Source organism: Alterirhizorhabdus solaris (assembly GCF_007785815.1).
Lineage (GTDB): Bacteria > Pseudomonadota > Alphaproteobacteria > Sphingomonadales > Sphingomonadaceae > Alterirhizorhabdus > Alterirhizorhabdus solaris.
Window position 1 is genome coordinate 1 of the sequence record NZ_VNIM01000032.1, and the last position, 40473, is coordinate 40473.

At 67.6% G+C, this 40473-nt stretch carries 35 protein-coding genes; 20 read left to right on the forward strand and 15 right to left on the reverse strand.

Translation table 11 applies throughout. The features are described from left to right. The first annotated feature begins 282 nt into the window (after window positions 1-282). From FOY91_RS09520 to FOY91_RS09530, 3 genes are read left to right on the forward strand one after another with little or no spacing between them, the layout of a single operon-like run. Window positions 283-927, forward strand: coding sequence for a TIGR02466 family protein (locus FOY91_RS09520; protein ID WP_145150576.1), 645 nt, complete (start codon window positions 283-285; stop codon window positions 925-927). A 1-nt stretch (window position 928) separates the two neighbouring features. Continuing rightward, the gene (locus FOY91_RS09525) at window positions 929-1618 is read left to right on the forward strand and encodes a putative 2OG-Fe(II) oxygenase (RefSeq protein WP_145150579.1); all 690 of its coding nucleotides are present in this window, start codon (window positions 929-931) and stop codon (window positions 1616-1618) included. Further along, complete coding sequence (locus tag FOY91_RS09530) at window positions 1615-2874, forward strand: aspartyl/asparaginyl beta-hydroxylase domain-containing protein (RefSeq protein ID WP_145150582.1); 1260 nt, start codon at window positions 1615-1617, stop codon at window positions 2872-2874. Before FOY91_RS09525 ends, FOY91_RS09530 begins: the two co-directional genes overlap by 4 nt. Window positions 2875-2878: 4 nt before the next feature. On the opposite strand, the gene FOY91_RS09535 is transcribed toward FOY91_RS09530, so the two are convergent. Then, a complete protein-coding gene (locus tag FOY91_RS09535; RefSeq protein ID WP_145150585.1) occupies window positions 2879-3400 on the reverse strand; it encodes a hypothetical protein in 522 nt (173 codons plus the stop codon). A gap of 285 nt (window positions 3401-3685) precedes the next feature. On the opposite strand from FOY91_RS09535, the gene FOY91_RS09540 reads away from it, so the two are divergent. Together FOY91_RS09540 and FOY91_RS09545 are read left to right on the forward strand one after the other, a co-directional pair. Next, window positions 3686-6628 (forward strand): TonB-dependent receptor domain-containing protein, encoded by a 2943-nt coding sequence (locus tag FOY91_RS09540; protein ID WP_238995335.1) that lies wholly within the window; start codon window positions 3686-3688, stop codon window positions 6626-6628. A 92-nt stretch (window positions 6629-6720) separates the two neighbouring features. Continuing rightward, window positions 6721-8598 carry a tetratricopeptide repeat-containing sulfotransferase family protein gene (locus FOY91_RS09545; protein ID WP_145150588.1) on the forward strand — a complete coding sequence of 626 codons (1878 nt, stop codon included), beginning with the start codon at window positions 6721-6723 and terminating at the stop codon, window positions 8596-8598. Window positions 8599-8610: 12 nt separating this feature from the next. Here FOY91_RS09545 and FOY91_RS09550 read toward each other — a convergent pair whose 3' ends face one another. The 5 genes from FOY91_RS09550 to FOY91_RS09570 all read right to left on the reverse strand — a co-directional run bounded on the left by FOY91_RS09550 (window position 8611) and on the right by FOY91_RS09570 (window position 13385). Further along, complete coding sequence (locus FOY91_RS09550; RefSeq protein ID WP_145150591.1) at window positions 8611-9384, reverse strand: 2OG-Fe(II) oxygenase; 774 nt, start codon at window positions 9382-9384, stop codon at window positions 8611-8613. Between the two features lie 339 nt (window positions 9385-9723). After that, complete coding sequence (locus FOY91_RS09555; protein WP_145150594.1) at window positions 9724-10194, reverse strand: nucleoside deaminase; 471 nt, start codon at window positions 10192-10194, stop codon at window positions 9724-9726. A gap of 49 nt (window positions 10195-10243) precedes the next feature. Next, complete coding sequence (locus tag FOY91_RS09560; protein ID WP_145150598.1) at window positions 10244-10444, reverse strand: hypothetical protein; 201 nt, start codon at window positions 10442-10444, stop codon at window positions 10244-10246. Window positions 10445-10455: 11 nt separating this feature from the next. Next, complete coding sequence (locus FOY91_RS09565) at window positions 10456-10686, reverse strand: hypothetical protein (protein WP_145150601.1); 231 nt, start codon at window positions 10684-10686, stop codon at window positions 10456-10458. A 107-nt stretch (window positions 10687-10793) separates the two neighbouring features. Then, a complete protein-coding gene (locus tag FOY91_RS09570) occupies window positions 10794-13385 on the reverse strand; it encodes a PAS domain-containing protein (RefSeq protein WP_238995343.1) in 2592 nt (863 codons plus the stop codon). Between the two features lie 180 nt (window positions 13386-13565). On the opposite strand from FOY91_RS09570, the gene FOY91_RS09575 reads away from it, so the two are divergent. The 5 genes from FOY91_RS09575 to FOY91_RS09595 all read left to right on the forward strand — a co-directional run bounded on the left by FOY91_RS09575 (window position 13566) and on the right by FOY91_RS09595 (window position 17248). Further along, window positions 13566-13898, forward strand: a complete 333-nt coding sequence (locus tag FOY91_RS09575; protein ID WP_145150604.1) for an ArsR/SmtB family transcription factor — start codon at window positions 13566-13568, stop codon at window positions 13896-13898. A gap of 13 nt (window positions 13899-13911) precedes the next feature. Beyond that, window positions 13912-14352 carry an arsenate reductase (glutaredoxin) gene (gene arsC, locus FOY91_RS09580; RefSeq protein WP_145150607.1) on the forward strand — a complete coding sequence of 147 codons (441 nt, stop codon included), beginning with the start codon at window positions 13912-13914 and terminating at the stop codon, window positions 14350-14352. After that, a complete protein-coding gene (locus tag FOY91_RS09585) occupies window positions 14352-15635 on the forward strand; it encodes an arsenic transporter (protein WP_145150610.1) in 1284 nt (427 codons plus the stop codon). The genes arsC and FOY91_RS09585 overlap by 1 nt, the downstream gene beginning before the upstream one ends. Further along, window positions 15635-16396 carry an arsenical resistance protein ArsH gene (arsH, locus tag FOY91_RS09590; protein ID WP_145150614.1) on the forward strand — a complete coding sequence of 254 codons (762 nt, stop codon included), beginning with the start codon at window positions 15635-15637 and terminating at the stop codon, window positions 16394-16396. Before FOY91_RS09585 ends, arsH begins: the two co-directional genes overlap by 1 nt. A 63-nt stretch (window positions 16397-16459) precedes the next feature. Beyond that, complete coding sequence (locus tag FOY91_RS09595; protein WP_238995350.1) at window positions 16460-17248, forward strand: sensor histidine kinase; 789 nt, start codon at window positions 16460-16462, stop codon at window positions 17246-17248. Between the two features lie 42 nt (window positions 17249-17290). On the opposite strand, the gene FOY91_RS09600 is transcribed toward FOY91_RS09595, so the two are convergent. Further along, the gene (locus FOY91_RS09600) at window positions 17291-18109 is read right to left on the reverse strand and encodes a formate/nitrite transporter family protein (protein ID WP_145150621.1); all 819 of its coding nucleotides are present in this window, start codon (window positions 18107-18109) and stop codon (window positions 17291-17293) included. A gap of 270 nt (window positions 18110-18379) precedes the next feature. Here FOY91_RS09600 and FOY91_RS09605 point away from each other — a divergent pair, with 270 nt between their 5' ends. From FOY91_RS09605 to FOY91_RS09615, 3 genes are all read left to right on the forward strand, one after another. Then, entirely contained in the window at window positions 18380-18712 is a 333-nt protein-coding gene (locus FOY91_RS09605) for a hypothetical protein (protein WP_145150624.1), read from the forward strand. A 145-nt stretch (window positions 18713-18857) separates the two neighbouring features. Next, entirely contained in the window at window positions 18858-19082 is a 225-nt protein-coding gene (locus FOY91_RS09610; RefSeq protein ID WP_145150627.1) for a DUF2171 domain-containing protein, read from the forward strand. A gap of 75 nt (window positions 19083-19157) precedes the next feature. Next, window positions 19158-19466, forward strand: coding sequence for a hypothetical protein (locus tag FOY91_RS09615; protein ID WP_145150631.1), 309 nt, complete (start codon window positions 19158-19160; stop codon window positions 19464-19466). Between the two features lie 60 nt (window positions 19467-19526). Here the strand turns inward: FOY91_RS09615 and FOY91_RS09620 are convergent, their stop codons facing one another. The 3 genes from FOY91_RS09620 to FOY91_RS09630 form a co-directional block, all read right to left on the reverse strand. After that, window positions 19527-19748, reverse strand: coding sequence for a hypothetical protein (locus FOY91_RS09620; RefSeq protein WP_145150634.1), 222 nt, complete (start codon window positions 19746-19748; stop codon window positions 19527-19529). A 122-nt stretch (window positions 19749-19870) separates the two neighbouring features. Further along, window positions 19871-20947, reverse strand: a complete 1077-nt coding sequence (locus FOY91_RS09625) for an enoyl-CoA hydratase/isomerase family protein (protein WP_238995352.1) — start codon at window positions 20945-20947, stop codon at window positions 19871-19873. A gap of 10 nt (window positions 20948-20957) precedes the next feature. Next, a complete protein-coding gene (locus tag FOY91_RS09630; RefSeq protein ID WP_145150640.1) occupies window positions 20958-22718 on the reverse strand; it encodes a PHA/PHB synthase family protein in 1761 nt (586 codons plus the stop codon). A 205-nt stretch (window positions 22719-22923) separates the two neighbouring features. Here FOY91_RS09630 and FOY91_RS09635 point away from each other — a divergent pair, with 205 nt between their 5' ends. Further along, a complete protein-coding gene (locus tag FOY91_RS09635; RefSeq protein WP_145150643.1) occupies window positions 22924-24501 on the forward strand; it encodes a carboxylesterase/lipase family protein in 1578 nt (525 codons plus the stop codon). A 661-nt stretch (window positions 24502-25162) separates the two neighbouring features. Here FOY91_RS09635 and FOY91_RS09640 read toward each other — a convergent pair. Genes FOY91_RS09640 through FOY91_RS21655 form a run of 3 tightly spaced genes read right to left on the reverse strand, consistent with a single transcriptional unit; the run spans window position 25163 to window position 28976 of the window. Continuing rightward, window positions 25163-26404: a cytochrome P450 gene (locus FOY91_RS09640; RefSeq protein WP_145150645.1), complete on the reverse strand. Its 1242-nt coding sequence runs from the start codon at window positions 26402-26404 to the stop codon at window positions 25163-25165. Window positions 26405-26435: 31 nt separating this feature from the next. After that, entirely contained in the window at window positions 26436-27044 is a 609-nt protein-coding gene (locus FOY91_RS09645; RefSeq protein ID WP_145150648.1) for a hypothetical protein, read from the reverse strand. Between the two features lie 27 nt (window positions 27045-27071). Further along, window positions 27072-28976: a di-heme-cytochrome C peroxidase gene (locus FOY91_RS21655; protein ID WP_162527187.1), complete on the reverse strand. Its 1905-nt coding sequence runs from the start codon at window positions 28974-28976 to the stop codon at window positions 27072-27074. Between the two features lie 211 nt (window positions 28977-29187). Here FOY91_RS21655 and FOY91_RS21660 point away from each other — a divergent pair, with 211 nt between their 5' ends. The 5 genes from FOY91_RS21660 (at window position 29188) to FOY91_RS09670 (ending at window position 35797) form a co-directional block, all read left to right on the forward strand. Next, a complete protein-coding gene (locus FOY91_RS21660) occupies window positions 29188-29724 on the forward strand; it encodes a hypothetical protein (protein ID WP_162527188.1) in 537 nt (178 codons plus the stop codon). Then, window positions 29721-32585 (forward strand): patatin-like phospholipase family protein, encoded by a 2865-nt coding sequence (locus FOY91_RS21665; protein ID WP_162527189.1) that lies wholly within the window; start codon window positions 29721-29723, stop codon window positions 32583-32585. The genes FOY91_RS21660 and FOY91_RS21665 overlap by 4 nt, the downstream gene beginning before the upstream one ends. A gap of 301 nt (window positions 32586-32886) precedes the next feature. After that, entirely contained in the window at window positions 32887-34338 is a 1452-nt protein-coding gene (locus FOY91_RS09660) for a Dyp-type peroxidase (RefSeq protein WP_145150657.1), read from the forward strand. A gap of 167 nt (window positions 34339-34505) precedes the next feature. Beyond that, window positions 34506-35432 (forward strand): hypothetical protein, encoded by a 927-nt coding sequence (locus tag FOY91_RS09665; protein ID WP_145150660.1) that lies wholly within the window; start codon window positions 34506-34508, stop codon window positions 35430-35432. Next, entirely contained in the window at window positions 35429-35797 is a 369-nt protein-coding gene (locus tag FOY91_RS09670; protein WP_145150663.1) for a hypothetical protein, read from the forward strand. The genes FOY91_RS09665 and FOY91_RS09670 overlap by 4 nt, the downstream gene beginning before the upstream one ends. A gap of 168 nt (window positions 35798-35965) precedes the next feature. On the opposite strand, the gene FOY91_RS09675 is transcribed toward FOY91_RS09670, so the two are convergent. After that, window positions 35966-38278 carry a TonB-dependent receptor family protein gene (locus tag FOY91_RS09675; RefSeq protein WP_238995367.1) on the reverse strand — a complete coding sequence of 771 codons (2313 nt, stop codon included), beginning with the start codon at window positions 38276-38278 and terminating at the stop codon, window positions 35966-35968. Between the two features lie 119 nt (window positions 38279-38397). Then, the gene (locus FOY91_RS09680) at window positions 38398-40008 is read right to left on the reverse strand and encodes an alkaline phosphatase D family protein (protein ID WP_238995374.1); all 1611 of its coding nucleotides are present in this window, start codon (window positions 40006-40008) and stop codon (window positions 38398-38400) included. Between the two features lie 274 nt (window positions 40009-40282). Between FOY91_RS09680 and FOY91_RS09685 the strand changes: the two genes are divergently transcribed. Then, a partial coding sequence (locus FOY91_RS09685) for a transposase (protein WP_145150669.1) occupies window positions 40283-40473 on the forward strand: 191 nt, incomplete at its 3' end.

Sequence of the window (40473 nt, forward strand, 5' to 3'; positions counted from 1 at the left end):
GCCCGCGGCGATCGCCGCGACGGCAGGGACGTAATTCGTCGAGGCCGATGGTCCAGCCTCTACAGTGCCAGGCGATTTCCGCATCGTTCCGCACCGCACAACCGGCGACCGCCCGCCCGATCGCAGCGCGCGTGCGATCTCGGCGAGCATCGGTCCGGAAATCGTCCGGCGCTTGCCCTGTAGGTCGAACCGGCGAATCGGCATCACGGGAGGTGACGGATCGCCGGCCCGCACCCGCCCGGTGGGTCGCAACTTGCGCGGGGCGCTGGTAAGGCGTTCGTCATGCGAAGCGTCCGTGTCGTGCCCCTGTTCGAAACCCCGGTCTACTCGCTCGTCGTGCCCGATCACGCCGCGCTCGATGCGGCCCTGCGAGCGGCCATCCTGAGCCGTCGCGCCGGGGAACGCAGCGTCAGCCTGTCCAACGTCGGCGGATGGCAGTCGTCCGCGAACATGTCCGGCTGGGGCGGAGAGGCGGCGGCCGGGCTGGCCCGCCACGTCGCCGGCCTGTGCAATACGGTCGTGTCGCGAATGCACGCGCCGGGCGCGCCCGGGGTCGAGTGGCAGTGCGAGATGTGGGCGAACGTGAACGAGGCGGGCCATTCCAACCAGAGCCACTGGCACCCCGGCTCGTTCCTTTCGGCGGTCTATTACGTCGATAACGGCTATGGCGGGTCGGACGATCGGTCGCTGGGTGGCGAGCTGGTGTTCATCGATCCACGCATGCCCTACTTGCGGATGCGGACCCCGGACCTGCGCCATCGCGGCGCCGATGGCAGCGCCGACGAACAGGAGACGTGGATGCGGCCGCAGCCGGGGATGCTCGTCGTCTTTCCCTCGTTCCTCGCCCATTCGGTTCGGCCGTATCAGGGTGCTGGAACCCGGATCTCGATCGCCGTCAATATGCTCGTGCGGCACGAGGCGCGCTGACATGACACCGTCGCTCTCGGTGAACCCGCTGTTCGCCACGTCGCTGGCCGTCACCACGCTCGCGCCAGACGAGGTGCCCGTCCTGCACGATGCGATCACCGCCGCCCGCCTGGGCGAAACCGTCCGCGCCGCCCCCCGTCCCGGCCAGGGCTGGCAATCGGGCGACGACATGGCGCGCTGGCGAGCGCCCGCCGTTGCGGCATTGTCCCGCCGGCTCGTTGCCTTGGCCGGGCAGCTTACGGCCGATGTCGGCGCTGTCGGGTCACCGCGTTACGACTGGTCGGTCTTCCTGCGCGGCAACATCCTGCGCGACGGGGAATCGCTCACCGCGAGGCATCGGCCCGACGCTTTCTGGGGTGGCCTCTGCTTCATCGCGGATGGCTATGGCGGCAGCGGGGATACGGCAGCGGGCGGCGAAGTCGAAATCGAGGACCCCCGCCTCCCCGCCACGCTGATGGAGGCGCCCGACCTGCGCCTACGCCTGCAGCCGGGGCGGGACGGAACGACTTATCGGGAAACCGTGCGGATACGGCCGGCGGCCGGCCAGTTGCTGCTCTATCCAGCGTGGCTGCGGATCGCCCATCGCCCGTTCCACGGCATGGTCGAGCGCATCTGGATCACGGTCGATCTCGTCGCGCACCGCCGCAGCGTGGCGGAAACCGGGCCGGCCCCACGAAGCATCCCGGCATGAGCGCCGGCAGCCCTACACGAACCCTCGACGTCCTGTTCGGGCAGGCCGACATCGCCACGCGCGAAGGCCGGCTGGCCGATGCGATCGCGGCCTACCGGGCGATCCTGGACATTGCCCCGCACGACCCGCGCGCGCTGAACGCGATTGGCAACCGCCTCCTCAGCACCGGCGACGCGACCGACGCTGCCCGATACCTGCAACGGGCGGTGGAGGCAGACCCCGCTGCGCCGCCGATCTGGCTGAACCTGAGCTTCGCGCTGCGCGCCGCCGGACGGCACCACGAGGAACTGGCGGCGATTGACCGGGCGCTGACCCTTGACCCCTATTTCCTCGTCGCCCTTCTTCACAAGGCGCAATGGTTCGAGCGTCACGATCGCGCCGGCGAGGCGGTTCGCGTCTATCGCGCGCTGCTTGCCGCCGCGCCTGCGCTGTCGACGCTTGCGCCGGGGCTGAGGCAGGCGCTCGAACACGGTCAGGCGTTGATCGCGCAGGAAGACGAGGGCATCGCCACGGCGATCGCGGCGCAGGTCGATGGCGAAGCGATCGCCTCGGAGCGGATCCGGCACTGTTTCGATGCACTCGCCGGGCGGCGCAGGATCTATGTCCAGCAGCCGGCGGGCCTGCACATCCCCTATCTTCCCGCGATCCAGTTCTTCGATCGTGCCCTGCTGCCGTGGCTGGCGGAACTGGAGGCGGCCACCGCGATCGTCCGGGACGAGTATCTCGGACTGCTAGCCGGCGCGCTGGAGAACACGCCTTACGTGCAGGTCGCCGCCGGGCAGCCGGTGAACCAGTGGGCCAAGCTGAACAACTCGCTGGACTGGGGCGCACACTTCCTGTGGAGAGATGGCCGGCCCGTCCCCGCCGTGCTGGAACGGTGCCCGCGTACGGCGGCTCTCCTTGGCCGGCTGCCACTGCTGGACGTGCCGTTGCGCGGGCCGAATGTGATGTTCTCCACGCTTCGGCCGCATACCCACATCCCGCCCCATACCGGCGTGACGAACATGCGGGCGGTGGTGCATCTTCCGCTGCTGATTCCCTCCGGATGCCGCTTCCGCGTCGGCTCGGAGACGCGGCCCTGGACGATCGGCAGCGCCTTCGTGTTCGACGATACGATCGAGCATGAGGCATGGAACGACAGCGACGAGATCCGCGTCGTGATGATCCTCGATATCTGGAACCCGTTCCTCGACGATGCGGAGAAAGCATCGTTGCGTGCCGCGAGCCGGGCGATCAGCGCATTCGGCGGCGCTTGAGGCGCTATTCCACGCGCAGGCCACGCACCCCTTTGGCGCCGTCGATCCGGATGAAGAAGCTGTTCAGCGCACCGCTGCGGATCACCACCGGCCGGCCGACGCGCGGATCGACCGTACCGGGCTCGGTCTCACGCCAGCGCATGCCGTTGTCGAGCACGATCTCCCACTTGCCGTACCCTATGCTCCGCACGCCGACGATCTTCGCCTCGATCTGTTCGGGGGTTTCCAGCCGGGTGCGGCTGCCGACGATCGGCAGCCTGAGCGCGCCGAACCCGAAGAAGCCTTTGCTGGTTTCGCGAAGCTGCGCACGATCGGCCACGACGACGTCGCCCGATTTCTCCGCGCTCTCGAACGCGGCGATCTTGCTGTCGTAGCAGGCGAGCCGCGCGGCCGGATCGGTGATCGCCCGGCAATCGAGCAGCAGGCGGTAGGCGGAAGCCGGCGACGGCACCGGCGGCGCGGCATGGCCGATCGCAGGGAGAATGAGCAAGGCCGCGAAGAACGGTCGTCCGATGGTCACCCGCATTGCCCTGCTCCCCGATAATGCCCTCGGGGTACGGCGCATCCCGGTCCGACTCAAGCGACATGGTGGTGGCCACCACCATAACTGTTGCAATCGTGCGACAGCCGGCAGGCTATCGGCATGAGCGGAACTGATCGCTTTACAGCGCATGAATGGAGCGCAAAAAGTACGTCATTCCGAAACCTTGGCAAAGGGATGAGGCGAAGCGGGCAGGGATCAGGGTTCTGCCGCGCGATCTCAAAACGTCGCCACGTTGCCGTTCGGACCTCAACAGGGGAAGTTTGTCGTATGATTGGTAATCGCAAGATGGACATCGCGCTGCGCAGCAGCACGGCGTCGCTGGCCCTCGGACTCATGATCGTGTCGAGCCAGGCACTGGCGCAGGCTGCGCCGCCGAGCACGGTGGTGCCGGTTACGACCGGTGAAGCGACCGGCAGCGCCGCCGATAACGAGATCGTGGTCACCGGCTCGCGTATCGCGCGTCCCGATCTTGAGTCGTCCAGCCCGATCAACGTCGTCAGCGCGGCGGACATCGCCCTGAAGTCCGGCTCGGCCAACATCGAGAACGTGCTGAACGACCTGCCGCAGGTCACCGCCACGCAGTCCGGCACCTCGAACAACCCCGGCGGCGGCGTCGCCACCGTCAACCTGCGCAACCTCGGCAGCCAGCGCACGCTCGTGCTCGTGAACGGCCGTCGCTACATGTCGTACGACGTCAATCAGGTCGTTGATCTCAACACCATCCCGAGCTCGCTGATCGAGCGCGTGGACGTGCTGACCGGCGGCGCATCGGCGGTCTACGGTTCCGACGCGGTCGGCGGCGTCGTCAACTTCGTGCTGAAGCATGACTTCTCGGGTGTCGAGCTGAACAGCAGCTACGAACTCACCGAGCGCGGCGACGGCCAGATTTTCGACATCAACGGCACCATCGGCTCGAACTTCGACGACAATCGCGGCAACGTCACGCTGTATGCCGGCTACACGAAGCGCCGCCCCACGCTGGCCGGCGACCGCTCCTTCTCGCGTGACGCGCTCAGCGACGTCATCAACGCCGATGGTTCGCGGTCGCTGATCGCAGCCGGCGGCTCGCCTTCCGTGCCGGAAGGCCGCATCACCGTGGCCGGCCTCGGCGCCGCGCTCGGCCAGCGGACGGGCCCAGGCTGCGCCACCGCCGCCGCGCTCAACAACCAGGTGTTCGCCCAGAACGGGTCAACCCGCTGCTATACCGCGGCGGACGGCTACAATTTCGCGCCGATCAACTATCTGCAGGTGCCGCAGGAGCGTTTCATCGTTTCGGCGCAGGCGCAGTATGAGATCAGCGAGCACTTCACGCCGTACATGGAGGCGCAGTTCGCCAACAACCGCGTGGTCAACCAGCTCGCCGCGACGCCGATCACCAGCGGCACGCCCTTCGCCGCCAGCCCGTCCGGCACGATCGGCGCGATCCCGCTGCAGGTAAACTCGCCGTTCTTCGCGCCCGCGCTGCAGAACGCGTTGCGCACGCTGGACACCGACGGCAACGGCTACGTCAACGGCACCTTCAACTTCCGCACCACGCAGATCGGGCCGCGCGCAAACTTCGACGAGCGCAACGCCTTCCGCGTTCTGGGTGGCCTGAAGGGCGATATCGGCGCCGGCTTCAGCTACGATGGCTACTACATGTACTCGCGGACGAAGAACTCGCAGCGCCAGCTCGGCAACGTGCAGGTCGACCGCTTCATCGACGCCGTCACGACGAGCGGCACCGGCGCCAGCTTCGGTTGCGCCAGCGGCAACACCGGCTGTGCACCGGCCAACATCTTCGGCCTGAACAACCTCAGCCAGGCCGCGATCGACTACATCTCGGTCGGCGCGACCAACCTTGAGGAATATACGACGCAGGTGGCGAGCGTCGCCGTTACCAACCCGAGCGTGTTCGATCTGGGCGCGGGCGGCGTCGGCATCGCCTTCGGTGCCGAATATCGCAGCGAGCGTGGCCGGATCGATCCGGACACCAACCTGGCGTCGGGAAACGTGGCGGGCTTCAACCCGGGCCAAGCGACCGCCGGCGGCTATCACACGCGTGACTTCTTCGGTGAAATCAACGTGCCGCTGCTGCGCGACAACATCGTCCACCGCCTGAACGTCAACGCTGCCGCGCGTCAGACGAAATACTCCAACGCACCGGGCAACGTCTTCACCTGGGCCGCCGGCGCCGAACTCGCGCCGATCCGCGACATCACGTTCCGCGGCAACTACCAGCGCGCCATCCGTGGCCCCAGCGTGAACGAGTTGTTCCTCGGCAACACGGTGTCGTTCGCCGGCAACGCCGATCGCTGCGGCACCGCTGCGGCAGTTCCCGCCGGTCAGCTGCGCGACATCTGCCTCGCGCAGGGCGTTCCCGCCACATCGCTCGGCGATATCGCGATCCAGGATCCGAACAACGTCAACCCGGTCACCTTCCTGGGCGGCAACTCCCAGCTGCGCGAGGAAAAGGCAGACAACTGGACTGCCGGTGTCGTGGTCCAGCCTTCCTTCGTTCCACGCCTGACGTTCACGGTCGATTATTATAGCATCAAGATCAAGAATGCGATCTTCTCGGGTGTCGGCACGCAGACGATCGGCGACCAGTGCTTCGGCGGGTTCAACCAGGCGTTCTGCTCACTGATCCAGCGTAACATCAACGGCGAGATCGAGACGTTCAGCGATCGCTACCTCAACAGCGGCGGCCTGAAGAACCGCGGCATCGACGTGACCGGCGGCTACTCGATGCCCCTCTCGGGCTTCCTGAGCAGCGACGCCAAGCTGAGCTTCTCCTTCTCGGGTACGCGTCTGCTGAAGTACGACATCACGCCCGTCGCCGGCACCACCTACGAGTGCGAAGGCGCGTTCGGCCTCAACTGCGGCGTTCCCACGCCGAAGTGGCGTCACTCGCTGCGCACCACCTTCGGTGTGCAGAAGGCTAGCCTCTCGGTTCAGTGGCGCTATCTGGGCAAGGTTCGTGACGACAACCCCGATATCACCTACGCAACCGAGCGTCTGAAGGCGCAGAACTACTTCGACTTCACCGCTTCCTTCGAGGCGACGGAGAACTTCACCCTCAATGCCGGCGTGAGCAACGCGTTCGACAAGCGCCCGCCGCTCTCGGCCAGCGGCCAGAATGGCGGCAACGGCGAGCAGTCGAATACCTACCCGACCGCCTATGACGTGCTCGGCCGGTCGTTCTTCGTCTCCGGCAAGATGAGCTTCTGATCCGGTTTTAACCCGGCTATCGAAGGGGCGGCGCGGCAACGTGCCGCCCCTTTTCGTTCGCCACGCGCCGGCTGCCGGCGATCAGGAGTACGATGTCTTCATTCGATACCGCGCTCGCCGCTGCGTTCGATCTCTACCGCAAGGGCGATCTGGCAGGCGCGACCGCTGCCTCCCGCCGCCTCCTCGCCCAGAAACGGCACGATCCGCGCCTGTCCGCACTGGCGGGGATGGTCGCCCTCCAGTCGGGCGCGGCAGGCGAGGCGGTGAGCTATCTCCGCCAGGCGCTCGCGGCGACGCCGGACAGTCTGCCGCTCCGCATCAACCTTGCCTTCGCGCTCGTGCAGACCGGGCAACTCGACGAAGCCAGGACGGTCGCCTCACGAGGGGACGACGTGGCGTTGTGGCGCATCGTCGCCTTCGTCGACCAGCAACAGGGGCATGATCCGGCGGCGATCCGGGGCTTTCGCCGCGTGCTCGCCGCCTTCCCGCAGGATTACGAGAGCTGGAGCAACCTGGGCGTGCTTCTGTTCCGCAAAGATGACGTGGCCGGGGCGGAGGCGGCATTCCGGCAGGCGCTCGCGCTGAACCCCGCCGATCGCGACACCTGCCTGCATCTGGAAACCCTGCTCGACGGGCTGGGCAGGCAGGCGGAGCGGCAGGCACTGCTGCGCGACGCGGTGGGCCGGGTCCCCGACGATGCGGACCTGCTCGTCCGGCTCGGGCTGGCCGAGGGGGCGATGGATGATTTCGCCGCGGCCGAAGCCGCCTATCTCGCCGCGTTGCGCCTCGCGCCCTTATATCCGCTCGCCTATCTCGAATATGGCATGTTGCTGGAGCGGCTGAACCGGCTGGACGATCTCGACCACCTGATCGCGCAGGCTGGAACGCGCGGCGTGGCGGGCGCGGAAATCGACTATCTTGCCGCATGGGCGCTCCGCCGCGCAGGGCGATTTGCAGAGGCCGGATCACGGGCGCGGAAGATCGACGGCGGCATCGACCCGGGCCGACTGGCTCAACTCCGCGGCGAGATAGCCGATGCCCTCGGCGATACCGACGCGGCATTCGCCGCCTTCACCGCGATGAACGACGCATCCGCCGCAACGGCCGCCAGCGCACGCGCGAGGGCCTCCGGTTTCCCGGACGAGGTTGCCGCCACGATCCGACGCCTCGCGCCCGCCTCAGTGGCAGGCTGGACTACCGCCTCGCCGGTGGCCTCGTCCCCCGCGCCGATCTTTATCGTGGGTTTCCCCCGTTCCGGCACCACCCTGCTCGACACGCTGCTGATGAACGCGCCGGAGCTGCATGTGATGGAGGAGGTGCCCGTCGTCGAACGGCTCGAGAAGCGGCTCGGCGATCCGGCCCGGATCGCCACGCTCTCGGACGACGAGGCGACGGAACTGCGCGCCGCCTATTTCGAGATTCAGCAGGAATTCTCCCCGAGGGCATCCGTGCACCAGCGCGTCGTCGACAAGTTTCCGATCAACATGGTGCGCGCTGCGCTGATCCATCGCATTTTTCCCGATGCCAGGTTTGTCTTCGTCGAGCGTCACCCCTGCGACGCGGTATTGAGCTGTTTCATCTCACGCTTCCAGATCAACCGGGCGATGGTGCATTTTCAGGATCTCGCAGCGGCCGCGCGCCTGTACGATCTGGCCTCGACGGCGTGGCACGCCACGGTCGATCGGTTGCCGATCAGGGTGCATCGCGTACGGTACGAACGCATGGTCACCGACCTTGCGCCCGAGCTTCGCGCCATGCTCGACTTCATCGACGTGCCCTGGCGCGACGGGATGATGGACAACCGCGGTGCGGCACGGAAACGGCAGCACATCGCGACGCCCAGCTATTCCCAGGTCACGAAGCCGCTCTATGCCAGCGCGATCGGACGATGGACGCGCTATCGCACGCAGATGTCGCCCGTCATCCCTGTCCTCCATCCTTGGATCGAGCGCATGGGGTACGCCCTCTAGCGCCGCACCGGGTCAGCCCGCCATACCCGCACGATCGTCGGCAGCGCGCAGCCAGCCGGTGATCGCGAGACGGCGGCAGGCGGCGGCTGGGGCGACGGGCGATACGCTGTGCATCTGCGGCACGGCGAACACGTCAAGCGTGTTGAAGCCGGGCATGTGGCCGCTGACCGCGCCGTCAGCCCCGTGGAACAGCAGCAGCCCGCCCCATTCCACGCGCCATACCGGCGTCAGGCCGATGACATAAGCCGCCCGGCGCCGTTTGCCCGCCACTGCATCGTCGTGGCCGGTCAGGAAGTCACCGCTCGAATAGGCCGTCGCCTGGCCATCGGCATAATCCACGTCCACCGCCCCGGTGATGCGACGGAGTATATCCCGCATCGTGCCGGTCGATAGCCAGTGGGTCAGCCCGCCCAGGGAATTGCCGGTCGCGTCGGCCGCCTCGCCACGATTGCCGTCGGGCAGGCGCAGCGACTCGTAGCGATACTGGAAGCCGCTCCGCGCGCCCTGCCACACCGCGTCGTCGAGATCCCGCATCCTGGCGGCCGACATCCCGGCACGGGTGGCGCGATCGAGTTCGAACAGCTTGTCGCCGCTGTTGATGAGCTGCCGCCAGTCCTGCCTTGCGTCGAGCCGCGCGTGCAATGCACCGGCGACCTTTGCATCCAGGAACTCGTGGATGCGTACCCGGCCAATCTCGGCGAACCGCGCGGCAAGAGCGTCAACATCGTGCGCAAGGCCAAGCGCGAACTGCGGGAAAGCGGTTGCCGGCTCATCCGTCACGATCATGGCCCCGCTCCCGCCCGCCGATGCCCCGTCACCGGTCGAAGCGTCGCGAATGGCCGATACCATAGCGCATGTCGCAAGCCGACGGGTTGGCCGGGATCCCCGGCTCGAACTGCATACGACGCTGGATCGACACGCACGACCAAAATTCTGCCGATCGAGCTTTGCGACCATGTGATCGCGGCTGGCGCAGGAGGGTGCGACGCATCGCAGGGCTGCCCCGAGCGCATCGGACGCAATCTGCCTGCGGGGTCGCTGGATGGGTGCGCCGCAGATCGACGCGCGCGCCGCCGTCCTCCGGGCCGCGCCGGATAAGCGGACCGGCACCAAGGCCGTCCCGCCTCAGCCGCTCGACCGTGCGTGGAGAGCGCGAACCTCGTCGGCAAGGGCCGGCACCGGGCCGCTCACCACCGCCCCCGGCACCACATCGGTGATGCGAAGCGGCGCGATGCCGAGCGGTGGCCTGCCGAGTTCGCGCATCCACTCGCCCAACTGCACCGTAGAGGTCGCATAGACGATCCGCCCCAGCCCCGCGAGGCCATGCGCCGCCGCGCACATCGCGCAATGCTCGCCCGACGTGTACACGACGGTGTGGCGTCGCTCCTCCGGCGACAGGTGCGCAGCCGCCCAGCGCGCGATCGCGAACTCCGGATGGCGCGTCGGATCGCCGCCGCCGGTACGGTTGCGGTCCTCGAACAGGACCGCGCCGTCGCGTGATACCAGCAACGAGCCGAACGGCTGGTCGCCCGCATCGACGGCCTCCGCCGCCAGCGCGACGCAGCGTCGCAGGTGCCGCATGTCGGTATCGTTCATTCCGTTCCTCGCTGTCGGGTCCACCGACGATGCGGTTGCGGCAGCCGGATCATGCCTCGCGGATATCCGGGAAGCTGTAGGTCGACGGTTCGCCCTCCGCCGTGCCGGTCGCGAATATGGCGACGTCGCCTGCCACCACCTCCTGCCGCGCCCACCGATCCCAGCCGATGTGGATGAAGTCGGGCACGCCGAACACCCGGACGGCCCGACCATATTCGTCGCCGCGGAAGCCGACGAAATGCAGCGCCATGCCTCCGGCCCTCAGGCTACCCCCTCGCGGCGCGCGCCCACGATCATGCGCCGTGCGATCGCCCGCACCGCCTCGTCGTCCTTGTCGGCACCGTCGGCCGGATCGCCGAGATGATCGAGGCTGCCCTCCAGAAAGTCGAGCAGCCCGGGCTGCCCCGCCTCGACATATTCCATCAGCTTGAACAGCAGATGCTCGGTCGCGATCTCGCGGCGGCGGGTCTGGGTGGCCGGGTCGGTCATCATGCGGTCTCCGTGTCGTTCAGCGACCGGAACGCCCGAGCATCACGGTCGGCACCGTGCGCGCCCGATCACCCGGCAATCGGAATCCGACGACGGATCGGGCGGTCCTGCTACCCGGCCACCTTGCGCAGGATGCGCGAGAGCTGCTCAACCGAATATGGCTTGTGGAGCAGTTCGAAGCCGTGGGTGCCGTCCTGCGCCAGCACGTTGCTGTAGCCCGAGGTCAGGACGACCGGAAGATCGGGGTACCGCGCCCGGATTTCCTTGCCCAGTTCGATCCCGTTCATGCCCGGCATCACCACATCGGAAAAGACGATGTCGATCCGCGAGGCATCCTTCGCCAGCTCGGCCAGCGCTTCCTGCGCGTTGGCCGCCCATACCGTCACATAGCCCAGTTCGGCGAGCGACTGGGTGGTGAACGTCCCGACCTCCGAATTGTCCTCGACGACCAGCACGCAGGTGCCATGCCCATCCGCCAGCGCCTCGACCGCCTCGCCGGCCGGCACGATCTCTTCTTCCTCGGCACGCGGCAGGTACAGCGTGAAGGTGGTGCCCCGACCCACCTCGCTCTCGACGACGATGTCGCCGTCCGACTGCTTGGCGAAGCCGAACACCTGGCTGAGGCCGAGGCCAGTGCCCTGGCCGACGCCCTTGGTCGTGAAGAACGGCTCGAAGATCCGTTCCAGCTTGTCGGGGGCGATGCCCGATCCGGTGTCGGTCATCGAGATCGCGACATACTGCCCCTCGACGGCGGGATGCGAGCGGACGGCCGGAATGAACGCGGCGGGCCGCACCGCGATGTCGATGCGCCCGGCACCGTCCATCGCGTCGCGCGCGTTCACCGCCATGTTCACCAGCGCGGTATCGAGCTGGCTGGGATCGACGTTGGTGAAGCACGCCGTCTCCGGCAGATCGATGCCGATCCGGATCCTCGACCCGGTCAGCGTGCCCAGCATATCCGAAATGACGGTCAGGCTCTGGCCCACGTCGATGACTTCGGGCCGCAGGGCCTGGCGCCGCGCGAAGGCAAGGAGCTGGCCCGTCAGCTTGGCCGCGCGATCGGCGGTGTCGGAGATCGCGTCGATGTAGCGCGCCTGCCGCTCGGGGGTGAGATCGGGGCGCTTGAGCAGGTCGGTGGCCGAGCGGATGACGGTGAGCAGGTTGTTGAAGTCATGCGCGACGCCGCCGGTCAGCTGGCCGACCGCCTCCATCTTCTGCGACTGGCGCAGCGCATCCTCGGCATGTTGCAGCTCGCCCGTGCGGGCGACCACCTGCTGTTCGAGCGAGGCGGCGAGTGCTGCCAGCGCCTGCTCCGTCCGCCGCCGCTCGGTCGCGATCCTCGTCCGCTCGGCGACCTCGCGGGCGAACATGATCTCGTCCGCCCGCCAGCGCCGCGCCCGGCCGCTCGCCAGGTAGAGCATGGCGACGAGTCGCCCGTTCTCCATGATCGGCATGTTGATGATGGCCCGGGCGTTGACCGCTTCCAGTGCCTCGGTGGTCCGCGCGGTGCGGGGATCGAGACGGACGTCCTCGATGCAGATTTCCTCGCCGCGCTTCATGTCGTCGACGTAGGAGCCGAAATCGCGCAGGTCGTAGATGCCGGAAAGCTGGCTGACGCCGGGTGCCGTCCAGTCGCGCGTCACCGTGACCTCGTCGGTGGCCGCATCGATCCCGCCATAGCCCACCCGGCTCAGATCGATCGTCCGGCCGATGATCGAGGCGGCGGCAAAGGAGATGTCGTCGGGGCACTCGGTGTCGCGGAACATGTCGCCGAGCTCGACCAGCGCGGCCCGCGTGATGTCGCTGCGGCGCTGGTCGGTGATGTCGGTCGAGACGCCCGCGATGCGCAGCGCCTTGCCGTTCGCATCGAAGAAGGGCTGGCCGCGCGAACCGATCCAGCGCAGTTCGCCGTCGTCGTGGCGATGAATGCGGTACACGACATCATAGTCCGTACCTTCCTCCACGCAGCGACGGGATTCGTCGACGCTGAGCGCCCGGTCGTCGGGGTGGATGGCAGCCAGCCGGTCCGCATAGGTGAACGGCTGGTCGACCGGCCTGCCGAAGATTTCCTTGCACGTCTCGGACGCCGTCAGCCGCTGGGTCTCGATCTCGAGGCTCCAGGTACCGAACCGGGCGGCCTTCAGGGTGAAGGCCAGCTCGCGCTCCTGCTCCTGCTGCACGCGCAGCCGGTCCGTCAGCTCGGCCATCAGCGATGCGTTGCTGGTTTCCAGCCCCTTCAGGCGCTCCCGTTCGAGCGTGACATCGACCTGGCTGGCGAAGAAATAGGCCAGCACCCCGTCGGTATCGTACACCGGCGCCATCAGCAGGCGGTTCCAGAACGTCTCCCCGTCCTTGCGATGGTTCTGGATGTCGATCTCGATCGACTCCACCCGGCGCACGGCCTCGCGGATTCTGGCGACCGTCTCGCGGTCGGTTTTCGGCCCCTGCAGGAAGCGGCAGTTCCGGCCAAGGATCTCCTCCCGCTCGTACCCGCTGAGGCGACAGAAGGCGTTGTTGGTGAAGACGACGGGATTGTCGTGGAGCCGGGGATTGGTGATGATCATCGGCATCCGCGTGGCACGAACCGCGGCCACGAACGGATCGGTGCCGAGATCCTGCCCGATCAGCTCGGCCGCGATCCGTTCGGCATCGGCAGTCATCTTCGGCGCGGTCTCGACGGCGCGGTCGGTCGTATCGGTCACGTCGTCACTCGTCGGTTGCGGCCAAGTGCCGGGATTAGGCGATACCCCCCTTGTCCGCAACGTCGGGCGTGGGCGAGGCGCTACTTTGGTCGCAAGCCGGCACGCTCCCGCTGCCCCGTAGAACCGGCCGTCCGGACCTTCGGGGCTGGTCTTGCATGACATATCCTCTATGCTGGATATATGGATAATGATTCGGCCATCGTGGCGCTCGGCGCGCTCGCACAGGGGACGCGTCTCGATGTGTTCCGGCTGCTCGTGCGGCATGAGCCGGACGGCTTGGCCGCCGGCGAGATCGCCCGCCGGCTGGACGTGCCGCAGAACACCATGTCCGCGCATCTCGGCATTCTCGCGCGCGCCGGCATCGTCCGCTCCGAGCGGCATAGCCGGTCGATCATATACCGCGCCGATCTGGACGGGCTGCGCGCGCTGACGCTGTTCCTCGTCAAGGACTGCTGCGCCGGATCGCCTGAACTGTGCGCGCCGCTCCTGGCCGAACTCACCCCCTGCTGCTGAAAGGACGCCCACCATGAGCTGGAACGCGGCCGTCGATATCGTGATCTATCACAACCCCGCGTGCGGCACGTCGCGCAACACGCTGGCGATGATCCGCAACGCCGGCATCGAGCCGCATGTGATCGAGTATCTGAAGACGCCGCCCTCGCGCGCGCTGCTGGTCGAACTGATCGACCGTGCCGGGATCACCCCTCGCGATCTGCTGCGCGAGAAGGGCACGCCCTATGCGGAACTGGGCCTTGGTGACGTCACGCTGTCCGACGATGCGCTGGTGGACGCGATGATGGCGCATCCGGTCCTCATCAACCGGCCGCTGATCGTCTCGCCGCTCGGCGTGAAGCTGTGCCGTCCGTCCGAGGCCGTGCTCGATCTGCTGCCCGCGCCGCAACGGGGTGCGTTCGCCAAGGAAGACGGCGAACGGGTGGTGGACGCATCGGGCCAGCGCATCGCCTGATGGTGCTCGCGCTCGCCATCTTCATCGTCACGATCGCGCTGGTCATCTGGCAACCCAAAGGGTTGGGCATCGGGTGGAGTGCACTGGGCGGCGCGGCGATCGCGCTGCTCGTCGGGGTCGTCTCGCTCTCCGATGTGCCGGTGGTGTGGGACATCGTCTGGAACGCGACCGCGACGTTCGTCGCGATCATCATCGTCAGCCTGTTGCTCGATGAAGCCGGGTTCTTTGAGTGGGCGGCGCTCCATGTCGCGCGCTGGGGCCGGGGGCATGGTCGCCGGCTGTTCGTGCTGATCGTCCTGCTCGGCGCGGCGGTGTCGGCGCTGTTCGCCAACGATGGCGCGGCCCTGATCCTGACGCCGATCGTGATCGCGATGCTGCGTGCGCTGGGATACAGGGATCGGGCGACGCTGGCGTTCGTCATGGCGGCGGGGTTCATCGCCGATACCGCCAGTCTGCCGCTCGTCGTCTCCAACCTCGTCAACATCGTGTCGGCCGACTTCTTCCGCGTCGGTTTCGCCGATTATGCGTCGGTGATGCTGCCGGTCGATCTGGCGTCGATCGCTGCGACGCTCATCGTGCTGCTGCTGTTCTTCCGCAGCGACATACCGGCGGGCTATGACGTGACGCAGTTCCGCGCTCCTTCGGCAGCGATCCGGGACCGTGCCACGTTCAGAGCGGGCTGGGTCGTTCTCGCCTTGCTGCTCGCCGGCTTCTTCCTGCTCGAACCCCTCGGCGTGCCGGTCAGCGCCGTTGCCGCTGCCGGCGCGGTCCTCCTGCTCGTCATCGCGTCGCGTGGGTCTGTCATCCAGACGCGCAAGGTGCTGGCGGGCGCGCCATGGCAGGTCGTGATCTTCTCGCTCGGCATGTATCTGGTCGTCTACGGCCTGCGAAACGCGGGGCTGACCGATCATCTTGCCGGCGTGCTCGATCGCACCGCGCAAGGCGGCGTGTGGGGCGCCGCGTTCGGGACCGGTATCATCGCCGCCCTCCTGTCGTCGGTGATGAACAATATGCCGACCGTGCTGGTGGGCGCGCTGTCGATCGACGCGACGCACGCCACGGGCACGATCAGGGAAGCGATGATCTACGCCAACGTGATCGGTTGCGACCTCGGGCCCAAGATCACGCCGATCGGTTCGCTCGCGACGCTGCTGTGGCTGCACGTCCTCGGGCAAAAGGGTATCCGCATCGGCTGGGGCTATTACTTCAAGGTCGGCGCGACACTGACGATTCCCGTGCTGCTGGTGACACTCGCCGCGCTCGCCATAAGGCTCAGTCTGTAATGCCGCTTCGCACACTCTCCGATCCCGACCACCTTCCCGCGCTCGATCGCCGCTATGCGCTCGACCGTCCCGCCCTCGGGTTGGGCGCTGGTGATCCACCTCCGCGCATCCTGCTGCTTTACGGCTCCCTGCGCGAGCGGTCCTTCTCACGGCTTTGCGTCGAGGAAGCCGCCCGCCTGCTGCAATTCTTCGGCTGCGAGACGCGCATCTTCGACCCCGCCACGCTGCCGCTGCCCGATCAGGTGACGGGCGACGATCATCCGGCCGTTCACGAGCTGCGCAACCTGTCGATGTGGTCGGAAGGGCATGTGTGGTGTAGCCCGGAGCGTCACGGCCAGATCACCGGCATCATGAAGCTGCAAGTCGATCACCTGCCGCTGGCGATCGGCGGGATGCGCCCGACGCAGGGCCGCACGCTCGCCGTCATGCAGGTGTCGGCCGGATCGCAATCGTTCAACAGCGTCAACACGCTGCGCGTCCTCGGCCGCTGGATGCGGATGGTGACGATCCCGAACCAGTCGAGCGTCGCCAAGGCGTTCGACGAGTTCGACGACGCCGGCCGGATGAAGCCGTCCAGCTACTACGACCGGATCGTGGACGTGATGGAGGAACTGGTGCGCTTCACGGTGCTGCTCCGCCCGCACACCGCCCGGCTGGTCGATCGCTACTCCGAGCGCCGGGAGGCCGGAACGCCGATCGACCCGGCAACCGACCTGTCGCACATCGCCACGGCGCCGACCCGCGCAGATCGGGCGGACTGAGACCGATCCATGCCGGGCGACGGCCACCGCGTTCGCGGACCCCATCCGGCGGATCGGGATCGCGTGCGTTCTGCCTTTGCCGCGACCCGCGCCGTGCTGGGTCGCTACGAGACCGATTTCCGCATCCTTGCCGGCGACGAGGTGCGCTGGATTTCCGCGCGTGGCCAGGGCGAGGACGTCGGGATCGTCGGACGAACGATGTTCGGTATCTTCCTCGACGTCTCGGGGCGCAAGCATGCCGAGGAAGGCAACGAGCCTGTCGCCGGCGAGATGAACCATCGGGTCAAGAACCTGCTGACGATCGCAGCCGGCCTCACCGCGATCACGTTGCGTTCCGCGAAGTCGACGGAAGGGATGGCGCAGGATCTGACCGCGCGGCTGACGGCGCTGGGCCGCGCGCACGATCTGGTCCGCCCCCTGCCGAACGGCCAGGGCGATGCGGCGCTGCTGGGCGATCTGCTGTCGGTGCTGCTGGCGCGCTACGAAGACATGGGCGCGTTCCGGGGCCGCATCCGCGTCGCGGTGGAGCGCATGGGGGTCGGCGAGGTGGCGGCGACCGGCCTCGCCCTCGTGATCCACGAGCTGGCGACGAACTCGATGAAATACGGCGCGCTGTCGGTGCCCACCGGGACACTCGACCTGTCGAGCACGACGGACGGCGACGAACTCGTCCTGACCTGGCTGGAGCGTGGCGGGCCGGCGGTGACGGTTCCGGACGGGACGGAGGGTTTCGGCAGCAAGCTCCTGCGGCGCAGCATCTCGGGCCAACTTGGCGGCTCGATCGCCTGCGACTGGTCCGAGGAAGGGGTGATTGCCACCCTGCGCATGGACCGCCGACGCCTGTCCGCCTGACCGTGGGCTGGATCGCCCGCCCCGCGACCGATCGACGGTGCCTCAACCTTCCCGAGTGTGCGCCGTCATCTCGCTTCGGACCTGGCCATGCGCCAGCATCGCGAACAGCCCTGCCCCGCCGATCAGGTTCCCGGCGACCGCGGGCAGGATCGATCCGCCGAAAGCGGCCATCACATCGATGCGCCCGGCCCACATCAGCGTGAACGCTTCCGCCGACCCCACGATCGAATGGCTGAAGCCCGCGATGCCGACCACGTAGGTCACCACGAAGATGATGAGGACGGATTGCTCGCGTGCATTGGGCAGGGTCCATGCGAGACTGGCGATCAGGAACCCGGCCGGGATCCCGCCCCAGAATGTCGCGGCCACATCATGCTTCAGGATGACGGCGGACACGGCCACCATCCCGTCGCGCAGCGGCGGATCCGCCAGCGGCAGATTCGCCAACGCCAGCGTGATGAGGGCGGTGCCGACCAGATTCGCCAGCAGGACCAGCCCCCAGAGTCGAAGCGTACGCATCAGCGCCGACAGCGTCGGCCGCGTGGCTAGCGGCAGCATCGCCGTGATCGTGCTTTCGGTGAAGAACTGCATCCGGCCGAGCACGACGACCATGAAACCGACCGGATAGCCGAGGCCCACGATCAGTTTGCGCCACGGTGCCTCGACCGTCATCGTATGCAGCGCGCCCTGCGCGACAAGCGACGCGGTGATCGCGAAGCCGGCGGCGAGCGCGGACCAGAGCAGCGAGGCGGCCGGGCGATCGAGTTCGGCCTCGCCTTCCTCGCGCACGGCGCGGTGCAGTTCACCGGCGTCGGCCGCCTTCAATTCCTCGATCGCGTCGTCGTCGCTCGGCTGTTCCATCCAGCGCGAACGGGCGGCGGTCCCATTCGGTCCATCCGGGCGGACTCGACATGACGGTCGGACGGTCGAGCCGGAGGGTGGGTATGACCGCGATGGCGACGCGGCCGGCCGGCTTCCCGGCTGATTCCCCGACGACACCCGCCGAGTGGATTGTCGCTGTACACGCGGAACCTCTCCCGGCGTCGGGCATCCTGTGGGTGCGGCAGGCTATATCCGCGAACACGCCCGGCTGCCGCACCGTTCGATCGCGCACTCATCAAGGAACAAGCCATGGACCAGACGCACCAGGATGATCTCGCCGCCACGGTCGGCACGGATGTGGGCCGGCGCGTCTTGCTGACGGAGATCATCGCCAAGGTGGAACGACTGGAGGACGCCGCGTCGGACGAGGAACTCGACCAGTGGTGGGGACTGGTGGAAATAGATCGTCTGGCAAGCGGCCTCACACTGGCATCCATCGCCAAGCTGTCGGCGCCGGATGGCGAGGACGAACCCGCCGGCCCGTGGCTCGAAAAGTCGGATGAGACCGGTGACGAACCCACCCGGCTCACCGCTGCGGGCCGGGAGGCGATACGGCGGATCGGCGCGCCGGATGCCGCATAGGCCATGATTGCGCAGGCCGCCGGATCCCGGACGCGAGGCTGCGTCCCGCGCCGGGCATTGCGCCGGGGCGTTTATTTATTCCGCATGGCGACCAGCCAAAGCCGCGCCCGCGCGTTAGCCTTTCACACAAACGAGAGGCGATGGCATGACCGAAGCGAACATCATCAAAGAGCATATGGAAATCGTCGGCAGCGACGGCGGGCACGTCGGCACGGTCGACAAGGTCGAAGGCGACCGCATCAAGCTGACCAAGGCCGAGAGCGGCGACGGCGCGCACCACTATATCGCGACCGCGCTGGTGCAGGACATCAAGGGCAACACCGTGACGCTGACCAGCGACGCAGAAACTGCGATCGCCTCGGAGCGATAAACTCGGGCAGCGCCGGCAACCCAGACTGTCGGCGCTCCCCCCGACCAGCAGACATTCACCGCGACGGAGATGAAGATGGGCACCACACTGACCGGCACGTTCGAAACCCGCCGCGACGCCGAAATGGCCGTTGAGCGGCTCGTTCAGGAATTCGGCGTCGAGCGCGCCGACGTGTTCCTTGCCGCTGCGGGCGATGAGAATACCGCCGGCGAGGAGCTGGATGGTTCGGATACCGAGGCCGGTTCGCCCAGCCCCGAATCCCGTGACGACGCCGCCCTGAACGGTGGCATCACCGTATCGGTCGATCTGGACGACGAGGGGCTGGCCGGCAAGGTCCGCGCAGCCTTCGACGAGTTCGACGCGAGCGAGGTGGTGACGGACTGATGTCGTCGAATCAGCGGACGTGAACGGGGTGAGCGGACCGGCCGATGCTGGCCGGTCCGCTCACCCATAGCGCGGTGCCACAGCCCGCGTGGCGCGATCCTCGCTCGCGATGTGGTCGCCGAGAAGCCTGTCCAGACCGTCGCAGGGTCGCGGGAACAAGAAGAGGAAGCGGAGCGCCCGCTCGGGGTTCGCCTGGACCCAGTCCGGATCGGGATCGGGTACGGCATCGAACGGGTGGCTCGACGCGGCGGCCTCTCGGACATCGTGGGACTCATGGCCCATGGCGGATTTCCTCTCCGTGGCGCCCCGTTGAAAGGGGTGCTCCGAAGTCGAGGATATCACGCTCGTGCTTCTGGCGAAAGCAAGCGCGCCTCCCGATCCTGCGTCGTCTGCTCCGGTGACGATCAGATACCGGGCTCGGGCGGCGGCAGCGGGGTCCAGGCCCTCGATTGCGGCAACGGCGCGAAAATCCGGTCGATCACTTCCGCCGTGACGTCTTCCGGACGTGCCGGCGACCAGCGCGGCTTGCCGTCCTTCTCGATCAGGAGCGCCCGCACGCCCTCGGCGAAATCGGGCGCGCGGCAGACCCGCGACATGATGCCGAACTCCATCGTCATCTCATCGACGAAGTGCAGATGACGCAGGCTTTCCACCAGCATCCGCAGCGACACCTTGCAGGCCGTGGGCGACCGCCCCCTCAGGATGCGAAGCTGTTCGCCTGCCCAGTCCGACGGATCGGCTTCGAGCGCCGCCAGAATATCCTCGTACACATCCGACGCGAACAGCCGGTCGATCAGGTCGAGGTGGCGGACGATCCCGGCCTCGGGCGGCTGCACCGTGGCGCCGGCGAGGATCGACTCCACCTTCTCCGGCGTCGCGCAGAGATCCGCCTTCAGCCCCTCCAGCCGCTCGGAAGGGATGAAGTGGCTGGCGAGGCCGAGCGCGAGGCATTCGGCTCCGTCCAGCCGGGCGCCTGTCACGGCGAGATACTGCGCCACCCGTCCGCGCAGCCGCGAGAGATAGCGCCCGCCGCCGACGTCCGGAAAAAGGCCGATCCCGGTTTCCGGCATGGCGAACAAAGTCCGCTCGGTGACGACGCGATAGCGGCACGGGCAGGACAGGCCGACCCCGCCACCCATCGTCACCCCGTCCATGAACGCCACCCCGGGCTTGGGGTAGGTGTACATCACATGGTTGAGCCGATATTCCTGAAAGAAGAAGGCGTCGGCTGCGGCACCATGCCCCTGCACATCGCGCGCGATCGAGACGACGTCGCCGCCCGCACAGAAACCGCGCCCTTCCGCATGATCCAGCAGGATCAGCCGCACCGCCGGATCGTCACGCCAGGCGACGAGCGCGTCGGTGAGTTGCCGCACCATCGACAGGGTCAGCGCATGAAGCGCCTTCGGCCGGTTCAGCCGCAGCCGGCCGGCGCGCCCCTCGATATAGGTGCGCGTCTCGTTTGCGCCTTCGATGCTCACGGGGGCTCCTTCAGTAGCTGGTAGTGGCATAGGTGCCGGGCGCGGCCTCGATCACCGACAGCCCGCCCTCGCCCGGCTGGCGTGCGGCGACGCGCTTGCCCGATCCGTTGCGATCGAGCCAGCGGACCCATTCCGGCCACCACGAGCCGGGATGCTTCTCCGCGCTCTCGAGCCAGGTGTCGGCCGTGCCCGCCAGATCCGGGTTGGTCCAGTAGCCGTGCTTGTTGGCAGCGGGCGGATTTATGACCCCGGCGTTGTGCCCCGATCCGCCGAGGATGAAGGTCACCGGCCCGCCGAGCAGCTTGCTGCTGTCGTACACCGCGTTCCATGCCGAAACGTGATCCGCCTTGAGCGCGATGACCATCGCCGGCGTGCGCATCGCCGCCAGATCGATCGCGACATCGCCGATCGTGAAGCCGCCCGGCGCCGTCAGTCCGTTGGCGTGCAGCAGGCTTCGGTTGTACGACTTCATGAACGCGGCCGGGATACGCGCGCCATCCTCGAACCAGGTCAGCAGGTCGGACGGCGGCGCGGGGCGATCCAGCAGATAATGGTCCACGACGGACGACCAGATCAGGTCGTTGGCGCGAACGGCGCTGAAAAGCTGCTGAAGCTCGTTCGCGTCGATGTAGCCCTTGCCGCCGATATGGTCGTCGAGCGCGTCCATATGCGCCTCGTGGACGAACGCCGCCCACTCGCCCAGGTTCGAGAAGTCGAGCATGGTGCCGATCAGCGTCGCGCTGTTGACCTCGTTGGCCCGGCCCTTGGCCTCCAGCCAGGCAAGCGCCATCGCCCCCAGCGTTCCGCCGAGGCAGAAGCTGAACAGGTCGACCTTCGCGCCGTCCGTCGCCCGCCGCACCGCGCCGATCGCCTCGACGACGCCGGTCAGCACATAGTCTTCCAGCGCGCAGTCACGCAGGCTGTCGTCCGGGTTGACCCAGGAGATGACGAACACCGTCCGGCCCTGCTCGACCAGCCAGCGTACCAGGCTCGATTTCGGCTGAAGGTCGATCATGTAGTAGCGGTTGACGAGCGGCGGCACGTATAGCAGCGGCTCGAGCGAGACATCCGGCGTGGTCGGCGCATATTGGATGAGCTGGAACAGCTTGTTCTGGAAGACGACGCTGCCGGGGGTGGCGGCGATGGTCTTGCCCTTCTCGAACACGTCGGCCGCCGCGCGGCGCTTGACGATGCCCTTGCCCGCAGCGAAATCCTCGAGCACATGCGCGAAGCCGTTGACGAGGTTGGCGCCAGCCGTCTCCCGGGTGCGCTGCACCACTTCCGGATTGGTCATCACGAAGTTGGTCGGTGAGATCGCGTTCAGATACTGGTCGAGCAGGAAGCCGGCCATCGCCTGACTGGATGTGTCCTCGATCTTCGCCGACGACACCAGATCGCGCAGCTGCCGCGAGGCGAGCAGATAGGCATCCCGTGCGGCGCGGAAATAGGGCTGCTCCCAGCGGGGATCGGCAAATCGCCGGTCGCCCCTCGGCTTGTCCTTGGCGTCCGTCGCCTGCTGCGGCGTCCAGAGATCGACCCAGAAACCCGCCCACTCCTGCGTCGCCTTCACCTGTGCGGAAAAGAGATCGGCGGGGTCGATCGATGCCGTCAGCTTCAGCAACGAGTTCATCATCACGGCGGGATCGTAGGACCGCGTCGTCTTCTTCGCGCGCGGGCTCGAAGCGACCGTCATCAGTGCCGTGCCGGCCCGCGCGAGGGCGCCGGCCATGTGAGCCGAGGCGTTGCCCGGCGTCTGGAGGTCGACCGTCATGCCGGTGTCTTCGGGTGGTTGCGCATGATCTCTCTCTCGCCTCGTTGCCTTGCCCGCCCGGCATTAGACACACCCGCCGCGAAGTTGAAGGGGATTGACCCGACTTGTGCGAAGTCACGCCCTCCGCGTCCGGCCCGAGCGGCTATTGCCTCGACTGCCCCTCGATGCCAACGTCGCCCGAGACCATATCGTAAGGGGGAGGCCCATGCTGCCGATACTTGTCGCCGTGGCGATCGCCGTGGCTTCCACGACGCACGCGCCGCCCTCGTCCTACGATCTCGCCAGCCCGGTGACGACGCCCGTCACGGTCGGCATCGATACGGGCCGGATCGAAGGCGTCGTCGGGAAGGACCGGGTTCGCCTGTTCCGGGGCATCCCCTATGCCGCGCCGCCGATAGGCGACTTGCGCTGGCGTGCGCCCCAGCCGGCAACCGCGTGGTCGGGGGTTCGCCCGGCGACCGAGTTCGGCACGTCCTGCATGCAGATCCGCATCCCGCCGCGACTGAAACCGCCCGAACCCGTCGTCACCGAGGAGAAGCGGATCGGCGAGGATTGCCTCTACCTCAACGTGTGGGCGCCGGTCGGCGCGAAGAAGCTGCCGGTGATGGTGGCGCTTCACGGCGGCGGCTTCATCCTCGGATCGGGCAGTGGATCGAACAAGGACGGTACGACCCTGGCGAAGGACGGCGTGATCGTCGTGTCGATCAACTACCGGCTGGGCGCGTTCGGTTTCTTCGCCCATCCGGCGCTGACCGCGGCCGGCGGCGCGGAGCCGGCGACCAATTTCGCGCTGCTCGACCAGATCGCGGCGTTGCGATGGGTGAAGCGCAATATCGCGGCGTTCGGCGGCGACCCCGGCAACGTCACGATCTTCGGCGCATCCGCCGGCGGCAGCTCGGTCAACCTGCTGATGGTGTCGCCCCTGTCGGACGGGTTGTTCCAGCGCGGCATCTCCGGGTCGGTTTCCGCCTGGCAGCCGATGCGCCATCTGGCCGAACAGACCGCCACGCAGCCACAGTCGGGCGAGCAGTGGGGGGTGGCGCTGGCCGAGAAACTCGGCGCGAAGGATCTCGCGGCGATGCGCGCCGCCCCCGCGGAAGCGGTGCTGAAGGCCAGCCTGGAGATCGGCGCCTATCCGGGGCCGATCATCGACGGCAAAAGCCTGACCGTCGATATCCTCGAGGGATTTCGCACCGGCCGCCAGCACAAGGCGTCGTACATGAACGGCGCGAACGATTATGAAGGCGGGATGCTGGGCGATGCCGGCCTGTCCGACGCCGACCTGAGGCAGCGGCTCGGCGCCCGATACGATGCCGTCCTCAAGGCCTATGATCCCGACGGCAGGCTGGGTGCGGACGTGGTCCGCCGCATGATCTTCGGCGACGCCTGGCTCATCCGCCCGTCGCAGGCGGTGGCCCGGGCGATGTCGAACGTCGGAATGCCCGGGTACACCTATGTGTTCGCCTACGTGCCCAGGAGCGTCCAATCTCTCTCGCCAGGCTCATGGCATGGCGGCGACTCCAGCTATCTCTTCGGCACGCTCGCCTCGCGCAATCCGGCGCATGGCGCAGCGACTGCCGAGGACGAGGAGATGTCGCGGCAATACCGGGGATATGTCGTCGACTTCGCGAAGACCGGCAACCCGGGGCGGGCCGGCGGCCCGGACTGGAAGCCCGCAACGGCAGGCGCGATGGTTTTCACCAACGACGGTCCCGCCTTTATGAGCGACTATCTCGCCACGCGGATGAACGCGCTGGGCGGGGCGATCGGCCCCCGCCCCTAGTTGGACGGGATGCGACGCGGATAAGGGGTCCGGCACCTTGCCCAACGGGTGGCCGAGCTGGCGGACGCCCGCAATCGCATGGGCACGCTCGTAGCGGATATAGGCCACCGACGGCGCGACGTAGATGCCCGACGACGCGCGATAGGCGAGCTTGGCATCCGGCTGGTAGAGCTGATAGTCGGCCAGCGCGAACAGCATCCAGTTCTTCCTGGTGCCGGGCGCATCGAAGCGGGTGTAGCGCGTGGTGTTGTAGATGCCGCCTGCGCGCAGCCAGATCTGCCGGTCCGTCGCCGACGCCTTCCGTTGCAGGCCGAACTCCTGGATCAGCAGTGGCTTGGCGCCCCGGCGCGTCAGCTTCAGCCCGATGCCGTTGTCGAACCAAACAGAGCGCGCGTCGAGCCTCAGCCGCGTTACCATGCAGACGGGTGGGCGCACGGCGTCGAGCAGATCGATGACCGAAGCTGCTGTCGACGACGGCTGAACCAATCGACCCCATCGAGCGCAGCATTAAAGCTCCGCCGAGCCCCGCGTCTGTGGATTGTCCCTCCTTGGTTTAAGTCTTTGACCATTCCCGATCAGAGGATCGAGCCGAGCCGAAAGTGACGCACGGGCAAATTCGGAGCGGCGTAATCATAGATGCTGTTTCAAGCATGACCGCCACTCAGGCGCCGTGAGCAACGACGAAATGTTCGGCAAAGGGACCGCCGCCTTCGTCGATGCGGCTGGCATCGCCCTCCAGCAGCGCGATGCCGGGCAGCAGCAGGATCTGGCGGATCGTTTCCGGGATGATCGCATAGGCGACGAACTGGCCGAGACATTCGTGCGGGCCGAATCCGGTGTGCAGATAGGCGGTGCGCCGGCGCGCGCGGAAAGCATCAGGATCCGGGAACACGCCTGGATCGAACATGGCCGAGCCGATGCCCACCGCGATCACCGAGCCGGGCGCCACGGCGGTTTCGTGGGGGCTGCCCGGCGCGATCACCGCCGGCTCGGCCACCACCCGCGCCACGAAGGTGGTCATCGGGTTGAACCGCAGCGCCTCCCACACGATCGCGTCGAAGGCGGCGTCGTCCTTTTCCCCCGCCGCCGCGATGGCGCGCGCGGTGATGTCGGGGCGCAGCAGGATCTGCTCGGTGGCGTTGACGATCGCCTGCGATGTCGTCTCGATCGCACCCACCAGCAGCCCGCAGATGTTGCTCACGACCTGCTCGGCATCGAGGCCGGAGAGGCCGTTCGCCGTCATCCGCAGCAAACGCGAAACGCTGTCGCCGCCCTGCGCCGTTTGCCACGGCTCGCGCGTCGCCAGGAACGTGCGGACCCACGCGCGCATTTCCTGCCCGGCGGTATTGCAGGCGGCGAGGAGACGCGGATCGTTGGCGGGGTTGTGGAACATGTCCGCCTGCGTCGCCCACGACCAGCGCAGCATGTGCGCGTCGTCCGGCCCGGGAAAGCCGAACGCCTGCTGGACCACCCGCAGCGGCACCAGCCGCGACACGGTGGCCACCACGTCCACGGTTGGCGGCGGCGCCGCCGCGAGCGCGTCCGCCGCCACCTTGGCGGCCAGCGCGCGGATCGCCGGCACGTCCTCCCAGCGCAGCACCGCGCGCATCACGGACTTGTCGCGCCAGTTCTCCACCGCACCGTCGCGCGCCAGCATGAACGGGCCGACCGACTGGTCCATGTGCGGCGCGTAGGGCACCCGGAACGTCTCGTTGCGCGAGAGGATATCGACGACATCGGCCCAGCGCGACACGACCGTGAACGGCGGCAGCGGCAGGACCGGCCGGTGCGCCCGCAACTCGCCGAACAGCGCCCGCCAGTCGCGCCGCAGCCATTCATAGAACAGCCCGGTGCGGGCTGGGTCGGCGGGCGGCAGCGCATCGAGCGCGTCGAGGAAGGGCATGGTTTCGTCCCTGCTTGTGTCGAAGGTCGCTTCAGAACACCGGCACGGTGGGCGGCCGGGCGGGATCCTGCGGGGTGATGTTCACGGTGTAGGCGAGCGGGCGGGTGGTGATGACGATGAAGCGGCCGTTCTCGATCCTGACCGAATGGAGCCCGGCGCCGAGACCCTTGGGCGGCACGCACGCCTTCGTCTCGCCCACCCGGCGGGTTCTGGTGTCCACCGTGCGGAAGGTGCTGCGGGCGTAATCGATGTTCTGCTTGGACATGCGCGCCGTGCCGACGGCCGTGCCGAAGCCGGCCTCGCTGTCCTTCACGCAGGCGCCGTGATTGCCCACCTTGCGCGCCGTCACGTCGTCGTAATGGCAGGAGCCGTCGCGCGATTTGGCCCACATCTTGTGCGCGTAGCGGAACACGCCGTCCTTATAGTCGATGAAGGCGAGCGCGAGGCACTGGTAATGCCCGCCGATGCGGCGGGTGCGCTTGTCCACGGTCCGCACCTCGCCGTAATAGACCGGGTCGGCCGCATCGTTCGCCCAGAAGCGCAGCCCGGCAGCGATCGCGTCCGGGTCCGTCACGGCCTGCGCCGCCGCCGCCGTGGGCGCGCCCGCGACGAGGCCGGCCATCACGATCACTTTCCACATCGGTTTGATCCCTAAGGTTGACGGTGTTCACAGCGTCTTGAGGAACTCGATCAGCGCGGCGCGCTCCTGCGGTTTCAGATAGCGGCCGATCGTGCCCGGCCGCGCCTGTGCCGGGGTGGCGGGGGATTCGAACAGGTGGCCGCCGTTGCCGTTGCCGCGAACGAACCGCCCGTCCGCGCCCACCGCGACGAGCCGGAAGCCGCCGTCGATCGGCCCGGTGCGGTAGCCGACCTTGACCGGATCGAACTCCCGGTTGGCGAGCCAGAAGCTGCGCGGCCGTTCGTCCCACGGCGAGAGCAGATCGTAGAGCGTCGGCACCGAACCGTTGTGCAGGAATGGCGCGGTGGCCCAGATGCCGTTCAGCGGGCGTGCCTTGTAGGCGGGCCGCGCCGTCCCGTCGGCCTCGCGCACCACGGCGCGGATGCCGTTGGGGCGGAACCCGTCGATCGCCGCGCGATCTGCGACGGGCGTGGGCGGGGTGCGGCTGTCGTACCAGCGATAGACGACTTTCTCGACGACGTCGCCCAGCGCCGGGCCATAGGAATAGACGCCGAGCGCCCCTTCCTGCGACAGCGGCGGCGTTTTCAGCGCATAGGCCATCGGCACGCGCACGCGGCGGCCGGCCATGTCCTCGGCCTGCGCCGGATCGGTGCCGATCACCGCGACGGGCACGGTGGTGAGCCGCAGGTATCGCTGGCCGTGGGCGTTGGCCGGCAGCCATGCATCGCTGGTCCAGAACGCCGGTTCGTCGGTGGCGGGCAGATGGCAGCCGGCGCACATCGCGCGATACAGCGTCCGCCCCTGCTCCTTGAGCGCCACATCGATCGGCGGCAGGATACTGGCCGGCCATGCGGGCGAGTGCAGGCCGGTAAAGGCCCGCCGCGCGGTGGGCTGGGCCGGCCCGGCCAGCAGCCCCTCCATGTCGTGCAGCGCATCGACGGGCACGGTGGAGGTGAAGCGCGGCGTACTCGCCGACGTGAAGTTGACGAGCGCGCGCACCCCCATCGCCTCGCCCGCGTTCCGCACCATCGGCTGCTCGATCGAACTGTTATACTGCACCCAGTCGAACCAGTGCGTATCCCAGATATGCGGATAGGCGACGGGCGCGCTCAACGCGGCGAGGTTGGCCGGTTGGCGCATCTGATCGGCGAACACCTCGTTGCCGATCCGGTTGAGCGCGTCGAGGCGGCCGAACCCCTCCTCCACCGATCCTGCCGGCGACGGCGTCTTGAAGCGGACGATCACCGCGCCGGCCACCGTCCGGGCCAGCTGGTTGTGCAGCCGCAGCCGGGCGATACGATTGTTGCCGGGGCCGAGCAGCCGTTTGGCGAAGCGCAGGAAGCGCGGCGGCGAGAGCGAGGTCATCGCCATCGCATCGGCCAGCCCCTTGCGGAACTTGCCCAGCTCGATCATCGCCGGGCCGCCGTCGATGAACATCTGCGTGCCCCGGTAGCTGATCCGCCCGGTGTGGCAGGCGGCGCAGGTGAGGCCGACCTGCTCGAACGCCGCGCCCGTGGCGGGATTGACCCCGCGCGTGGCGGCGAAGCCGATGGGCAGGCCGTTCGGGTTGTCCGCCGATGTCGCGGCGGGGATGAAGCCGAAACGATCGAGATAGGCGCCGTCGCTGAACAGGCCGCGCGCGATGATCGAGGGATCGGGCTGCTCGAGCGCCAGGAACCAATCGACCGGGATCGGCAGCGTCACGGTCCCCTGCGAACGATGATGATAACGCCCGCGCTCGGCCGGCGTCCATTGCTGTTCCAGCCACATCGTCGCGCCTGCCGCGCCATACGCGGGTATGTCCGGCTTGACCGCCGGCGCGATGGCTGGCGTGGCCTGCGTCAGCGATGCGCCGGCAGCCAGCACGAGGCCGGCCAGCAGCGTGGGGATATGCCACGAGCAAGTCATCGCATTCTCCGGGATAAATACCATCGCAAGCTGCGCCGACTCCATGTCAGAGTCCATAGAAATATGAAAAGTCGATGCAGAAACGACTGTTACGTTTTCTTGACGCCACCTCGGCGTATGCGGATACTCTATTACGAGTCGTGGTCGGGGCAGGCTGACCGCATGTCGCAGGATCATGCGGACGGTTTCGCATGGCCCCACATCGGGGGACGGCGGAAATGGGCAGGACGGATCGGTGCAGATAAGGCCGGCCCCGCTCGCATGGCTGGCACTCTCGGCGCTGCCGGCAACGGCCGCCGGGCCGATGTCGACGAGCGCCCGGATCTACGATCTCGGCCCGGCGGCACAGGCGCTGCATCGCCAATGGCAGGAGCGCGACGGGGGCTTCGTCATCGCGATCGACCGGATTCGGCTGGCACCGGCTCGGGGGATGCGCGAAGCGGCCGTCGCGGGCCATTTCAGATTGCCGCTACGCGATCGGGTGCTGCTGGGCGGGCGCGAGACGCATGTCACCGTCATATGGTCCGCCGCCAAGGAGGGCTGGGCCGAGGGCCAGGTACAGATCGAGGTGAACGGCATCCTGCGTCGCGCGACGAGCCGCCCCGTGGCGGCGCCCGCCGCCGGAGAGCGGCTCACCGTCGTGGTGCCGGCGGTGGCGGCGCGCGCGCGCGACGGCTTGTGGATCGACGTATCTCTGATCGCCCGGCAGCGCGGCATGCACAGCGCCGGACGGATCGGCATCGACGCGCTCGAAGTGGGGGTGCGGCCATGACGTTCCAGTGGTTCGGCGGAACGAGGATACCGGCTGGTCTCGATCACGGCCCCCTCATCGACACCGCCGAGAGCGACTATATCGCCCGGCGACGCACGGCGGTGGGCCGGCCCGACCCGGCCGGCGTGCCGCCCGCGCCGCCGATCGGCCTGGCACTATCGGGCGGCGGCATCCGGTCCGCCACTTTCTCGCTCGGCGCGCTTCGCAGCCTCAGCCGGCTGGGCTTGATCCACCGCTTCGACTATCTCTCCACCGTATCCGGCGGCGGTTATACCGGCGCCTTCTACGCCAGCCTGTTCACCCCGGCTGATCTACGCGGCGCAAACACCAGCCCGCTGCATCCGCTCAACACCCGGCCCGATCCGCTCGGCACCGATATCGGTCAGGCCGGGATCCGCCACCTGCGCGAGAGCGGCCGCTACCTGCTGCCGGGTGGCACCGGCGATGCCGTTCGACTGGCGACGATCAGCATCCGGGGCTGGCTGGCGATCCAGCTCGTCATCGGCATGTCGCTGCTGGCTTTCTTTCTGTGCCTCAGGGTGATGCAAGCGCTCGTGCTGCACAGCCCATGGCTGAAAAGAGCCGAACTGTGGATGGTGGAAGGTGGCTTCATGGCCTGGCTGTGGCCGGCGCAGTGGATGCAGGGCTATCCGCTGGGCCGGACGCTTGTGCTGAGCTGGTTCTGGCCTTTCGTCGTCATGGCACTTCTCATCGTCGCCGCGCTCGGATGGGCGTTCTGGCTGGCCCGGCAGGACAATGTGCCGGAACGATTGTGGCAGCGCCTGCTCGGGCCGAGCTGGTTGGGGGCGATCGGCGTAGCGGCCGCCTGCCTGCTGCCGCCGCGTGGCCCGGGTGCGCTCGACACGATCCTGCTTCTGACCGGCGTGCTCGCCATCGCCGCCGCCGTGGCTTATGTCCTGGCGGAACTCTGCGACATGGCGTTCCGCGCCCGCCAGCATGGCGGCCCGACCGCGCGTATGCCGCGCGAGGAGGAGGATCGCGTCCGTACCCGCCTGACGGACTGGATGACGACATGGGTGCTGATATCGCTGATGCTCGCGGTCGTCGCCCTCGTCGAGACGATCGGGCAGACGATCTACAGCCTCTCTTTCACCGTGGAGGGTCGCGGCGTCACGCTGCCGCTGGCCGGTGGCGCGGCCATCGTCGGCGCCATTCCACTGCTGCGCCGCGTGCTGGGCTGGGTGCAGTCGATGGGCAAGGCGGGCGATCTGGCCCGTCGTTTCGGCCGGCTGATCGCCATCGCGGCGGCGCTGCTGCTGTCGCTGGCGATCCTGGCGTTCTGGGCCACGGTGGCCGAATATCTGGCCTGGCGCGGCGGCGCGATCGGATCGCTGGACGAAGTGAGCCGGTGGGCGGTGTGGCAGCGGCCGGCGACATGGGCGTTCGGCGCAGGCGCATCCGGCGAGGCGGGACTGCGGCTGCTGACGATGGGGTCGATCGCCGCCATTTTCGTGGCGACGGCGATTTCCATCGGCCTGTCGTTCGGCTTCCTGAACCTGTCCTCGTTCAGCGCCTTCTACGCCAGCCGCCTGCGTCGCGCCTATCTGGGCGCGAGCAACGTCGGGCGCACCCTGGAGGGCCTGTCCGCCGATCATGAGGATGCCGGCGACGATATCTCGCTGCACGACTATTACGCGCCCGGCAGCGGCGCGCCGCTCCACCTCCTCAACGTCACCATCAACGAGACGCGCGGCAAGGGATCGTCGCTGGTGCAACGCGACCGCAAGGGTCGACCGATGACGCTGTCACCCGCCGGCTATATCGTGCCGACCGATCGGGAAGAGCGCGTGCTGATCCCCTATCACGGATCGGGCGTGCCGGGGCAAAGTCGCACCGACCTGCCGCTGTCGCTGTGGGTGGCGGTATCGGGCGCCGCATTTTCCACCGCGCTCGGCAGCAACACGTCGCTCGGCTTCTCGTTGCTGGCCGGTCTCTCCAACCTGCGGCTAGGTTATTGGTGGACGCCGCTCGCATCGACCCGGTGGCTGATCGGCCGGCCCATGCAATGGGTGCAGCGCTATCTGGTGACCGAGTTCTTCGCCCGCTTTTCCGGTATCGCCGCCACGCGCTGGTATCTGACGGATGGCGGGCATTTCGAGAATAGCGGCGTTTACGAACTGGCGCGGCGGCGCGTGCCGCTGATCGTGGCGTGCGACAACGGCGCGGACCCGGACTATTATTTCGAGGACATCGTCAATCTCACGCGCAAGCTGCGGATCGATTTCGATACCGATCTCAATTTCCTGCCGCGGGCGCAGCTGGATCTGCTGCTCGGCGCGCGATCAGCCCCCCGCGCCATCTTCGGCGAACTCAGCGAGTTGGTGCGCGTCAGCAAGGACCAGAGCAGCCGTGGCCCCTATGCCGCGATCGCCCGCATCCGCGCGCCGGCCAAGCCGGGCCGGCCCGCCTATCTGGGCACGCTGATCCTGCTGAAACCCCGGTTGAGCGGGCTGGAGATGGCCGACCTCCTCGACTACCACCGCACCAACAGGGATTTCCCGCAGCAGGCGACGAGCGACCAGTTCTTCGACGAGGCACAGTGGGAAAGCTACTACCGGCTCGGCATCACCATCGCCGACCATGTCTTCGCGCCGCCGCCAGTCACGCCGGGCCGGCGCGGCGATCCGGTCTGGTCGCCCGCATCCCTCCGACCGATCGACACCGCCACCTTCCCCTGGTTCGCGGAGGAATGGTCGCGGGAGCCGCAGGGCAGACAGGCGCCACCGGATCCATCGGCTCCGGAACAGACGGTAACGCCGATTACAGGTCTCATCCGTGCAGCATTGAGCGGACTTATGCCTAGGCGCGAGCGAGGGATTTCGGGCCGCGCCGGCATCTGAGCATCCATACGGCGCCTGCAGAGACGCACTTTATCTTCGCTGGATCAGCTTCAGGCACGGCAGCATCGTTGCGTCCGCAGCAAACAACGACTGACAAGAAAACTTCGGGTGACGGTATGAAGAATACGCATCTTCCGCAAATTGACTCATGCCAATATTCTTAGTTTATTTTCTCCCCAGTTTTTTACCCCAGTGCAAATCATATTTCGATACTCTAAGAAACACATGGGTCGCCTGCTTCGCACAAGAGAACACAGTTTCGCCGTAAAAAGCGTAGGTCTTCAGAAAGAAGAGGTGAACCATGGTCTTAGCTCTGAATAGCACTTTGCGCTGGTTGGCTGCGAGCGAGTCGGAAAAAGCTGCGCTCGCAGACATCCAGGGCAACATACTCGACGGGCATGGCCGAAAAGCCACGCGGCACGTCTTCTTGCGGTTCGGCGACGACGCCGCCGCTTCCCGCGCCTTCATCCGCGAACTCGCGCCACTGATCACATCGACGCTGGAACAGCTGACCGAGGCCAGGGCTTTCCGAGAGCACGGGGTGAGTGGCGGGCCGTTCCTCGGCTTCCTCCTTTCCTCCTCCGGCTATGCCGCGCTCGAAGTGGCGGAGAAGGCGCCCGAACCGGACGACGGCGGCGCCTTCGAGCAGGGAATGCTCGCAAGGGCGGATCTGCTGGCCGATCCCGAAGCGGGCGAACTCGACGAGCCCTACCGCCAGCGTATCGATGCCATGGTGCTGATCGGCGGCAACCCCGACGCGGCGGACAGCTGGGGATCGACCGAAACGGAGATTGCCGAGACGAGGGTCGTCAACATCCTGCGGGGACGCGCCGACATCGTCGCGATCGAGGTCGGCCGGGCGATCTTCAAGGACAACGGCACGGACGAGCTCGGCACCCATAAGATCGAAGGCATCGAACACTTCGGCTACGTCGACGGACGCAGCCAGCCGCTGATGCTGGACGAGCTGGTCGAACGGGAGCGCGACGAGAGCGACGGGATCAGCGTCTGGAATCCCACGTTTCCCATCAGCCAGGTCCTCGTTCCCGATCCCGGCTCGCCTTCGACCGAGACCGGCTTCGGCAGCTTCTTCGTGTTCCGCAAGCTCGAACAGGACGTGGCCGGATTCAAGGCGCGCGAGGAGGAAATGGGGAAGGACGAGGCCTTGGGCGCCATGGGCGAACTCATGGGCGCAACCCTGGTCGGGCGCTTCGAGGACGGCACCCCGGTGGGGCTGCAGCGGGACGACGGCGGCGACAACCCGGTCATGAACAACTTCGACTATGCCGGCGACCCCGACGGCCTGCGGTGCCCGCTCCACGCGCACATCCGCAAGACCAACCCGCGGGGCGACAGCGTGCGCGAGTTCGGCGTCAGCCTGGAGGAGGAGCGCTCGCACATCATGGCGCGCCGGGGCATGACCTACGGCCGGCGAGACCGCGTGGTGGACCCCGCGGACAAACCGCACGGCGGCGTCGGGCTGATGTTCATGTCGTTCCACAATAACCTGGCGACCGGGTTCGAATTCACGCAGGCGAGCTGGGCCAACAACCCGGGCTTCGTCCGGGGCGGCACCGGCCGCGATCCGGTAATAGGACAGCGTGGCTCCGCCGCGGCCGAGGAGCTGACCGTCCGCACCACCTGGGGAAAGCGCGATGCCGAGACCGCCAAGGCGAGCTTCGGCGAGTTCGTGCGTCACAAGGGAGGAGAGTATTTCTTCGCCCCGGCGATCAGCACCCTGCGCGCCCTCTAATATAAGGCGGTTCGGCGCCGACGTTCCGGCCGGCCGCAAGGCCGCGCCCGGCCGGAACGCCCGATCGCTGCACGTCGTCTGCGCCCCGCCTTGCGGCGTTGCCCACATCGGGGGGCGAAAGCGAGGCCGCCACCATCATACCGTGTTTTCGCAATTCGGAGATGCAGATGAACCACCACCTGAGACCATCCGGCGAGGCCAACCCTGCCAGGATCGCCGCCCGGCGGACGACCGCGCTCGTCGCGGCGCTGTTCGCGGCAACGGCTCTCGCGGGCTGCGCAAGGACGGTGTCCTCCGCCGACCTCACCGGCTTCGGCACCGCTGCGGCGGCGCTCCAGAGGCAGACGGATGCGAACTTTGCCGGAGCCGACCGCATCGCGCGTGCGGCGGCGGTGGACCGTTTCGTACGCTCTGGCACGGTCGGATTGACGGAGAAGCCGTTCCCGCCGGCCGTCCCGCCCGACGTGGCGGCCGCCTGGCGCTCGGCACTCTTCTACCTCGAGCGCTACGGCCTCTTGCTGGGCACGCTCACCGATCCTCAGCAGGGAGCGCAGACGACGGACGCCTTCAAACAGCTCGGCGTCGAGTTGAACGGCGGCGGCGTGGGCGCCGGCATCTCTCCCGGGGTCGCGGCGGCGTTCTCGTCGCTCGCCGGGGCGCTCGTGCAGGAGGACGCCCGGCGCAAGGCGCTTGGCGTCCTGCGACGCAACGATCCGCACGTGAGGGGACTGCTCACCGCGATGGCGGAGGCCATCGGCGCTACTGACGGTGAAGGCCTTCGAGGCACGGTCGCCGCGGCCTGGACCGCATCCACCGGGGCGCTGCAGCGCACCTACGCCGTTGCGGCCACGCAGCATGACGAGGCGCACCAGCGGTCGATCATGAACGAGTACCTGTCCGCGCTCGGGCGCCGTCAGGCGCAGCTGAACGACCTGGCGGCGCTCAGGCAGTCGTTCCTCGCCCTCGCGGACGCGCACTCCGCAGCGGCCGACGGCTCCAAACGGCCGGTTGGCGAGCTGCTCGACGTGATCGAAGGGAGACTGGACGAGGTCCGCGATCTCGCCAAGGACATCGGGGAGGAGGGCGCGCGATGAGCGATGCAAGCAGCACCGGAACGCCGCCTGCCGCCAATCCGGACCTGAAAGCGATGCACAGTTCCCTGGTAGCCCTCGTGGTGAAGCTCAACGCGTCGATCGACGACGCCCAGACCTCCGCCCAAGTCATCGCGATCACCGACGAGATCGCCGAGGTGAACGCGCGGGTCGGGGCCGTGGGACGCCAGCTGCTCACGCAGCAGACGGCGGCGATCAGACGCGGAGCGGCCGCGGTCGCCGAGGCGATTCCGGAGGTCGAGGCCGCGATCAAGAAGTTCGACGACATCCGCGCCTTCGTCGGCGGCGTGACCAAGTTCCTCAGGATCGTGGACAAGGTGATCGACGTGGCGAAGGTGGTGATCTGAGTTCGGTACCATGCACGGGTGCGTGAACGGCAGTTCCAGCCGGAGATCGGTCCGGCACTGTTCTATGCCGGGGCTGCAAACTACATGATCCCCAAAAAGGGACAGCGCCCTGCCACTTGAGTGGCGGGGAGTTGTCCGCAGAATCATAGAGAGGCCGGCCCTTGCGTGTCAGAAGCCGTGGCGAACGGTCACGAACACCTGCCGCGGCGCGCCTGCCAGCAGCGTCTGGTTGTCGCCGCTGGCGCCGAAGCCGTTCGAGCCGATCGTCGACACATACTTCTTGTCCGTGAGATTGGTCACGCTGCCCTCGATCGCGAAGCCCTTGAGCGCGCCGTCGCCGAAGGTGTAGCCGATCGTCGCGTCCACGATCACGCGACCCTTTACCGACACGTCGTTGAGGAAGCTGAAGTAGCGTTTCGACATGTAGTCCGCGCCGACGCGGGCGAGGAACATACCGTCGTCATAGACGATCTCGCCCTTGAGCAGGTGCTTCGGTGAGTCCGGCACCGTCTTGCCCTTCGTCGCGATGGCGATCTGGCCCACGCTGCCGAACGCCGCGCTGATGACGTCGTCGCGATACTCGGAGCGATTGTACGAGTAAGAACCGAGCAGGGAGAGCGCGGGCATCACCTTGTAGAGCGCGGTGAACTCCACACCGTAGTTCCGCACAGCGCCCACGTTCTGCAGCGTCGTCGGGTTGCCCGCGCCGCCGGTGCCGTTCGGCAGCGACAGCAGCCGGTTGGTGAAATCGACGTAGTAGCCGGCGATCGATCCCTGGAAGCCGTTCATGCGGAAGCGCGCGCCGCCCTCGTAGGTATCAGATCGTTCCGGCTTCAGCGTGCTGCGGATCAGGTCCAGCCCCGCCTGCGTCGTGGCGAACGGCGATCCGCCGACCGCCGCCGAGGTGAAGGCGCGCATGTTCTGGGTGAAGCTGGCGAACACCTCCGTCGAGTCGCCGATCCTGTAGAGCGCGCCGGCCTGCGGCAGGAACCAGTCCTTTGCCTCGATCCGGCCACTGGCCAGCGTGCCGACGATCTTCGTCGCGTCGTTGGTCACCTTGTAGCCATTCCAGCCGCCCGACAGCGTCAGGTCGCCGAGCGCCAGCTTGTCCGCCACATAATACATCATCGTCTGCGTATCGAACTTGGCGTCGAACTGCGTGAAGAACGGGTTCTTCTTGTACTGGAGCGTCGGCAGCGACGGCGTCGCCTGATCGGCGAGGCCGTAGAACCGGCGGGCATTCTCGAAGTCGTTCGATTCGTACCAGCCCCCGATCTCCAGCCGGTTGGCCCCCGCTTCGTAGGCGATATGGCCGAGCGCGCCGCCGCGACGGATATCGTATTCGGTCGTCCGGACCGAGATGGCGGCCCCGCCCGGCGTCGGCGTGTACGGCAGATACCAGACGCCCTGGCCGTGGTTGTCGTGATAATAGCCGGTCAGCTTCAACGACAGATGCTCGGTCAACTGGCCGTCGAAGGTCGCGCCGGCGAGATAGTCGCGCCGCAGACCGCCGGCATCGAAATACACATCGTCCACCGTCTTGTACGGGGCCGGGAAGACGGTGCCGAGCGACGGATACGGCCGCGCCCCCGCACCGGCATTCTGGTTCGCGTAGATCTTGGCGAGTTGCAGCGCGAGCGGGAAGTCGTTCGAGATGTTGTCGTTGTCGTAGCCCAGCCGGTCGATCAGATCGAGGCTGAGATCCTGGTAATCCTGCTCGCGCCGGTCCGAGAAGTTGAAGAAGGCGGTGATCGATCCGCGATCGCCGACATCCTGGACGATCTTGGCATTGACCTGATGCTGCTTCTGCTCGCCATAGCCCTTCCACTTGTCGGTCTTGAGATAGGCGTAGCTCAGATAGCCCTTCAGGCCGTTGCCGGTCACGTCGCCGCTCTCCAGCCGGACGAAACCGCGGTAGGTGGCGTCGCTGCCGTAGGTCGCCGAGCCGACGAGGGCGAAGACGTCGCCCGGCTTCACCGACGTGAACTCGATCGTGCCGCCCAGATTGCTGGTCGAAGCGGTGCCGAGCGCGCCGGACCCCTGCGCCACCGAGGCGCCGCCGGTGTTCTCGGAGATGATCGCGCGGCTGATGTGCAGGCCGTTCGAGTTGCCGTAGCTCATGTCGCCGAGCGGCACGCCGTCGAGGGTGAAGCCGAGCTGGTTCTGGTTGAAGCCGCGCAGCGTGATGCGCGAGGACCATTCGTAGGCGCCGAACGCGTCGGCTGCCTGGTAATTCACGCCGGGCAGCTTGCTGATCGCCTTGATCGCGGTGGTGCCGGGCGTGAGGCGGGTGATGTCCGCGTTGCTCAGCGTCTGGACCTGCCGTGCCTGCCCGAACCCGAGCACCACGATATCGGAGCCGCCCGCCTCTGCCGCCACATCGGTGATGGCGAGCGTGTCGGCGGCTTGCGCCTGCGCCATCGTCGGCAGGCAGGCGAGCAGGGCGGTTCCGGCAAGCAGCCGGCGCGAAAGATCAAGCATGGAAGGCCCCCGGGATTGGCGCAGTTGGTCCGCGCGCTGGGTGGCTCATGGCCCCCGGTGATTGCCGCGTGATGACCCGTCCGCGTCAGTTTGATGGCGACCGTCGGTCCGCCGGGCTGTCAGCTCGTCAGCCGCCGTGCCCCGCGCGCCACGCCTGCCGCGTGCCGCGCCGCGATGGTGCGCGAGGGTTTCAGGACGGTGTCGAGGAACAGCCACTCCGCATCGGCCCGGTCCTGCGTCAGCCGCACCGTCATGTAGCCGCGGCGGCTGGTCTCGGCCCATTTCAGCTCCGGGCTGGCGCCCACCAGACCCCGTGCCACGGCGAGCGGATCGGCCCCGCCCAGTTCCGCCTCGAACCCCGGCGAGGTGACGCTGTGGCCACCGAACTCGACGCCGGCGGCCACTCCCTGCTCGGCCAGATCGAACGCCCACGCATTGTGGCTGTCGCCCGACAGCACGACGAGATTGGCGTCGGCATCCAGGCCGTTGCGCAACACACGCGAGCGCGCGGCGGGATAGCCGTTCCAGCTGTCCATGTTGAACGGCAGCCCGATCGCACCGGCGGCAATGCCCGCCCGGATGAAGTCGCGTGCCCGGTCCCCGCCGCCCGGCGGCAGCCAGTCGAGCGCGGCGGGCGGCATGTGGGTGATGCCCATGTTCACCTGCTGGGCGAGCACCTGCCAGCGCGTCTCTCGCGCCGCCGCGCGCATCCGGTCGGCGAACCAGCGTTCCTGTGCCGGGCCGAACAGCGTGTGCGCCGGGTCCTGCCACGGGCCGTCGCGAAACGTCTTCAGCGCCGCGGCAAGATCGGCGCCGTTGCCGATCGCGGCCGCCAGATCCACCTGTCTCGTGCGCGCATCGAGCCGTTCCTCCGGGCGGAACAGCACGGCGAGATCGCCGATGCGGTATTCGGCCCAATCGCTGTCCGACACCGGCATCCACTCGCGATAGGCGCGTACCGCCGCCGCCTTGCGCGCCTGCCACGGGCCTTCGGTGGCGGGATCGTGATTCTCGGCGCCGCCTTCCCAACTGTCGTTGGCGCTCTCATGATCGTCCCACATCGCGATCATCGGCAGGCGACGGTGCAGCGCGCGCAGATCGGGGTCGCGGCGGTAGGCCGCGTAGCGCGCACGATAATCGGCGAGATGGACGGTCTCGCTCGCCGGCTCCACCTGTCGTCCGGCGACCGCCGCCAGGGGATAGGTGCCGCGCCGGTACTCGTAGAGATAGTCGCCGAGGTGCAGCGCCAGATCGAGGTCGTCGCGCGCTGCGGCATGGCCGTATGCGTTGAAGAAGCCGAACGGCAGATTGGAGCAGGAGAAGATGCCCAGGTTGAACTGCGCTGTCTCTCCCACGGGCAGCGTGCGGGTGCGACCAGTGGGGGAAACGTTGCCGTCCGGCGCCACGAAGCGATAGAAATACCAGCGGCCCGGAGTCAGACCATCCACGACGAGTTTGGCGGTGTGATCGCGTTCCGCACTTGCCGCGACGGTGCCGCCGCCCGCGACGCGGGCAAAGTCCGGCAGTTCGCTGACCTCGACCGTCAGACGAACCGGGCCGGACCGGCCGACATAGCGGGTCCATACCAGCACCGATGTCGCCGAAGGTTCGCCGCTCGCGACATCATGCGTGAAGCCGAGGCCGAGGCCGGCCCCATGCGACGGTGCCGCCAGCGTCGCGATGCCCGCCGATGCGAGGCCCAGGAAACCACGGCGCGGTAACGAGATCATCGGCATTCTCCACGGCGCCGCGCCAGTCCGGCAGCGATGCCGGGTTGCTAGCGCAGAGCCGTGTCAGGTCGGTGACGTGACCGAACGCTCGGAATAGTAATGACGATTCCTGTTCCCTGCCGGGATCGCACTGATGGGGAGGTGTATTCCAGACCATCATGCCGGGGAGCCGAACGAAGCGGCCAGTCTCTATCCCGCCGCCTGGCCGACACTAGGGTCAGGACCCATTGATGTGATCGTCGCGATCTGATTCAGGCTCCGCAAGGAGACCGGGATGAGTGACCTGTTTTGGCTGACGGATGAGCAGATCGAGCGGCTGCGGCCGTTCTTTCCCAAGGGCCACGGGAGGCCGAGGGTAGACGACCGGCGGGTGCTGAGTGGCATCGTATTCGTCAACCGCAATGGGCTGCGCTGGCGAGATGCACCCAGCGAGTACGGCCCGCACAAGACGCTGTACAATCGGTG

Bases quoted from the DNA above. Each gene is read 5' to 3' on its own strand.
- FOY91_RS09520 (WP_145150576.1), top strand. From the start codon at position 283: ATGCGAAGCGTCCGTGTCGTGCCCCTGTTCGAAACCCCGGTCTACTCG.
- FOY91_RS09525 (WP_145150579.1), top strand. From the start codon at position 929: ATGACACCGTCGCTCTCGGTGAACCCGCTGTTCGCCACGTCGCTGGCC.
- FOY91_RS09530 (WP_145150582.1), top strand. From the start codon at position 1,615: ATGAGCGCCGGCAGCCCTACACGAACCCTCGACGTCCTGTTCGGGCAG.
- FOY91_RS09535 (WP_145150585.1), bottom strand. From the start codon at position 3,400: ATGCGGGTGACCATCGGACGACCGTTCTTCGCGGCCTTGCTCATTCTC.
- FOY91_RS09540 (WP_238995335.1), top strand. From the start codon at position 3,686: ATGATTGGTAATCGCAAGATGGACATCGCGCTGCGCAGCAGCACGGCG.
- FOY91_RS09545 (WP_145150588.1), top strand. From the start codon at position 6,721: ATGTCTTCATTCGATACCGCGCTCGCCGCTGCGTTCGATCTCTACCGC.
- FOY91_RS09550 (WP_145150591.1), bottom strand. From the start codon at position 9,384: ATGATCGTGACGGATGAGCCGGCAACCGCTTTCCCGCAGTTCGCGCTT.
- FOY91_RS09555 (WP_145150594.1), bottom strand. From the start codon at position 10,194: ATGAACGATACCGACATGCGGCACCTGCGACGCTGCGTCGCGCTGGCG.
- FOY91_RS09560 (WP_145150598.1), bottom strand. From the start codon at position 10,444: ATGGCGCTGCATTTCGTCGGCTTCCGCGGCGACGAATATGGTCGGGCC.
- FOY91_RS09565 (WP_145150601.1), bottom strand. From the start codon at position 10,686: ATGATGACCGACCCGGCCACCCAGACCCGCCGCCGCGAGATCGCGACC.
- FOY91_RS09575 (WP_145150604.1), top strand. From the start codon at position 13,566: ATGGATAATGATTCGGCCATCGTGGCGCTCGGCGCGCTCGCACAGGGG.
- arsC (WP_145150607.1), top strand. From the start codon at position 13,912: ATGAGCTGGAACGCGGCCGTCGATATCGTGATCTATCACAACCCCGCG.
- FOY91_RS09585 (WP_145150610.1), top strand. From the start codon at position 14,352: ATGGTGCTCGCGCTCGCCATCTTCATCGTCACGATCGCGCTGGTCATC.
- arsH (WP_145150614.1), top strand. From the start codon at position 15,635: ATGCCGCTTCGCACACTCTCCGATCCCGACCACCTTCCCGCGCTCGAT.
- FOY91_RS09600 (WP_145150621.1), bottom strand. From the start codon at position 18,109: ATGGAACAGCCGAGCGACGACGACGCGATCGAGGAATTGAAGGCGGCC.
- FOY91_RS09605 (WP_145150624.1), top strand. From the start codon at position 18,380: ATGGACCAGACGCACCAGGATGATCTCGCCGCCACGGTCGGCACGGAT.
- FOY91_RS09610 (WP_145150627.1), top strand. From the start codon at position 18,858: ATGACCGAAGCGAACATCATCAAAGAGCATATGGAAATCGTCGGCAGC.
- FOY91_RS09615 (WP_145150631.1), top strand. From the start codon at position 19,158: ATGGGCACCACACTGACCGGCACGTTCGAAACCCGCCGCGACGCCGAA.
- FOY91_RS09620 (WP_145150634.1), bottom strand. From the start codon at position 19,748: ATGGGCCATGAGTCCCACGATGTCCGAGAGGCCGCCGCGTCGAGCCAC.
- FOY91_RS09630 (WP_145150640.1), bottom strand. From the start codon at position 22,718: ATGACGGTCGACCTCCAGACGCCGGGCAACGCCTCGGCTCACATGGCC.
- FOY91_RS09635 (WP_145150643.1), top strand. From the start codon at position 22,924: ATGCTGCCGATACTTGTCGCCGTGGCGATCGCCGTGGCTTCCACGACG.
- FOY91_RS09640 (WP_145150645.1), bottom strand. From the start codon at position 26,404: ATGCCCTTCCTCGACGCGCTCGATGCGCTGCCGCCCGCCGACCCAGCC.
- FOY91_RS09645 (WP_145150648.1), bottom strand. From the start codon at position 27,044: ATGTGGAAAGTGATCGTGATGGCCGGCCTCGTCGCGGGCGCGCCCACG.
- FOY91_RS21655 (WP_162527187.1), bottom strand. From the start codon at position 28,976: ATGGTATTTATCCCGGAGAATGCGATGACTTGCTCGTGGCATATCCCC.
- FOY91_RS21665 (WP_162527189.1), top strand. From the start codon at position 29,721: ATGACGTTCCAGTGGTTCGGCGGAACGAGGATACCGGCTGGTCTCGAT.
- FOY91_RS09660 (WP_145150657.1), top strand. From the start codon at position 32,887: ATGGTCTTAGCTCTGAATAGCACTTTGCGCTGGTTGGCTGCGAGCGAG.
- FOY91_RS09665 (WP_145150660.1), top strand. From the start codon at position 34,506: ATGAACCACCACCTGAGACCATCCGGCGAGGCCAACCCTGCCAGGATC.
- FOY91_RS09670 (WP_145150663.1), top strand. From the start codon at position 35,429: ATGAGCGATGCAAGCAGCACCGGAACGCCGCCTGCCGCCAATCCGGAC.
- FOY91_RS09675 (WP_238995367.1), bottom strand. From the start codon at position 38,278: ATGCTTGATCTTTCGCGCCGGCTGCTTGCCGGAACCGCCCTGCTCGCC.
- FOY91_RS09680 (WP_238995374.1), bottom strand. From the start codon at position 40,008: ATGATCTCGTTACCGCGCCGTGGTTTCCTGGGCCTCGCATCGGCGGGC.